Here is a 55,950-nt window from a genome sequence, read left to right as displayed (position 1 = left end):
TCTCGGTCACGGGGGCATCTCCCGGAGCGCTGGTTTTCAGGCCAATTTGGCGTCCGGGTCGCCGATGCGGGCGTAGGCGCGGGGCCGAGCCAGGCGCAGGTAGGCGGCGAAGGCGGCGCCCAAAATGGCGGCGGCGAAGATGAGGCCGGGCAGTGCCCACGTGAGCGCGGATCCCTTTTCGGCGCCGAGGAGCGCGTCGAAGTTGAGGAGGCTGGCGACGAAGACGGCGCCGAGGCCCGCGCAGGCGACGGCGGGTGCGATCAGGCGGTTCCAGATGTTCTCTCCGCGGTGGTCGCGGGCGAAGTAGGCCACCACGGCCGCCGAGGTCAGGGCGAGCAGCAGGATGACGCCGAGGGCGCCGAGGTTGGTGAACCAGTTGAAGAGGGTGAGGACGGGGTCCTTGCCGGAGAAGGCGAAGACCGTCACCACGACGGCGGCGAGCACGGTCTGGGCCAGGGATCCGATGTGCGGTGAGCCGTGCCTGGCGTGGGTCCTGCTCAGCGGGGCGGGGAGGACGCCTTCGCGGCCGAGGGAGAAGAAGTACCGGGCCACCGCGTTGTGGAACGACAGGAGGGCCGCGAAGAGGCTGGTGACGAGGAAGAGTTGGGCGAGGTCGGCGAAGAGCTTTCCGACGTGCTCTTCGGAGAGGGCGAAGACGAGGCCGGGGCCGTCCTTCTGGGCGCGTCCGATGATCTGGGACGTGCCGGTGCCGACGGTCATCGCCCAAGCCGTGAACGCGTAGAAGACGCCGATGACGGCCACGGCGATGTAGGTGGCGCGGCTGATCGTCCGGCGCGGGTCGCGGCATTCCTCGCTGTAGAGGGCGGCGGCCTCGAAGCCCATGAAGCTGGCCATGGCGAAGCAGAAGGCCGCGCCGATGGCGCCGTCGCTCGCGGCGTGGAAGCCGAGCGGGGCGAGCGACACGCCGGACGGGGCGTCCGCGAGCTGGGCGAGGTCGAAGACCAGGACGGTGAGGAACTCGACGGCGAGCAGCACGCCGAGGACGCGGGCGTTGAGGTCGACGCGCCGGAACCCGAGGACGGCGACCACGGCGACGCCGAGCAGCGCGACCGTCCACCAGGGCAGGTCGAGGCCGGTCTTGGACTTCAGCAGGTCGGCCGTGGTGAAGCCGAACAACCCGTACAGGCCGATCTGCATGGTGTTGTAGGAGATGAGGGCGACGAAGGCGGCGCCGACGCCGGCGATGCGTCCGAGGCCGCGGGTGATGTAGGCGTAGAAGGCGCCGGCGTTGGTGACGGAGCGGCTCATCGCGGCGTACCCGCCGGTGAAGACGGCGAGCAGCACCGCGAGGACCACGTACAGCAGCGGGATGCCGACGACGCCGGTGACGGCGAAGGAGGTCGGCAGGCCGCCGGCGGCGACGGTCAGCGGGGCGGACGCCGCGACGACGAAGAACACGGTCTCGGGGACGCCGATGCGGCGGCGTCCGGTGCCGGAGGAGGAGGGGGACACGACTTCGGGGATCGCCATGTGCGGCTCCAGTGCCGGTGCGAACCCGCCGAGAGAAGATCGTTTGGGCCCGCACGAGTTCGCTCGACATGGATCGTACGGGCTCAAACGACGTCGGACAAGGGTAGATTCGCAGTCGGCCCGCGCGGAGGCGCCGGGCCGCACCCGGGGAGGACGCACGTGACCGGCCACCACACACTGCAAGAGACCGAGCAGGCGATCCAGCGGCGACTCGGCGACGTGCCGCTGCGCCACGACGCGATGATGGCGGTCTCCAACATCTACCGGGCCGCCGCCGCGATCCGGCAGCACTTCGAGAGCTCGGTGCTGCGCGGCGCGGACCTGACGTGGACCGCGTTCGTCGTGCTGTGGGTCGTGTGGATCTGGGACGAGATGGAGACCCGGCACGTCGCCGAGGAGGCCGGCATCTCCAAGGGCACGCTCACCGGCGTGGTCAAGACGCTGGAGGGCCGCGGCCTGATCGAGCGCGGCTCGCACGCGACGGACGGGCGGCTGGTCCTGCTGCGGCTGACCGACAAGGGGCAGGAGCTGATGCGCGGGCTGTTCCCGGCGTTCAACGCCGAGGAGGCGTTCGTGGTGGAGCGGCTGAGCGGCGACGAGAACCGGACGCTCGCGCAGACGCTGCGCTCCGTGGTCGAGCACCTGGAGGAGGCGGGCGACGAGCGGCGGGAGGCGCTGCGGGCCGAGTCGCCGTTCCCCCCGCGCCGCTCGGGACGCCGCCCGCGCTCCTGACCTCGCCCGTCCCTGCCGCCAGCCCCGCCCCACACCTCCGCCCGACACCCCGCCGCACCCTTGCCGGACCCCTTGCCGCAGATCGTTTGGGCCCTTACGATGCGGCCATGACTCCCCGCTTCGTGCTCGTGCTCAGCGAGAACTGGACCCTGGCCACCGGCCGCGACCTGCCCGTGCTCGTCCGCTGGGCGCGCGAGGCCGAGGACGCCGGCTTCGACGCGGTGATGGTCAGCGAGCACGTCGTGCTCGGCCCCGACGCGGGCGCGGACGGCGTGATGGGCAATCCCCGCGAGTACGCGCTGCCGGGCAACCAGGACCCGTTCACCCCGTGGCCCGGTTCGCTGATGCTGCTCGGCGCGATCGCCTCGGTCACGTCCCGGATCCGGCTCGCGGCAGCGGCCGTTCTCGCGCCGCTGAAGCACCCGCTCGCGCTCGCCCGCGACATCGGCACGCTGGACCTGCTGTCGGATGGTCGCTTGGTCGTCCAGCCGACGGTGAGCTGGAGCCGGGACGAGTACGCCGCGCTCGGCGTCCCGTTCACCGAGCGCGGCGCGATCCTCGACGAGCAGCTGGAGATCTGGGACCTGCTCTGGCGCGGCTCCCCCGTCTCCTACCGCGGGAAGCACTTCGCGTTCGAGGACGTCTACTTCGAGCCCCGCGCCTACCGTCCGGACGGCCCGCGAATGTGGTTCGGCGGGCAGCACCTGCATGACCGGCTCCTGAACCGGCTCGTCCGGTACGGGCACGGCTTCCACCCGCTGGGCCGCCCGACGCCGGACGAACTCGAACGCCTGAAGGCGGGAATGGCGTCCGCCGGACGGGACGCGGCCGACCTGGAGATGATCGGCGGCTGCCGTCCGGTGTTCCCCGACGACGATTCGGTCTCCCCGCTGGAACCGGCGCTGGAGAGCATTCCGGAGCAGCTCGCCCAGGGGTTCACGACATTCTGCATCAAGCCGTCGCAGTTCACCGACGACCCGGACGGCGTGGGCGCGTTCTGCCGCGAGGTCGTCAGGCGCACCGAAGCGCTGCTCTCCTAAAGGAACGTCCGGGCCTGCGCGCGCGGCGCAGGCCCGGATATCCCCGGATTCGCGGACCCGGACCCCCGTGGTTCAGCGACGCGGTTTACGAATCCCGCGAAATTCCCAGTCGCCGCCGAAGGCGGTGGAGATGACCTCTTCCGACTCGGTCGGCTGCGCGCCGCAGTCGTCCCGGATCGGCGCCGGACCTGCCACGATGTGGTTGCGGAGCCGTCCGAGCCCTTCGGCCTCGACCTCCACGAGGTCGCCCGGCGCAACGGGACGCGAGTTCGCCGGAGTGCCGGACAGCAGCACGTCCCCGGGGCGAAGCGTGATGGTGCGGGCGATGTCGGCGACGAGGTAGTGCATGTCCCATTCCATCTCGTCGGTACTGCCGTCCTGCACCAGTTCACCGTTCACATAGGTGCGCAGATACTTGCCGCGAAAATCCCAATCGGTGACGAGCCCAGGGCCGAGCGGGCACAGCGTGTCGGACCCCTTCACGCGCAGCATCGACCCGGCGTCGGTGTCGCGGAAATCGTGGAGGCCGTAGTCGTTGGCGACCGTGTATCCCGCGATGTAATCGCCGGCCTCGTCCCGTGCGATGTTGCGCGCGGTCCGGCCGATGACGATGGCGATCTCACCCTCGTAATTGAGGTATTTGCAGCGCTCCGGACGCACGACCGCGCCGCCGTGCGCGTTCAGCGCCGACACCGGCTTGTGGAAATAGGTCGGCGCGGGCGGCAGTTTCGTCTGGAACTCCTCGACCCGGCTGCGGTGGTTGAGATGCACCGCGATCACCTTGGACGGCTCGCACGGCGGCAGGTGGACGGCGGCGTCGGCGCGCACGCGGCGGCCGTCCGCGCTGACCAGGTCGTCGCCGTCCCGAATCACCTGCGTCGCGGCTCCGTCCAGCAGAATCCGTCGATACTCAGGCATCAGGAAGCCCATCCGTTCTCGGGGCGGTCGAACCAGATGTGCACCTGGCCCGTTCCGACGGAGTTCTCGTAGCGGCTGTAAAGGCGTCCGGGGGCGGTGCAGGCGCGCTCCCCCAATGCGCCGATCATCATCAGGTAATGCCCGAAGCGCGCCTCGGGCTTGTAGGCGAGGAATTCCGGCATGGTGTCGAGCACGCGGGCGTGGTCGCCGTCCCGCAGCCAGGCGATGCGCTGCTCGTCGGCGGCGCGCGCCTCGGGGGTGAAGATGTGCTCGGGGCCGGACGCCTCGTGGTGGCGGATGGCGCGCAGCGGCCAGAACGTGTGCGACAGCGCGCCGGACGCGATCAGCAGCACGCGCCGGTCGGTCGCGGCGATGGCGTCGCCGAGGGCGCGGCCGAGGCGCAGGAAGTCCTCGGTGTCGGCGGTCTGGCACACGCCGATCGACATCCACCGCTTCCCGGGGAGGCCGAGGTACGGGTCGTCGCGCACGCCGAGGTGCGTCCACAGGTTGACGGTCGCGTAGAAGATCGGCAGGTAGGGGTCGTCGATCGGGGTGATGTACGTCCCGTGCTTGTCGGCGTACCGGGCGACCGCCCGCGCCAGCTCCGGGTCGCCGGGAAAGTCGTATGGCATGCGGCACATACCGCGCGGCAGTTCCTCGGACGTGTACAGCCCGGCGCGGCGTTCCTGCGCGGTCGTGACGAACTCGACGGTGGTGGCCCAGTGCGAGTCGAGGACGACGACGGTGTCGTAGTCGTCGCGGTCGAAGACGTCCGCGCGCAGTTTCCGGAGACCGGGCACGAGGGTGGTGTCCTCGCCGTGGTTGAGCTCGCGGCGGGTGACCTCGGGCAGGACGATCGTGGGGACGTGCGCGAGGAGCCCCGCGCCGGCTACCTCGCCCATGGGGCCGTCACCGTGTTCTTCACGTCGCAGTAGAAGTCGAAGCTCCAGTCTCCGCCCTCGCGTCCCATGCCGGATTCGCGGGCCCCTCCGAAGGGCGCCCGCAGGTCGCGGACGAAGAAGCAGTTCACCCACACCGTCCCGGCGACGAGCCGCGAGGTGACGCGCCGCGCGCGCTCCGGGTCGCCCGTGGCAAGGGTGGCGGCGAGCCCGAACCGCGTCCCGTTGGCCATGGCGACGGCCTGCTCCTCGGTGTCGAACGTCTGGAGAGTCAGTACCGGCCCGAAGACCTCCTCGGTGAGGATCTCGGCGCCCTCGGGAGCCCCAGTAAAGAGCGTCGGACGGTAGTAAAGCCCGCCCAACTTCTCGTTGGGCCCGCCGCCGAGGAGAGCGCGCGCGCCCGCGTCCTTGGCGCGCCGGACGAACCCGTCGACGCGTTCGAGGTGGCGGCGGTGGATCTGCGGGCCGATGTCGGTGGCCTCGTCGCGCGGGTCGCCCTGCCGCAGCGCGGCGGCCTTCGCCAGGAACCGCTCGGTGAACTCCCCGGCGACGGACGACTCGACCAGCAGCCGCGTCGCGGCGAGGCAGACCTGCCCGGCGTTGTCGTACTGCTCGACGGCTAGGTCGACGGCCAGGTCCAGGTCGGCGTCGGCGAACACCAGCAGGGGCGACTTGCCGCCCAGCTCCAGAGACAGCGGCGTCAGGTTAGGTGCGGCCGCAGCGGCGATCGCCTTCGCGGTCGGCACCGAGCCGGTGAAGCTGATCCGCTTGACGTCCGGGTGCGCGGTGAGCGGGCCGCCGACCTCGGCGCCGTAGCCCTGGACGACGTTGAACACCCCGTCCGGGAGCCCGGCCTCGGCGGTGATGCCGGCGAGCAGCGACGCGGTCAGCGGCGTCCACTCGGCGGGCTTGAGCACGACGGTGTTCCCGGCCGCGAGCGCGGGCGCGATCTTCCACGTCGCCAGCATCAGCGGTGCGTTCCACGGGGTGATGAGCGCGCAGACGCCTGCCGGGTCCCAGCTGACGTGGTTGGTGTGGCCACGGGTGTCGAAGTCCTCGTGGCCGAGCCTCAGCAGCCGGTCGGCGAAGAACCGGAAATTGTGCGCGACGCGCGGCATCACGCCGCGCCGGTGCGAGCGGACCAGCGCGCCGTTGTCGGCGGTCTCGACCTGCGCCAGCTCCTCGACGCGCTTGTCGACGCCGTCGGCGATCGCGTGCAGCAGGCGCGCCCGCTCCTCCCGCGACGTGCGCGACCAGGCGGGGAACGCCCGGCGCGCCGCGGCCACCGCCGCCTCCGCCTCGCCCGCCCCGCCCCGCGCGATCTCGGCGACCGTCCGCTCGTCGATCGGCGAGACGTCCGCGAACGTCCCGCCGGACCCGGGTCCGACGCGCTCGCCGCCGATCCAGTGGCCGGGCTCGACGGCGACGCCGGCGACTGCTGCCATCGCTGCACCTCCAGTTTGTTTGGTCCCAAATAATCTAGGAAGCCGGGATGGCGGAGGTCAACCCGGCCGGGTTAATGTTCGGTCCCAAACGAGTCTCCGGGAGCGGCCACCACATCGACGGCGCGTTCCGGGAAGGCGGCGCGACCGTCCCGGTGGTCTCCCCGCACGCCCTCGACAAGTACCCCGATCTCAAGACGAGCTGGATCGAACTGTGACGCACCGCCCCCTCATCGCCCTGCCCGCCCGCTTCTCCACGAGCGCGTCCGCCCTGCGCTATAAGGCGGAGGTCGCCGCCCGAGCCCTCGTCGAGGCCGTCTACCGGGCCGGCGGCGAGCCGTTCGTCATGCATCCCGCCGCGCCGTTCGACCCGTCCCGCCTGGACCGCTGCGACGGGCTACTCCTGCCGGGCGGCGGCGACCTGCACCCGCGCCACTACGGCGACGCCACCGAACACGAGGCCCTCTACGACGTGGACGACGCGCAGGACGACTTCGACCTGGCCATCGCCGCCCGCGCCCTGGAGACGGGCCTGCCCACCCTGGCGATCTGCCGCGGCCTCCAGGTGGTGAACGCCGTCCTCGGCGGCACCCTCGACCAGCACATGGACCCCGACCACCGGCACAAAGTCCATCCGGTGGACGTCGCCCCCGGCACGCTCCTCGCCAAGACCGTGGAGACCGCGCAGCTCCCCGCGTCCTGCTACCACCACCAGGCGATCGCGACCCTGGCCAACGCCCTCGTCCCCACCGCCCGCGCCGCCGACGGCACCGTCGAGGCCGCCGAGCTCGCCGACCCGCGCGGCTGGTTCCTCGCCGTCCAATGGCACCCCGAGGACACCGCCGCGTCCGACCCGTCCCAGCAGGCCCTCTTCACCGCCCTGGCCCAGGCCGCCGCCCATCGGCCCGCCCGCCGCTGACCGCCCAGGCCAGGCGGAGGTGTGACGCTTCGCACGGTGGGCCGTGTAAGGGTTCACACCGATGCGCAGCGTGGTCGGGTCATGACATGCTGTGGCACAAGAGGGCGTCAGGGGGATCCCTCAGGACAGGAAAGCGATCGACATGCCGGACAACACCGAGCCCGGCCGCCCGGCCGCCCCGAACCCGGTCTCCGCCCGGCGGTGCCGGGCCGAACGGGTCGCCACGTGGGCCCTCGCCGCAATCGCCGCCGTGGCCGCGCTGGGGGCACTGGCCGTGGTCCTCGCCTCGTCCATCCCGCGCCGCCGGGGCACCCGCCACCTCCCGCGCACGCGCGTCCGCCGCCGCCGGACGGGGGATCAGGCGGTGGCCACCCGGTCGAGGTAGGCGTCGAGAAGCGTGCCGGTGCGGGCGATCGAGGCGGCTTCGGCGCGGCGCAGGCCGGCCATGACGGCGTCCGGGTCGGCGCCGGCGGCGCGCATTTCGGCGTCGCCGCCGTAGGCCAGCCAGAGGTCGAACTCGGCGACGGTGATCTCGGGATGGAACTGCACGCCCATCGAGCGGCCGAGCACGAACGCCTGCGAGCAGACGTCGCTGCGGGCGATCTCGACGGCGCCGGGCGGCAGCACCCACCGGTCGTAGTGGAACTGGAACCAGGGGCCGGCGCCGACGAGCGACGGGTCGTCGGTCTCCACGTCCACCCAGCCCATCTCGGGACGGGACGCGCGTTCGACGCGTCCGCCGAGGGCCGCCGCGAGGGCCTGGCCGCCGAAGCAGATGCCCAGCAGCGGGACGCCGGCGGCGTGCGCCTTGGCGAGCATGGCGAGTTCGGGGACGACCCATGACGCGACGCCCGGGTCGTTCACCGACCACGGCGCGCCCAGCGGGACGATGAGGTCCCAGCCGAGGGGGTCGGGGTACTCCACGCGCACGTCCGGCGTCAGGTGCCGTTCGGCGGGCACGACCGGCAGTTCCTCGACGTCGTAGCCGCGCGCGGCGAGCCGGTCGACGACCGGGCCGGCGGGCGAGACGTGGTCGTGCTGGATGAGCAGGGCGCGCACGGGGTCTCCTTCGGGTCCCGCAAATCGTACGTACCCAAACGAAATGGGGTCAACGGGACGGCCGGTACCGGGCCTGGCGGCTCGCGGCCGTGCCCGGGGCCAGGCCGGACAGCTCCCGCTCGATCGTGGCGGCGGCGCGCCGGCAGAACTCCTCCGGCTCCTCGGCGGCGTCGGGACGCTCGTCGACCAGCGCGTCGACCAGGCCGTCCCGCAGCAGGTCGGCCGACCGGACGCCCTGGGACGCGGCCATCTCGGCGGCGCGCGACGGCGTCCGGTGCACGATCACCGACGCACCCTCGGGCGGCAGCGGCGCCAGCCACGCGTGCCGCGCCGCCAGCACCCGGTCGGCGGGCAGCAGCGCCAGCGCCGCGCCGCCCGTCCCCTCGCCCATCAGCAGGCACAGCGTCGGGGCCGGCAGGGTGACGAGGTCGGCGAGGCAGCGGGCGATCTCGCCGGCCAGCCCGCCCTCCTCCGCCTCGGCGGACAGCACCGCGCCCGGCGTGTCCACCACGGTGACCAGCGGGAGCCCGAGTTCGTCGGCCAGCCGCATGCCGCGCCGAGCCACCCGCAGGCCGGCGGGGCCGAGCGGGTGGCCGTCGCGCTGGCTGCGCCGGTCCTGGCCGACGAGCACGCACGGCGCGCCGCCGAACCGGGCCAGCGCGAGCGTCAGCCCGCGCCCCGCCTCCCCCTGCCCGGTGCCCGACAGCGGCGTCACGTCGGCGGCGCCGTACCGGAGCAACTCCCGGACGCCGGGACGGTCCGGACGGCGCGACCGCTCGATCGAGTCCCAGGCGTCGTCATCGGCGGGCGCGGCGCCGGGCGCCGGCTCGCCGTCCCGAGGCGGGCGCGCGCACAGGACCGACAGCGCCCGCGACGCCACCTCCGCGAGGTCGTCCAGCCCCACCACCGCGTCCACCAGCCCCTTGGCCGCCAGGTTCTCGGCGACCTGCACGCCGGACGGGAACGGCTCCCCGTAAAGGCCCTCGTAGACGCGCGGCCCGAGGAACCCGATGAGTGCGCCGGGTTCGGCCGCCGTCACATGGCCGAGGGACCCCCACGACGCGAACACCCCGCCCGTCGTCGGATGCCGCAGGTAGACCAGGTAGGGCAACCCGGCCGCGCGGTGCGCCATGACGGCGGCGGTGATCCGGGCCATCTGCACGAACGCGGCGGTCCCCTCCTGCATCCGCGTCCCGCCCGAGGACGGCGCGGCGAGCAGCGGCAGGCCCTCGGCGGTGGCGCGCTCGACCGCCGCGACGATCCGGTCCGCAGTGGCCAGCCCGATCGAACCGGCGAGGAACCGGAACTCCGACACCACGAACGCGACGCGCCGGCCGCGCAGCAGCCCCTCCCCGGTGATGACCGCCTCGTCGGTCCCGGCGCGGTCGCGGGCGGCGGCGAGGTCGTCCCCGTAGGGCGTTCCCGGCTCCGGCTCCCCGGACGGCGGGACGTCCCAGGACGTCCAGCCGTCCTCGTCCAGCACGCGGCGCAGCAGCTCGCGCGCCCCGACCCGTTCCGCCACAGGGCTCCTTCCGTCGGTCCCACCAGAATCATGACCGCGAGCGCGGCCGGACGGACATCCGGGGGGGACACTGGGAGCGCCACAGCAAGGGAAGGGAAACGCCGTTGCCGTCCGAACGCGACGAGATCTGCTTCTCCTCGGCCCGTGACCTCGCCCGCCGCCTGCGCGACCGCGACCTGTCCGCGCGGGAGGTCGTGCAGGCCCATCTCGACCAGATCGAGCGGACGAACCCGCACGTCAACGCCATCGTCACGCTCACCGCCGAGCGGGCGATGGACGAGGCCCGCGCCGCCGACGAGCGCCTCGCGTCCGGTGCGGACACCGGGCCGCTGCACGGGCTGCCCGTCGCGCACAAGGACACCCACGCCACCGCCGGGATCCGCACCACGTCCGGCTCGCCGATCTTCGCCGACCACGTCCCGGACGCCGACGAACTGGTCGTCGAGCGGATGCGGGCGGCCGGCGTCATCACGCTCGGCAAGACGAACGTGCCGGAGTTCGCCGCCGGGTCGCACACCTTCAACCCGGTGTTCGGCCTGACCCGCAACCCCTACGACCTCGCGCGGTCGGCGGGCGGCAGCAGCGGCGGCGCGGCGGCGGCACTGGCGTGCGGGATGCACCCGCTCGCCGACGGCAGCGACATGGGCGGCTCGCTGCGCAACCCCGCGTCGTTCTGCAACGTGGTCGGGTTCCGCCCCTCGCCCGGCCGGGTGCCGTCGTGGCCGGTCCCGGCGGGCTGGTCGACGATGGGCGTGCAGGGCCCGATGGCCCGGTCGGTCGCGGACGCGGCGCTGCTGCTGTCGGTGCTCGCCGGACCCGACCCGCGCAGCCCCATCGCGCTGGAGACCCCTGGCACCGCCTTCGACGTCCCGCTCGAACGGGACATGTCGGGGATGCGGCTCGCGTGGTCACCCGACCTCGGCGGCGCGGTCCCGGTCGACCCCGCCGTCACCGCCGTCCTCGAACCGGCCGTGAAGGCCTTCGCCGGCCTCGGCTGCGCCGTCGAGGAGGCGTGCCCCGACCTGACCGGCGCCGACGAGGTGTTCCGCACGCTGCGCGCCTGGCACTGGGACATCGCGCTCGGCCCGCTGCTGGACGAGCGCCGCACCGACTTCAAGGCCTCCCTCGCCCGCAACGTCGAGGAGGGCCGCGCCCTCACCGCCGCCGACCTCGGCCGCGCCGAGGTGCTGCACACCGCGCTGTTCCACCGCGTCCGCGCGTTCTTCGAGCGCTACGACGCGCTGCTCCTGCCGGTCAGCCAGGTGCCGCCGTTCGACGCGGACCTGGAGTATCCGGACGAGGTCGCAGGGCAGACCATGCCCGACTACCTCGAATGGATGCGGTCCTGCTTCCTGGTGTCGGCCACCGGGTCGCCCGCACTGTCGGTGCCCGCCGGATTCACCTCCGGCGGGCTGCCCGTCGGCCTGCAGATCGTCGGCCCCCACCACGCCGACCTGGCCGTCCTGCGGATCGGGCACGCGTTCGAGCAGGCCACCGGGCACGCGCGCCGCCGCCCGCCCCTGGCCTGACGGCCGCGCGGGCCGCTAGTCGTCCTCCGCCGCGAGCCGCAGGACGAACCGGGCGCCGCCGTCGCCGTCGGCGGCCACGAGCGTCCCGCCGTGCGCGCGGGCGATGTCGCGGGAAATGGTCAGGCCGAGGCCGGTGCCGCCCTTGTCGCGGCGCCGCCCCTCGGCCAGCCGTTGGAACCGCCAGAAGATCCGCTCGCGGTCCTCCGGCGGGATGCCCGACCCGTCGTCGCGCACCTCCAGCACCGCGTCCGGGCCGTCCCGCGCCGCGCTCACCCAGATCCGCGACCGGGCGTGCCGCTCGGCGTTGTCCAGCAGGTTCGTCAGCAGCCTGACCAGCTGCTCGGGGGTGGCGCGGACCGCGATGCCCTCCGCCGCGTCGATCTCCACCGGGACGCGCCGGTCCCGCCGCGCCGCCTCCGCCCGCACCAGCGCGCCGAAGTCGACCCGCTCCCGCTCGACGTGCACGCCCGCGCCCAGCTTGGCCAGGATCAGCAGGTCGGAGACGATGCCCTGCAGCCGGTCGGCGTCCGCGAGCGCCGCCCGCGCCACGGCCGGCCAGTCCTCGTCCTCCGGATGCTGCAGCGCCAGCTCCAGCTGCATCCGCAGCCCGGTCAGCGGGCTGCGCAGCTCGTGCGAGACGTCCCCGACGAACCCCCGCTGCCGGTCGAGGAGGGCCTCCAGCCGGTGCAGCGTCAGGTTCACCGACTGCGCCAGCTCCGACACCTCGTCGGCCGGGTCCGGGACGGTCACCCGGCCGGGCTCGCCGCCGGTGATGTTCGCCAGCTCGTCGCTCATCACCCGCACCGGCCGCAGCGCCCGCCGCACCGCGCCCGCCACGATCCACGCCACCAGCGCGGTGCCGGTCAGCACCGCGCCGACCAGCAGGCCGATGAAGGCGCCCTTGTTGCGGGTCAGCTCGGTCAGCGGCGCCGCCGCGTAGATGGTCCGGTACCCGAACGACGTCCGGATGCGCTCCTCGACCACGTAGACGTCCGCGTTGATGCGCTCCGAGCGGACGATGTGGTCCTCGGCACGGCCCACGACGCCGGGGGGCGGCACCTTCAGCGGCCGCCGCCCGCGCAGCGCGTCGCTGTAGGCGACCACGCGGCCGTGCTGGTCGACGACCTGCAGCAGCGAGAAGTCCGGGTCCTGCACGCGCAGCAGGCCGCGCGGGTCGGTGTCGCGCACGAGCGAGGCCAGATCGTGGACGACGAGGTCGCCGCGCTGGTGCAGGCCGCTGTACACGGTGTGCTGGACGGCCGTGTAGAAGATGACGACGCCCGCCACCAGGACCAGGCCGACCATCAGGGTCGCGGCGGCGGTGACCCGGGCCCGCACCGACCAGCAGGAGGGCGACAGCCTGACCCCGAGAACCCGCACCCCGGCGCTCTCCCCCTCCCCGTCGCGAGGCGCCAGGTGCGGCGCCGCGTCCCAGCGCCCGGGAGGAGTGCGCAGAACAGGTTGTTACCGGGCCATTGCCCGGTGAAACCTCGCCTGCGGGTGGCCGATGCCCGCGCCGGCGGCGCCTCCCACCCCTGGGGTGCCGCCCGCGCGGGCATCGCCTTCGGTGCCGCCAGCGCGCCCGCCGCCCGCGCGCCGAGGAGGAAATCCGACGGGATCGGGCTCGCTGCCGAACAGGTCCTACTCTGTCCGTCCCCTGTGGACTGGACGCTACATCGACGTGACGATCACGTTTCCAGTTCTTCCTGGGGGAACGCGCCATAATCTTCCGACGAACGGGGATGGACGGACCCAGGAGACGCAAGGGAGTCGGGAAGACCGCCATGGACGGAGACATTCGGCCGCTGGAGCCCGCGGACCCGCGCACGGTCGGCGGGCACACGCTGCTGGGCCGGCTCGGCTCGGGCGGCATGGGCACCGTGTACCTCGGCACCGATCCCGCGTCCGGGGGGCGCGTCGCGGTGAAGACCATCCATCCGCACCTCGCCGTGGACGAGTCGTACCGGCGGCGCTTCCGGGACGAGGCGTACCTGGCGAGCCGGGTCGCCTCCTTCTGCACCGCGCGGGTCCTCGCGCACGGCGAGGACGAGGGCCGCCCCTACCTCGTCACCGACTACGTCGGCGGCATCTCCCTGCACCAGCGGCTCACCACGGGCGGGCCGCTGCCGCCCGCCGACCTGCACGGGGTGGCGGTCGGCGTCGCCTCGGCGCTGGCCGCGATCCACGCGGCGGGGCTGGTGCACCGCGACCTCAAGCCCGCCAACGTGATGCTGACGCTGTCCGGGTGCCGGGTCATCGACTTCGGCATCGCGCGCAGCCAGGACTCCGGCGGGCTCACCGCGGCGACCGGCAAGGTCCTCGGCACGCCCGGCTGGATGGCGCCGGAGGTGCTGCGCGGCGGCCCGGCGACCCCGGCCGCCGACCTCTTCGCGTGGGGCTGCCTGATCGCGCACGCCGGCACCGGCCGGATGCCGTTCGGCGGCGACCCGGAGGCGCTGCGCGTCACCGACGCCGCGCCCGACCTGTCCGGGCTGCCGGAGCCGCTGCTCCCGGCCGTCCGCTCCGCGCTGGCGCACGACCCGGCCGACCGGCCGAGCGCCTCGGACCTGCTGCTCACTCTCGTGGAGCAGCCGCAGGCGGGCGACTGGCCGGCGGCCGCTCCGGACGGGGCGCCCGCTCCGGTGCGGCCGGCGCCGTCCGGCCCCGCGCCGGGCCCGGCCGGTGACGACGGCGGCGTGTCCACCGATACGCGGGCGTTCAACCCGATCGGCATCGCGGGCACGCTGTCGATCAACCGCAACCGGGTGCTCGCCGCCGCCGGGGCCGCCGCGGGGACCGTCCTGGTCGGCGCGGTCATCCTCGGGCTGGCGCAGGGGAAGGGGCATCCGCACCCGCACGCCTCGACGCCACTGGCGACGCCCACCGCGTCCGTCCACCAGACGAAGAAGGCGCGGGCGGCGCCCCGTCCGTCCAAGCGGACGCCCGTGCGGGCGTCGGCGCCGAAGCCGACTCCGAAGCACAAGGCCAAGCACGCGAAGGGCAAGGGCAAGCACAAGCCGCACTGACACCGCCCCCGGCGGCGCGGCCCGCGACGGGAACTTACTTGCGCCAGATGAGGACGAGGGCGCAGTCGTCGTCGCGGGTGGCCGCCATCGTCTCCACCAGTTCCCGCGCGCCCTTGCCGAACCCCTGCGGGACGAGCCGCTCGGCCTCGCCGAGCAGCCGGTCGATCCCGGCGTCGAGGTCGCTGCCGGGCGACTCGACCAGGCCGTCGGTGTAGAGCATCAGCGCGTCGCCGGGCCGCAGCCTCCCGTGCTCGGGGACGCAGTGCAGGTCGGGCACCACGCCGAGGACGACGCCCTTGGCCGGGCTGACCTGCCAGGCGCCGCTGCCCGCGTCGAACTGGACGGCGGGCGGGTGCCCGGCCGACCCGACCGTGTAGTCGCCGGTGGCGAGGTCGACGACGACGTGCACCGCCGTGACGAACCCCTCGTCCCAGCGCTGCTTCTGGAGATAGACGTTACAAGCCGGGAGGAAACGGTCAGGTTGGAGCGATCCAAGCAATCCGCCGAACGCCCCCGACAGCATCAGCGCCCGGGTGCCGGCGTCCGTGCCCTTCCCCGACACGTCGACCAGCGCGACCTCCAGCGTGTCGCCCTCCAGGGTCGACACCACGAAGTCGCCGCCGAAGGAGGAGCCGCCCGCCTGCAGCATCACCACCTGCGCGCCCCAGCCCTCCGGCAGCTCGGGCATCTCGCCCTGCCGCCGCAGCCGGTCGCGCAGCTCCAGCAGCATCGAGTCGCCGCGCAGCCCCTGCACGCCGAGCTGCTGGCGGGTCCGCGCGAGGGTCAGCGCGAGCACCGCCGTGATCGTCAGGGTCGCGACGATGCCGGGGCCGATCGCCGCGACGTGCCGCCAAGCGTCGTAGCAGACCATCGCGACGACGACGCACAGCAGCGCGACGAGGCTGCGCACCCTCAGCAGCAGCCCGCCGCCCAGCACGATCAGCACCAGCGCGCCCGACGGCGCGAGCCCGCGGGTGTCGTCCGCCGTCGCGATCCCGATCGCGATCGCCGCGACGGCCAGCGCGGCGAAGACGTACCGCTCCCTGGTCAGCCGTCCCTGCCGCAGCGCCCGGTACAGCGCGACGAGCGGCGGGATCCTGCGCAGGAAGGCGCGGACCCGCGGCGGAAGCAGCTGCACCAGTCGTTGAAGCATCTCTCCGGCACTGTATCGAGCATTCGGGACGACCGGCGGCCATCTGGGCGACCGGTGACGCCTTGCAACGATCCAGTTCCCCCCGAGGTGGGTAGGACCGTTTTGGGTCGATGTTCGGAAACGCGAGGGAGGCGGCATATGGGGCAGCCGGGAATGCGCATCACCGTGGACGCGGCGATGCGGGCGCGGGACATCTCGCGCCCCTGGCCGGACGGCGGGCCGGACCCCGCGTCCGACCCCGCCCGACGGCCGGGCGCACCGGCCGGCGGCGCCGAACCGGGCGAGCGCGGCGATGCCCGGCGCACCGAACCGGCCCGCCGCTCCCGGGCCGCCAAGAACGAGCGGCGCCGCCTCGGCAAGCGCGGCGGCGCCCGGAAGGTCCCGGAGAACGAGTTGTAGGCCGCGCCTCGGTGGGCGCGGACCGGGCCGGTGACCGGCGCACCGGGGCGGGAGCGCGTGTTCCGGGAGGTCAGCCCTCGTCGGGCAGCGGCGGCAGTTCGCCGGTCCGCTCGTAGTCGCCCAGCATGGTGATCCGGCGGGTGTGCCGCTCCTCACCGGAGTACGGCGTGCCCAGGAACAGCTCCACGAACCGGGTCGCGGTGTCCGGGTCGTGCTGCCGCGCGCCCAGGCTGATCACGTTCGCGTCGTTGTGCTCGCGGGCCAGCGTCGCGGTGTCCTCGTTCCACACCAGCGCCGCCCGCACGCCCTTGACCTTGTTGGCCGCGATCGCCTCGCCGTTGCCGGAGCCGCCGATCACGATGCCCAGCGCGCCCGGCTCCGCCGCCGTCCGCTCGGCCGCCCGCAGCACGAACGGGGGATAGTCGTCCACGGCGTCGTACGCGAACGCGCCGCAGTCGACGGGCTCGTGCCCGTTGGCCTTCAGCCAGGAGACCAGGTGCTCCTTCAGTTCGAAGCCGGCATGGTCGGTTCCCAGAAACACGCGCATGGGCCGATTCTCGCAGGCCCGCGCCCGGCGGCGCGCGCCCGGGTCATGAGGCCCTTTTCACAGGGGCGCCTCACATGGGCGGGGGCATCGGGTCCGGGTCGCGGGGGACGTCGGGCCTGCGGTCGACCCTCGTCCGATCGGCCAGGCGCAGGTCGTCCTCGTCCTCGTCGTCCTGGGCGTCCTCGCCCTCCGTGGCCTTGGGCGACGCCTCATGGGACGGCGCGTCATCGGGCACGGCGTCCTGCGGCTCATGCTGCGCGGGCTCCGCGCCCTGCTCAGGCTCCGGGGCGTCCTGCCCGGACGCCGGCTCCACCGTCGTCTCGGACGCCTGCGGAGCGGCCTCGGGGGCCGGGGCCTCCTGCTCCGGCGCGGGGGCTCCCTGCTGCTGCGGCGGGACGGGGACGCCGCCCCACGCGGGCGACTGCGACGGACGGGCCGGCGGGACGTAGGGGACGGCGGCCGGATGCTGCGGCGGCAGGCCCGGCTGGTCGTTCCCCGTCGGCATCCCCTGCTGCATGGGCTGCGCCATGGGCTGTTGCATCGGCTGTTGCACGGCCTGCGGCATGCCCTGCTGCGGACCGCCGTAGGGCTGCTGCGCGTACGGCTGCTGAGCGTAAGGCTGCTGCATGGGCGCGGCCTGCTGCGGGGCGTACGGCTGCTGCGGGTTGTAGGGCTGCTGCTGCGCGTACTGCCCGAACTGCGGCGCGGCCTGGCCGCGAGGACGGCTGAGCAGGAAGCCCACCAGCGCGCCGATCCCCGCGAGCCACCCGTACAGCAGGCCCGAGGCCGCTCCCGACTGGACCGACTCGAAGAAGTTGCGGCTCACCGACCCGTCCTCGTACTTGATCGACCACTTCAGCAGCAGCCCGCTGACGCCTCCGGCGATGCCGCACGCGACGACCACGGCCCACCATCCGGTGATCAGCGCGCCGAGCACGCCGCGCTCGGGGTCGACCGTCCGGGCGCCGGCCAGCACGAGCAGCGCCACCACGGCGAACATCAGCAGGGTGGTGAAGTCGTCCGACACGACGAAGCGCCAGTCCAGCCCGCGCGGCGGGGTGAAGCGCCAGGCGACGAAGAACAGGTGCGACACCAGCGGGCCGAGGCCCTCGTCGAACTTGAAGCCGCTCTTGTTGATCGCGTCGATGACCCACTGGTTGCCGACGAGCAGCGCCAGCGCCAGCAGGGGCACCAGCGAGCCGCCCGACATCATGAACATCCGCCGCGTCGTCATGGCGGGCAGAGTAGTGCGGTTCATGGGCCTCCGGTAGGCCCGATGTCACCCGGCGTAGGCGACGGGGAACCGGAACTCGGGGTCGACCTGCGCGGTGAGGTCCTCGCCGGTGGCCCGGTTGGCCCAGCTCCGCGCGTTCTTGAGGTGGAACTCCACGGCCTGCCGCTGGAACGCGTCCCAGTCCTTGGCCTGGGCGTCGACCTCGGCGAGCATCCGGCCGAGCGCGGCCTCGTTGCCGTCCTCCAGCACCGCTCCGGAGCGCCCCTGCTCCATCGCGCGGACGGCGGCGGACTGGCCGAGCCAGACGAGCAGGTCGTCGCCGACGTGCTCGCGCAGGTAGTCGACGTCGTCCTCGGACTGCACCTTGTTGCCGACGACCCGGATGGCGACGTCGTAGTCGCGGGCGTACTCGACGTACTGGCGGTAGACGCCGACGCCCTTCCGGGTCGGCTCGGCGACCAGGAACATCAGGTCGAACCGGGTGAACAGCCCGGAGGCGAAGGTGTCGGCGCCGGCGGTCATGTCCACGACGGCGTACTCGCCGGGACCGTCCAGCAGGTGGTTGAGGTACAGCTCGACCGCGCCGGTCTTGGAGTGGTAGCAGGCCACGCCGAGGTCGTCGTCCTCGAACGGGCCGGTGACCAGCAGCGTCGCCCCGTTCACCTCCTGCCCCAGCGCGTGCACCGGGTCGTCGCCGCGCAGCCGCAGCAGCCGCGACCCGGTGCCCGCCGGGGTCGTCTTGACCATGGTGGACGCGGAGCCGATGCGCGGGTTGTCGCCGCGCAGGTACTCCTTGATCTCGGTGAGGTGGGCGCCCAGGGCCGGGATCTTGGCGGCCCGGTCGTCGTCCATGCCGAGCGCCGCGCCGAGGTGCTGGTTGATGTCGGCGTCGATGGCGACCACCGGCAGCCCGCGCAGCGCGAGGTGCCGGACGAACAGCGACGAGAGGGTGGTCTTGCCGCTGCCGCCCTTGCCGACGAACGCAACCTTCACGAATGCCCCCTAAACGGGTATGAAAACCGTTGCCATTTTCTCGGAGCACCGAGTCTGGCGGAGGGGCACCGGCGAGGCAACCGGAACGGCCGATCAGTCGAAGATCGGCTCCCGGGTGCGGGTGCGCTTGAGCTCGAAGAACCCGTTCGTCGAGGCCACCGCGACCACGCCGTCCCACAGCTTCGCGGCGGCCTCGCCGCGCGGGATCGGCGAGAGGACCGGGCCGAAGAACGCGCTGCCCTCGACCTCGATCACCGGCGTGCCGACCTCCTGGCCGACGCGGTCGATGCCGTCCTTGTGGGACGCGCGCACCGCCTCGTCGTAGGCGGTCGAGTCGGCGGCGTCGGCGAGCGCCGGGTCCAGGCCCGCCGCGGTCAGCGCGGCCTCGAAGTACTCGCGGCCGAACTGCTGCTTCTCGTGGTGGCGGCGCGTGCCCAGCTCGGTGTAGAGCCTGCCCAGCACGTCGGGGCCGTACTTCTGCTCGGCGGCGACGCACACGCGCACCGGCCCCCACGCCTGCGCGAGGCCCTTGCGGTACTCCTCCGGCACGTCCTTGTCCTCGTTGAGGACGGCCAGGCTCATCACATGCCAGCGCACCTGGACGGGGCGGAGCTTCTCCACCTCCAGCATCCAGCGCGAAGTGATCCACGCCCAGGGGCACAGCGGGTCGAACCAGAAGTCCACGGGTGTGGGAGTGTCCTGCGGCAACGTCGCCTCCTATGGCTGCTCGAGCGTCAGCGGTGAGAGCTCAGCACGGACAACCCTGCCCCGGCCGCGTCGATTCCCGACGAGCCCCGGCCGGTCCGCATCGGCCTCCGCCCGTTTCCTGCCCGTTTCGCGTCCTGGACCGGCCGGAAGGCCGTGGCGTGCGGACCTCGTCCCCGGCCGGTTGGTAGACATGAGGTCAGCAAAGAATTAAGCCGACCAAGGAGTACATGTGGCAGGCAACCTCACGCGCGACGAGGCGCGGGAACGGGCCCGGCTGCTCACCGTCGAGTCGTACGCGGTCGAACTGGACCTCACGACCGGCGAGGAGCGGTTCGGCTCGACCACCGTGATCCGGTTCGACAGCGCCGAGCCCGGCGCGTCGTCCTTCGTCGACCTGCACGGCGCGGTCGTGCGGGAGGCGACGCTGAACGGCGAGGCGCTGGACCCGGCGTCCTACGACGGGGAGAAGGGCCGCCTTCCGCTGCCGTCCCTGGCCGCGCGGAACGAGCTCCGCGTCGTCGCCGACTGCGCCTACTCCCGTTCCGGCGAGGGCCTGCACCGATTCGTGGACCCGGTGGACGAGAGCGTCTACCTGTACACGCAGTTCGAGACGGCCGACGCTCACCGGATGTACACGTGCTTCGACCAGCCCGACCTCAAGGCGACGTTCGAGCTGACGGTGAAGGCCCCGCAGGACTGGCAGGTCGTCACCAACGAGACCCCCGAGACGGTGGAGGGCGGGACGTGGCACTTCCTGCCGACCCCGCAGATCTCCACCTACATCACCGCGCTCATCGCCGGGCCGTACCACGCCGTCCGCGACGAGTACCGCCGCGACGACGGCACCGTCATCCCGCTCGGCGTGTACTGCCGGGCGTCGCTGGCAGAGCACCTGGACGCCCAGGCCATCGTCGACGTGACGCGGCAGGGCTTCGCCTACTTCGAGAAGGTCTTCGGCCGCCCGTACCCGTTCAGCAAGTACGACCAGCTGTTCGTGCCGGAGTTCAACGCGGGCGCGATGGAGAACGCCGGGGCCGTCACGTTCCTGGAGGACTACGTCTTCCGGTCCCGGGTCACCGACGCCTCCTACGAGCGGCGCGCGGAGACGATCCTGCACGAGATGGCGCACATGTGGTTCGGTGACCTGGTCACCATGCGCTGGTGGGACGACCTGTGGCTGAACGAGTCGTTCGCCACCTACATGAGCGTGCTGTGCCAGTCCGAGGCCACCAAGTGGACGGGCTCGTGGACGACGTTCGCCAACCTGGAGAAGGCGTGGGCGTACCGGCAGGACCAGCTGCCGTCCACGCACCCGATCTCCGCCGACATCCCCGACATCCGGGCCGTCGAGGTGAACTTCGACGGGATCACCTACGCCAAGGGCGCGTCCGTCCTGAAGCAGTTGGTCGCCTACGTCGGCCGGGAGAACTTCCTGGAGGGCGTGCGCCGGTACTTCGACCGGCACGCGTGGGGCAACACCGTCCTGACCGACCTGCTGGACGCGCTGGAGGAGACCTCCGGCCGCGACCTGGCGTCCTGGTCGAAGGAGTGGCTGGAGACCGCGGGCGTCAACACGATGCGCCCCGAGTACGAGGTCGACGCCGACGGGAACTTCTCCTCGTTCACCGTGCTGCAGGAGGCCAAGGCCGACTACCCGACGCTGCGCTCGCACCGCCTGGCGATCGGCCTGTACGACCGGACCGGCGACGGGCTCGTCCGGCGGGAGCGGGCCGAGCTGGACGTGGTGGGCGCGCGGACGGAGGTCCCGCAGCTCGTCGGGCAGAAGCGTCCCGACCTGGTGCTGGTCAACGACGACGACCTCACCTACGCCAAGGTGCGGCTCGACGAGCACTCGCTGAAGACGCTGGTCGAGCACATCGGCGACATCAAGGAGAGCCTGCCGCGGGCGCTGTGCTGGTCGGCGGCATGGGACATGACGCGCGACGCGGAGATGGCGACGCGCGACTACGTCCGGCTCGTCGCGAAGGGCATCCGCGGCGTCACCGACATCTCGGTCACGCAGACGCTGCTGCGGCAGGCGCGGACGGCCGTCCAGCAGTACGCCGACCCGTCCTGGCGCAAGGAGGGCCTGGCGCTGCTGGCCGACACGCTCTTCGAGCTGGCCCGGGAGGCCGCGCCCGGCTCGGACCTGCAGCTGGCCTACACGCAGGCGTTCACGGCGTCGGCGGTCAGCGAGGAGCACCTGGCGTTCGTCCGGGCGCTGCTGGATGGCACGCAGACCCTCGACGGGCTGACGGTCGACACCGACCTGCGGTGGGCGCTGCTGCGCCGGCTCGTCGCCACCGGCAAGGCCGGCGAGGACGAGATCGACGCCGAGCACGAGCGGGACCGGACGGCGGCGGGCGAGCGGCACGCCGCCGCGTGCAAGGCCGCGGTCCCGACCGCCGAGGCCAAGGCCGCCGCGTGGGACCGGATCATCGGCGGCACGCTGCCGAACGCCGTCTACCGGGCGACGTTCGGCGGGTTCGTGGAGCCCGACCAGGCCGAGCTGCTGGTCCCCTACGTGGACAAGTACTTCGCCGAGGTCGGCCGGGTGTGGAAGGAGTGGAGCAGCGACATGTCCCAGACGTTCGCGGAGGTCGCCTACCCCTTCCTGGTGATCGAGCAGTCCACGATCGACCGCACCGAGTCCTACATCGCCGGGGAGAAGCCACCCGCGGCGCTCGCCCGGCTGCTGTCGGAGGGCCGTGACGGCGTCGCCCGCGCGCTGCGCGCCCGCGCCAAGGACGCCGCCGCCGGCTGAGTCCGGTAGCCCTGCCGCAACCCCCGTGACCGTGCGATCGTTGCAGGGTCACGGGGGTTTTCGGGGAAAAGGGGTTGGTCGCGTGGAGACGGCGCGGGACGTGCTGGCGGCGCTGGCGCGGCGGTACGCGTTCGGGGACCTGGAGGCGCTGATCGCCGAGGGGACGCTCGTCCCGGACGGGCGGGCGAAGGCGGTCGCGCCGCTGTGCGCGTTCGGGCAGCGCGTCCTGGACCTGGACGCCGAGGACTTCGGGATGCCGGAGGCCGTCGGGGAGGTCCCCCGCGACCTGCTCGACCGCGCCCGCGCCAGCCGGATGCCGCAGGCGCCCAAAGAGCGGCCGCGCGGCGCGCTGGCGAGCCTGCGCCCCGCCTACGCGCTGCTGCTGGAGGTCATCGCGATCCGCTGGCACCGCCGCGACATGGCCGCGCTGGTCGCGGCCGTGCACATCGCCAGCGAGTACCTGCCGCTGCTGGCGTGGGAACCCGTCCTCGGGCACGCCGGCGATCCCGCGCTGATCGGCGCGTCGGTGAACGGCGAGGGCAGCCGGTTCGGCGTCCCCGTCGCGCCGGGCTCGGCCCGCGAGTGCGACCACACGCGTCCTGAGCGGTCGGCGTGCGAGCGGACGCTGCGGGTCGCCAAGGAGCCGCCGCCCGGCTGGCGCGCCTACCTCGACCGGCAGCACAGCCAGGTCGCCTCCGCCCTCGGCGACTGCGCGGCCCGCTGCCGCACCCCGTGCACCGTGATGACCCGGCTCGACGGCCCCGTCCGCGCCGCCCTCACCGAACGCTGCAAGCTGGCCGCCGAGTTCACCGACGGCGCCCTGGTGAAGCTGCGGCACGCCGCCCCGGTCGGGCACGGCTTCGGCGTCCCCTCCCCCGAGGAGGTCGAGGCGGCCTGGGCCCGCGCCCGCAAGTCCCTGTCGCACCAGCCGCTCGGCGAGGCCGCGCTGGACGGCGCCGACACCGACCCGTACCCGCTGCCCGGTCTGCCCGGCCTGTTCTCGGCGATCGCGTCGGCCCCGATCGTCCCCGACACGCTCCTGTACGACGTCACCCGGCGCATCAGCGCGAGTCTGCGCTGATCTCCTTCAGCACGGCGCGGACGCGCGGGTCGGTGACGAGGTCGTCGAGGAGGACGGGGCGGCCGTCGGCGCCGGCGAGGGGCACCCGCCAGTTCGGGTACTCGTCGGTGGTGCCGGGCTGGTTCTGGGTGCGGCGCTCACCGGCCGCGTCGGCCAGCGACACGCCGATGAGCCGGGCCGGGGTGCGGCCGAGGAAGGCGTGCAGAGCGGCGACGACCTGCTCGTCGTAGGCGGTCGAGCCGTCCGCGAGCGCGCGCATCACCTCGTCGGGCGGGACGGGCAGCAGGCCCTCGGAGTGCAGCAGCGCCAGCCAGCCGGCCAGTTGCCGGCGGTGGTCGGCGGTCTCCTCGGCGGGCGGGCGGGTGAGCAGGCCGAGGCGGTCCCGCAGGGCGATGTGGTCGCCGTGCAGGAAACCGGTGATGGGCGGCATGTCGTGGGTGCCGACCGTGGCCAGCGACAGCTCCCGCCAGTGCTTCGCCAGCTTCGGACGGCCCTTCGCATCGCGTTCGAACCACAGCAGCGAGGTGCCGAGGACCCCTCGGTCGGCGAGGTCGTCGCGGACCTCCGGTTCGACGGTGCCGAGGTCCTCGCCGACGACGAGCGCGCCGGCGCGGCCGGCCTCCCACACCAGGCAGCCGAGCATCGCCTCACGGTCATAGCCGACATAGGTCCCGTCGGCGGGCGAGCCGCCCTCGGGGATCCACCACAGCCGCGACACCTGCATCGCGTGGTCGAGGCGGAGCCCGCCGCCGTGCTGGAGCGCGGCGGCCAGCATCTCCCGGTACGGGACGTAGGCGTTCGCCGCGAGCGTGGTCGGCCGCCAGGGCGGCTGCCCCCAGTCCTGGCCGCGCTGGTTGAACTCGTCCGGCGGCGCGCCGACGCTCATCCCGGACGCGAGTTCGTCCCGGTAGATCCAGGCGTCGGCGCTTCCCTGCGCCACCCCGACGGCCAGGTCGTGGACGATCCCGGCGGGCATCCCGGCGTCGCGTGCCGTCCGCTGCGCGGCGGCGAGCTGCTCGTCCAGGCACCATTGCAGCCACGCGTGGAACTCGGCACGGGCGTGGTGGCGGGGCTCGTCCAGGACGGCCCGTCCGTGCGCGTCCCGCAGCGGCGCGGGCCAGCGCCGCCAGTCGGTGGTGCCCTGCTCCTCGCTGATCGCGCACCAGGTGGTGAAGTCGCGGAGCGCCGCGCCGTTGCGCTTGCGGAAGGCCAGGTAACCCGGGTCGTCGCGGATGTTCGGCGCCGAGCGGTACATCGCCTCCAGCGCTTCGAGCTTCGCCGACCACACGGCATCCCGGTCCAGCGGACCTCCGAGCGCGCGCAGCCGGTCCGCCACGGCCGCGTACCGTTCGCGGCCCTCGGCGGGCAGCGCCGCGTACTCCGGCATGTCCTCGATCCGCAGGTAGAGCGGGGCGGGGAAGCGGCGGCTCATCGGCGAGTACGGCGACGGGCTCACCGGCGGGACCGGCTCGGCGGCGTGCAGCGGGTTGACCACGACGAAGCCGGCGCCGAGGTCGCGGCCGCTCCACGCCGCGAGGTCGGCCAGGTCGTGCAGGTCGCCGAGCCCCCACGAGCCGCGCGAGCGCAGCGAGTACAGCTGGACGGTCAGCCCCCACATGCGCGGCGGGCGCGGCAGCGCGGCCGGCGCCACCAGCAGCGCCGCGTGCTCCTCCCGGCTCCCCCGCCTGACGTGCAGGCGGTGCCACCCGTACGGGACGTCCCCCCCGAACTCCCCCAGCGGGACGGGCTCGCCGCGCACCTCGCCGGCGGACGGCGCCGACAGGACGTCGGGCACGCCCGGCTCGACGCGCACGTCCAGGTCGCCGTCCGGACCAAGGGTCCGGCGCAGCATCGCGAGGATCCGGTCGGCGGCCCGGCCTCCGGCCTCGTCCCGGCGGACCACGACCGTGGGCGGCAGGGCGCGCGAGCGTTCCCGGTGGCGCTCCAGCTCCGCGCGGACGGCGGCGGGGGACGAGGCGTCCACCCCGAGCGCGCCGAGGACGGCGACCAGGGTGGCGGGCGGGACGTCCACCTTCCGTCCCCGCCAGTCGGTGTACCGCGTCGCGACTCTGTGGTGTCCGGCCAGCCTGGTCAGTTCGTCGTCAGCCACGCCTGCACCATGCCCCGGCGGCGCGCCGCCGAGCGCGGCGCCGGCGGGCCTCACCGCTCCCAGATGGGCGGCCTGCGGCCGGTCCAGGGACGCGCCTGCTCCAGCTGCGCAGCGAGCGAGATCAGCGTCCCCTCCCCGCCGAGCCGTCCCGCCAGCATGATCCCGATCGGCAGGCCGCCGGCGTTCCAATTCAGGGGCACGTTCACAGCGGGCTGGCCGGAGATGTTGTAGGCGGCGCAGAACGGCGTGAAGAGCATCTGGCGCCGGAAGTTCTCCTCCGGCTCCTGGTCGTGGAAGTACCCGACGGGGGCGGGTGGCTGCGCGAGCGTCGGGTGCAGGATCGCGTCGAACCCGTCCATGACGGGGAACGCCGCGCGCACCGCGCCCTGCAGCGCGGCGTGCGCCTGGAACAGCTGTGGCCCGGTCGTGGCGTTCCCGCGTTCGCGGAGCCAGCGCGTCAGCGGCTGGAGCAGGTGCTCGCCGCCGTCCGGGACGGGCGTCATCGTGGCCATGACGCCCCAGAGCAGCTCGAAATGCGGGACCATCTCGGGCCCGAACACCGGCGGCAGCTCCACGACCTCGTGCCCGAGCTCCTCCAGCAGCGCGGAGGCCTCCTCGTAGGCGGCGACGCAGTCGGGGTGCACCTCGGCGCCGGGCACGGCGGGCTGCCGGCTGCGCGCGATGCGGAGCCGTCCCGGCGGACGTCCCGCATACGACAGGAACGAGCCCTCGACGGGCGGGGCCGCGTAGAGGTCGCCGGGCATCGGCTTCGCCATCACGTCCAGCAGGAGGGCGGCGTCCTCGACGGTCCGCGCGATCGGCCCGTTGGTGGACAGGCCGAACAGGTCGGGGACGATCGGCCCCTGGGAGATGCGGCCGCGGGTCGGCTTGATCCCGAACAGCCCGCACACGCTGCTCGGGATGCGGATGGAGCCGCCGCCGTCGCTGCCCTGCGCGACCGGGGCGAGCCCGGACGCGACGGCCGCGGCGGCGCCGCCGCTCGAACCGCCCGCCGACCTGGCCGTGTCCCACGGGGTGCGGGCGGGCGGCGCGACGCCGCTCTCGGTGTAGCAGGGAAGCCCGAATTCCGGGACGGCGGTCTTGCCGAGCAGCACCGATCCGGCCTCGCGCAGCAGTCGCGCGACGCTGTCATCCGTGAATCCGGTGAAACCGGCGAAAACGGATGAACCGAAAGTCATCCGGACACCGTCCACCATGTTCAGGTCCTTGACCGGAACCGGCACACCGTGCAGCGGCGGCAGGTCCGCCGGGTCCGCGGCGTCACGGACCGCCTTCTCGGCCCGCGCCGCCTGCTCGCGCGCCACCTCGGCGGTGACCGTCACATAGGCCCCGACCTGCGGGTTCAGTCGTTCGATGCGGTCCAGGTAGTGGTCGGTCAGCTCGACCGGGGAAAGGCGGCCCGAGCGGACGGCGTCAGCCGCCTCCCTAGCGCCGAGGTCATGGAGATGTGTCACGAACCGGAACGCTAGACCGCTCGGAGGGCGGGCATCAAAGAGGCAGAGACTCTCATGCCGGGAAAGAGGTGGTAAGTGACTCACGTACCCGTCCTGCGCGGAAGTCAATCACTCACGTCCGGCGACAAAACTATTAACCCTGCATGACTAGTCGTCGGCTCGCATGATGATTACTCTGCGCTCGGAGGATCATGCCCCCGATGCGAAAGGAATACGGAGCGTCACTTATGGCGATCATGGAGCGGGGCAACACACAGCAGGCACGGGGCCAGCCCCGTGAGCAGTCGGAACAGCGGCAGGAGCGACGCGAGCAGCAGGCGCCGACACCGCCCGAGCGGACGCTCAACGGGACGCTCGGCGACCCCCGGATCCGGCGGTGGATGTGGCGCGTCGGCGTGGCCCTCGCGGTCCTCGTCGTCGTCACCATCGCGGCCGGTGCGCGGCTCGGGATCACCGCGGCGGTCCTTGCCGTCGTCGCGGACGTCGTCCGCAAGTCCCGCAGGGACTCCAGCATCCCGGCCTGGCAGAAGTCCTCGGCCGCCGAACGGCGCACCGAGAAGCAGCTGAGGTCGCTGGAGCGCAACGGCTACCTCGTGCTGCACGCGCGGGCCGTCCCCCGCGACGACGAGGGCGTCAGCGACGGGCGGATCGACCACCTGGTGATCGGGCCGAGCGGCGTCTACGCCATCGACTCCGAGAAGTGGGACAAGCGCCTCCCCGTGCGCACCCTGTCCCACCGCAAGCTCTTCCACGGCCCCTTCAACAAGAAGGACCGCCTGGACGAGGCGCGCTGGGAGGCCGACCAGGCCAGCAGGATCATCGGCGGGCAGGTCGGCTTCGAGGTGCCGGTACAGCCGTCCGTCGCCATCTACGGGCCGTCCATCCCGTGGAAGGTCATGCGCGTCCGGGACGTCGACGTGTACGCGGGCAACCGGGCCCGCTCGTACCTGCGCCGCCGTCCCAAGATCCTCACCGACACCGACGTCCAGCGGATCTTCCAGGCGGCCGAGAAGGCACTGCCGCCCAAGTACGGCTGACCGGCACGCCGGAGCACGCCGGAGCGGGGATCCCGCAGCGCCGCCGGATCCCGCATCGGGGCGGCCCGCACCCAGGGCCGCCCGACGACTCGACGACGAGTCCCCACCGGGCCCCTCGCGGGCCCGGACCTTTCCGACCCGGCTTTCGCGAGCCGCGGCCTCCACCTTGTAGCATCGAGTGTCACAGGCCGGCCCGCGCGCGACCTCCGCTGAGCCGGCGGCAGCGCCGCGATCCGCCGCTGAGAGCTTCCCACCGCGCACCGCTCGCTCCCGCCCGCCGGAACCCAGGCGCGGCGGCGCGTCCGGCGACACGGCACGACGGCACAGGTTGGAGAGGTCACAGATGCCCCCGCTCAGGTCACGTACGGTCACCCATGGCAGGAACATGGCGGGCGCCCGCGCGCTCATGCGGGCCAGCGGCGTCGAACGCGAGGACTTCGGCAAGCCGATCGTCGCGGTGGCCAACAGCTTCACCCAGTTCGTGCCCGGCCACGTCCACCTGGACGAGGTCGGCAAGGTCGTCGCCGGCGCCGTCAAGCAGGCCGGCGGCGTGCCCCGCGAGTTCAACACGATCGCGGTGGACGACGGCATCGCGATGGGCCACGACGGCATGCTGTACTCGCTGCCGTCCCGCGAGGTGATCGCCGACGCCGTCGAGTACATGGTCAACGCGCACTGCGCCGACGCCCTGGTCTGCGTGTCCAACTGCGACAAGATCACCCCGGGGATGCTGCTGGCCGCGATGCGGCTGAACATCCCGACCGTGTTCGTCTCCGGCGGGCCGATGGAGGCCGGCAAGCCCGTCGAGGGCGTGCTGGACGGCAACAAGCTCGACCTGATCGACTCCATCGTCGCCTCCGCCGACGACTCGGTCGGCGAGGACACGCTGCTGGCGGTCGAGGAGAGCGCCTGCCCGACCTGCGGGTCCTGCTCCGGCATGTTCACCGCCAACTCGATGAACTGCCTCACCGAGGCGATCGGGCTGGCACTGCCCGGCAACGGCACCGTCCTCGCCACCCACACCGCCCGCCGCCGCCTCTACGAGGACGCCGGCCGCACCGTCGTGGAGATCGCCCGCCGCTACTACGACGGCGACGACGAGTCCGTCCTGCCGCTGAACATCGCCACCCGGGAGGCGTTCGAGAACGCCATGACCCTGGACGTGGCGATGGGCGGCTCCACCAACACGATCCTGCACCTGCTGGCCGCCGCCTACGAGGGCGGCGTCGACTTCGGCCTCACCGACATCGACGCGCTGTCGCGCCGCGTCCCGTGCGTCTGCAAGCTCGCCCCGGCCAGCGCCAAGTACCACATCGAGGACTGCCACCGCGCCGGCGGCATCCCCGCCCTGCTCGGCGAGCTGCACCGCGCCGGGCTGCTGAACGACTCCGCCCACTCGATCCACTCGGCGTCGGTGACCGAGTTCGTCGGCAAGTGGGACGTCCGCTCCCCCGGCGCGCTGCCCGAGGCCGTGGAGCTGTTCCACGCCGCGCCCGGCGGCGTCCGCAGCACCTCCGCGTTCTCGCAGAGCGCCCGCTGGGAGGAGCTGGACCTCGACCGCGAGAACGGCTGCATCCGCTCCGCCGAGCACGCCTACACCACCGACGGCGGCCTGGCGGTGCTGCGCGGCAACATCGCCCCGGAGGGCGCGATCGTCAAGACCGCCGGGGTGGACGAGGAGCTGTGGACCTTCACCGGCCCCGCCGTCGTCTTCGAGTCGCAGGACCAGGCCGTCGAGGGCATTCTCGGGGGCAGGGTCAAGGCCGGCGACGTCGTCGTGATCCGCTACGAGGGCCCCAAGGGCGGCCCCGGCATGCAGGAGATGCTGTACCCGACGAGCTTCCTGAAGGGCCGCGGGCTCGGCAAGGCGTGCGCGCTGATCACCGACGGCCGGTTCTCCGGCGGCACGTCCGGGCTGTCCATCGGGCACGCCTCCCCCGAGGCCGCCGGCGGCGGGATCATCGCCCTCGTCGAGGACGGCGACCGCGTCGTGATCGACATCCCGAACCGCGTGCTGGAGCTGGACGTCCCGGCCGACGAGCTGGAGATCCGCCGCGAGAAGCTGCTCGCCGACCTCGGCGGCTACCGTCCCCGCGACCGCGACCGCAAGGTCAGCGCCGCGCTGCGCGCCTACGCCGCGATGGCCACGTCCGCCTCCACCGGTGCGGCCCGCGACGTCTCGCAGGTGGAGCGCCTGAACGGCTGAACGGGCGGGCATTACCCGTCGGGTAATCGCCGCCGTTCCCTCCCGGCGCCATAGTGGATCATGTCAACGGGGCCGCCCCAGCGGGCGGCCCCGGGATCCGCTACCGGAGGAGACCGCCATGACCGCCTACGCCATCGGTCTGCTGACCCCTCAGCCGCCGCTCCACGACGAGGTCTTCGTCTACATGGAGCGCATCCAGGCCACCATGGACCCGTTCGGCGGCCGCTTCATCACCCACGGCAAGACCCCCGAGGTCCACGAGGGCGAGTTCGGCGGGGCCGTGGTGATCCTGGAGTTCCCGGACATCGACAAGGCCCGGGCCTGGTACGACTCGCCCGCCTACAAGGAGATCATCCCGCTGCGGGCCGACCACATCCCGAGCGTGATCATGCTGGTCGACGGCGTCGGCGCCGACCACGACGCCGCCGCGCTGGCCGCCGGCCTGCGCGCGGCCCAGCGGGGCTAGCCGTCAGGAGCAGCAGCCTCCGCCGCAGCACCCCCCGCCCGCGGACGGCGGGGGCTTCGGCGCCCCGCCGCGGGCGGTGCCGGTGACGGCGACCGTGGACAGCAGCTTCACCGTGTCGTCGTGGCCGTCCGGGCAGACCGCCGGGTCGGAGGCGTTGATCATCGGGCGGGAGACCTCGAACGTCGACCCGCACGCGCGGCAGCGGTAGTCATAGCGTGGCACAGGGACAGGATACGGCCCGTCCGCGCTATGCGGCGGGTTCGGTGACGTAGGGCGCCCACTGCGGGTCGCCGTCGTGGACGATGCCGATGAGCCGCCAGTGCGCGCCGCGCGGGACGCCGGGGGTCATCCCGAGCGTCCAGCCGAGCTCGGACAGCAGCCGGTCGGCCTTGCGGTGGTTGCACGTCATGCAGGACGCGACGCAGTTCTCCCAGACGTGCTTGCCGCCGCGGCTGCGCGGGTGGACGTGGTCGATCGTCTCGGCGCGGCGGCCGCAGTAGACGCAGCGGAAGTTGTCGCGGCGCATGAGCGCGGCGCGGGTCAGCGGGACGCGGGTCCGGAACGGGATGCGGACGTAGCGGCGCAGCCGGATCACCGACGGCACCTCGATCTCCATGGTCGCCGAGTGCAGGGAGGCCCCCGAGACGTCGTGGTGGACGATCTCGGCCTTCTCCCGGAGCACGAGGCAGACCGCCCGCCGCAGCGGGAGCGTGGTGAGTGGTTCGTACGTCGCGTTCAGGAGAAGGACCTGTCTCATCAGACGGCCTCCGCCGGCGTGCCGGGGTTCGCCTCGGCGGACGCGGCTGACCGCGCCTCGCACCGAGGCCCGAATATTGTCTCCGGCACCTGCGCACTCGCCATGAGGACCTCCCCAGAGGCGAACCGACCTGGAATCAGTGTGGCGGCTGGGGCAGCCCGACCGCTACCCCAAATATCCCCATCGCGGGGCCGGATCGAACGCGAAAGCGCCCGCGTTGCGCCGCGGACGCGGGAGCGGCCGACCTGACCGGACGGACCGGCCGGAGCGGTGAATACAGTGCATCCCATGACCGGAACGCCTTATCCGCCCGCGCGGCGCCAGGACATCGTCGAGGAGATCCACGGGCACCGGGTCGCCGACCCGTACCGCTGGCTGGAGGACGCGGGCAGCGCGGAGACCCGGGACTGGCTCGCCGCGCAGGACGAGCTGTTCCACAAGATCACCGACGCGTTCCCGGGCCGGGACCGGCTGCGCCGCCGGCTCGGCGAACTGCTCGGCGCGGGCAGCGTCGGCGCGCCCGTCTGGCGGGGCGCGCGCCGGTTCTTCGGCCGCCGGACCGCCGAGCAGGAGCATCCGGTGCTGTACACGGTGGATCCGGACGGGTCCGAGCGGGCGCTGGTCGACCCGATGGCGCTGGACCCGGGCGGCACGACGACGCTGGACGGCTGGCAGCCCGACAAGGAGGGCCGGCTGCTGGCGTACAAGATCTCGACGGGCGGCGACGAGGAGTCGCTGCTGTTCGTGATCGACGTCGCCACCGGTGAGCGCGTGGAGGGCCCGATCGACCGGACCCGCTCGTCCGACATCGCCTGGCTGCCCGGCGGGGAGGCGTTCTACTACACGCGGCGGCTGCCCGCGCGGGCCGTCCCGGAGGGCGAGGAGCAGTACCACCGCCGCGTCTACCTGCACCGGGTCGGCACCGAGCCGGAGACCGACGACGTGCTGGTCTTCGGCGAGGGGATGGACAAGACCAACTACTACGGCGTGGGCGTCAGCCGCGACGGGCGGTGGCTGACGGTCTCCGCCTCGCAGGGCACCGCGCCGCGCAACGACCTGTGGATCGCCGACCTGTCCGCCTCGCCGCCCGACCGGCCCGAGATGCGGCCGGTGCAGGTGGGGGTGGACGCCGAGACGTGGCTGCACGTGGGCCGGGACGGCCGCGCCTACGTGTTCACCGACCGGGACGCGCCCCGGTCGCGGCTGTGCGTGACCGATCCCGCCGACCCGTCGCCCGAGACGTGGCGCGACCTGATCCCGCAGGACCCCGAGGCGGTCCTGACCGACTACGCCGTCCTGGACGGTCTCGAAGCGCCGGTGCTCCTCGCCGGGTGGACGCGGCACGCGATCAGCGAGATCACCGTGCACGACCTGGCGTCCGGGGAGCGGCTCGGCACCGTCCCGACGCCGGGGCTCGGCTCGATCGGCGGGATCGTCGAGCGGCCCGAGGGCGGCCACGAGGCCTGGTTCGGCTACACCGACAACGTGACCCCGTCGTCGGTGATGCACTACGACGCGCGCACCGGCGAGACGAGCCTGTGGGCGTCCGCGCCCGGCACCGTCGACGTCCCCGAGATCGAGACCCGGCAGGTGACGTACCCGTCCAAGGACGGCACCGAGGTGCGGATGCTGGTGGTGTCGCGGCCCGGCGCGTCCGGCCCGCGCCCGGCGGTCCTCTACGGCTACGGCGGCTTCAACATCTCGCTGACGCCGTCGTACTCGGCGAGCATCCTGGCGTGGGTCGAGGCAGGCGGGGTGTACGCCGTCGCGAACCTGCGCGGCGGGTCCGAGGAGGGAGAGGAGTGGCACCGCGCGGGGATGCGCGAGCGCAAGCAGAACGTGTTCGACGACTTCCACGCCGCCGCCGAGCGGCTGATCGCCGACGGGCTGACCACGCCGTCGCGGCTGGCGATCTCCGGCGGGTCGAACGGCGGGCTGCTGGTCGGCGCCGCCCTCACCCAGCGCCCTGAACTGTATCGGGCGGTGGTCTGCTCGGCGCCGCTGCTGGACATGGTCCGCTACGAGCGGTTCGGGCTCGGCCAGACGTGGAACGACGAGTACGGGACGGCGGACGACCCGGTGGAGTTCGGCTGGCTGGTCGGCTACTCGCCGTACCACCACGTCCATCCGGGGACGGCGTATCCGGCGACGCTGTTCACCACGTTCGGCAGCGACACCCGCGTCGATCCGCTGCACGCCCGCAAGCTGTGCGCCGCGCTCCAGCACGCGACCGCCTCGGACGCGCCGGTCCTGCTGCGCAACGAGTCGGAGGTGGGGCACGCGGCCCGGTCGGTCAGCCGGTCGGTGGACCTGATGGCCGACACGCTCACCTTCATGGCCGCGCAGACGGGCCTGGACCTGGCCTGACGGGGCCGGGGCTCCGCCTCGTGAGCGGGGTCACAAGCGGCGGGGCTGGTGCGGCGAAATTGACGGCTGATCTAATAAGGGCGTGAACGTGTCGATGGTGCAGACCCCGTCCGCCGCGCGGCGGGTCCTCGACCTGCTGCGCGACCCGCCCGCCGACCCGGACCTGTCGGCCGGATACCTCGACCTGCTCGGCCCGGCCGAGGAGCGCGCGCCGTCCCTCGCCCAGTCGGTGATGGAGTCGACGTTCCTGCCGCAGATCTACGAGAAGGTCTGGCGGCCCGTGGGCTTCAACCTGGCCAAGGGCTGGCCGATCGGCCCCGACACCGCCGCCGAGCAGGCGACGGCGCGCGACTGGCTGGGCCTCGGGCAACCCGGCGGCGCCGACCGTCCCGCCGCGACCGTGCTGGACGTGGCGTGCGGGCCGGGCAACGTGACCCGCGCACTGGCCGAGGGCGTCGGAGAGGACGGGCTCGTCGTCGGGCTGGACGCCTCCCCCACCATGCTGGCCCGCGCCGAGGCCGACACCCCGCCCACCGGCACATCGCACAACGGCGACATCTGCTACGTCCGCGGCAACGCCGTCGACCTGCCGTTCCGCGACGCGACGTTCGACGCCGTCTGCTGCTTCGGGGCGCTGTACCTGTTCGACGACCCGTGGAAGGCCGTCGACGGCATGACCCGCGTGCTCCGCCCGGGCGGACGGCTGATCATCCTTACCTCGCGGCGGCTGACGCCGCTTTACGCCTCCAAGGTGGGCGGCGAGCTGATCCGCCGCGCCACCGGCTACACGGTGTTCGGCGACCGGGAGGTCACCGGGGCACTGGCCGACCGCGGGTTCACCGCCGTCCGCCGGCGCCGCTACCCCCTCATGCAACTGGTCGGCGGCACCCTGCCGAACGCCTGAGCACCCTGGCGCCGCCAAGGCGGCCGGGGGGCGTAGGGGGTATCCCCCACAGGGGGTGTGGGGGTGTCCCCCACCGGGGGGCGTGGGGGGCAGGCCCCCCACCGGGGACGAGGGGCGCCTGTAGCGGAGCGCCAGCGAAGCGAAAGGCGCCCCTCGCCCCCGCCCGGGGGGTGTGGGGGGTCGCCCCCCCACAATGAACCGCCCCGAGCCGCGGGCGCTGCGCGCCGCGCCGCGCCGCCGGCGCGCGTCCCGCGGCTCGGGTGTCCTCAGCGGAGCGCCTTCTCGATGTAGATGTTCACGATGCCCCCGATCACCTCGCGGCGCGTCTCCCGCCAGCCGAACTTGCGGTAGAGGGCGAGCGCCGGGGCCTGCAGCTCGGTCGTGTCGCCGCGCAGGATCCGGTACCCGTACTCGACGGCCCGTTCCTCCAGCGCGGAGACGACCGCGGTGCCGTAGCCGCGCCGCTGGACGGACGGCCGCACCCGCAGCCGCACCATCTCCACCGCGTCGAGCACCGGCGCGCCCGGCGCGTAGCCGCCGAACGCCCGGGCCGAGCCCCCGGGGACGAGGTCGGCGCGGCGCAGGCCGCCCATGGCGACGATCCGCCCGTCCACCTCGCCGACGAGGAACTCGCCGTCATTGCGCAGGTAGATGTCCTCCATCCGGAAGAAGTCGTGGTCGTAGTAGACGCCGTCGCCGGGGCGCAGGCCCACCTGCGCCAGGCCCTCGCGGTGCAGGGCGAGGACGGTGGCGTGGTCGGTGGCCCGGTACCGGCGCAACCGCAGGTCGCCGAAGCCCCAGACGGGGGGATCGGCCTGCAGCCGCACCAGCGCGCGGCCGCCGGGACCGGTGCCCGGGGTAGGCGAGGGCGGCGCCGGAGGCCGCGGGTTCGGCGCCGCGGGCTCCGCGCCGGGCGGTTCCTGCCAGGAAGCGCTGTCAGGCGTTCCCATGCCCGGTCAGACCTGCTCGGTCGGGGGGACGGAGCTCTGCTCCTTGGTCGGACTGGTCACCCAGGGCCCGGCGAGCGCCTCCCGGAACTCCCGCAGCCCCGCGATCTCGCCGTGCTTGGCCTGCACCGCGGCGCCGATCTGGCGGGCCCGGTGCACCAGGATGTCGGACCGGTGGTCGGGCGGCAGATCCAGGATCGCCTCCTGCCCGCCCGTCAGCGCCGCGTCCGGATTGCCGGAGTGCAGCTTGCACATCGCCCGGTCGAGGCGCACAAGGGTCAGGTCGACGCGGTCGGTCGGCGCGTACAGCGTCAGCGCGTGGCTCAGCACCTCGTCGCCGTGCTTGTGGTCGCCGAGGTTGGTGAACGTGTCGCCCTCATAGAAGGCCATCTGCCGGTCGGTGAAGCCGAACACCAGGTCGCCGGTGTCGGTCTTGGACAACTGGTCGAACACCGAGCGCCCGCGCACGAGCGCCCGGCGGGCGCTGGGCGCGGCGTCACCGCGGCCGCGCATCGCCAGCATGCCGAGCGCGCGGGCCTCCACCGCGGGCGCCATGGCGGCGGCCACCCCGGGGGTGCGGCCGGCCAGGTCCTGCGCCTTGCGCGCCAGGTGCAGCGCCTCGCGGGGGTCGCCGTAGTACATCGGCACGAGCGACTCGCGGACGGTCACCCAGGCGCGCAGCTGCCGGTCGCCGGTCTCGTCGGCCGCGGTGCGCGCGGTCCGGAAGAACGAGCGGGCCAGCCGGTGGTCGCCCAGATTGATCATGATCAGCCCGGACAGCCCGGACAGCTGCGCCGCGATCCGGCACAGCCGCTCCTGCAGCTCGACCGGCTGCCGCTTGTCGCACATGCGCCGCACTTCGCTGAAGTCCAGCAGCACGTCGCACAGCATCCGCAGCGACGGCGTCGCCTGGTACTGCTGGCCGTAGCCGTAGGTGGTCTCCTCCCATTGGTCCAGCATGGTCGGCGAGACCGTCGCGCCGACCAGCGTGTCGTCCATCTTGCGTCGAATGCCGTCGACCGCACCCAGGAACTGACCGTCGAGCGCCACGCCCGCTCCGGCCAGAAGTTGCAGAAGGGTCCTACGAAGCACGATGTCCTCCTCTCCCACATCAATGGACAGGGGGCCGTCGGCGCGGTCAGGGCCCCGTAGGTCGTTGACGTCCACCCAGTGGCGGTCGTCCGCCCTGGGGATGATCGACCCGACGAGCGGTACGTCGGGCTGCTGTGCCGCGTGCCGCTCCGGGCGGCGCGGCTGGGGCACCGTGGCGGCCCCCGGGCGGGCGGCGTGCCCGCGTCCGCATATGCAGGGGCTCTTGTAGTCGAGCTCATCCGGCTCGACCCGGTACACGGCGCACAGGTAGTGCAGATACTCGGGACCGGGTCTTTTGTACCCGCTCTCGTAGGCCGACAGCAGCGTCTCCCCGAGCCGGGGCGGCGGCTTGCCGTCGACCTCGTACAGGGCCTTGACCTGGGCCACGATGTCCGACAGCGCGACACCGTGGGCCAGGCGGTGGGCCTTGACCCGGCTGGTGCCGAACAGGGGACCGCACTGCTCGTGGATCTCGTGCGCGATCTCCTGCGGGCCCCGCCCCCGGGCCAGAGCGTGCGCACGGATCCTGCGAGCCACGTCCGTTTCTTTCCGAGGGGGGTCCGACATCGATTCCGGCCTCCTCACCGTCGGGCCGGGGCGGCGCCCCTCGGGGGAAGGGCGGTCGTCCGGGCCACGGCGACCGGTCAATAACTGGCCACGACAGATAATCTCTCGCGCACGCAGCGTAACCCTGACGGCGGGGCGGGCCAAGCGATTCGCGGGAAAGACCAGGGCTCCGGATGCGTCCTCACCCCCCCAGGTAGAGATTCTTCCTCCGCGGGGTGTGAGGCTTCCTCTGAGGTGGGGGAATCCGGTACTTCGCGGGACGGCGCCGCCCTTGACCCGGCACTGTGAGAGTTGCAATTCTCACCATGAGCAACGGAACGGATCCAGAGGGTTGATCAATTGCCGGACCTCCCGGCGGCCGCGCGGTCACACGCCGCGCACGCCGGAGGCCGGCGACGAGGGATCGGCGATGCAGACGATGGCGACGCACACGACGGCGCAGGGACCGGCGGCGCAGTGGATCGGCGCGGCGGCTCCCGGCACGGCCGACGAGACGACCGACGGCACGACCGGAAGAGGGGGGGCGCAGGCGGCCGGCGACAGACGCGTCGGCCATCTCCGGGAGCTGGAGCGGGAGCTGGACGCGCGGGGCCTGGTCGCGCGCGTCGTCCGGACCCGCTCGGGCCCGGCGTTCCTGCGGGTGGTGAACCCGGCCGCCGCGAGCCTGGCCGAGGACGTCACGTGCGCCCCCGCCCCCGAGACCCACGACCACTACTTCTGGTGGTCCTGGGGCGAGCGCATGCACGGCGTCGACGACGTGGACGGCGCGGCCCTGAAGCTCGCGCACGTCCTGCAGCCCCTGGACGAGCAGCTCGACCCGCGGCTCACCCGGAGCAGGCGGCCGGCCGGCCGCCCCTAGAGCCGGGCGTGCCCCGCGGGGCCGTGGCCGGAACGGCGCGGCAGCCGCGGACCCCGCGGGGCACGCTCGCTGGAACAGCCCCTCCCCGGCCTTGTCAAGACACATCGCAGGCGTAGTACGAACCGGTCGTTACCGTCCCCTACGATCGGGCTCGTACCCGCCGCAGGTCCACGGCGAGGTGTCGAGACGCCCACAAAGGCCGGGGAGGGTCTGCCCGACATGTTGGTCGATGCTCAGTCGCTGCTGCCCTGGGCCGAGAAGGGCACGCCCGAGGCCGCGTGCCGCGACCAGACGCCGAGCACCGGCTGCCGGCTCGTCTGGAACGTCTCCCACAGCAACGACTTCACCCAGTTCTACGCGACGTGGCTCGACAAGCCGCTCGGCACCGTCCTGTCGATCGTCATCACCTTCGTGGTCGCCATGATCGTGAAGAACATCGCGCACCGGATGATCACCAAGGTGACGGTGCGGATGGCCGAGGGCACCATGTCCGAGAGGGTCAAGGAGCGGTCCCGGACGGTGTTCGAGGGCAGCCCCGCCCTGCTGAACCGGCGGCGGGCGCAGCGCGCCCAGACGCTCGGCTCGGTGCTGCGCTCCATCGCGTCCATCGTGATCATGGGCACGGCCGTGTTCAGCATCCTCGGCTCGCTCGGGCTGAACCTCGCGCCGATCCTCGCCAGCGCGAGCGTGATCGGCGTGGCGGTCGGCTTCGGCGCGCAGAACATCGTCAAGGACTTCCTCGCCGGGATGTTCATGCTGCTGGAGGACCAGTACGGCGTCGGCGACTACATCGACGTCGGCTCCGCCAAGGGGACGGTCGAGGCGGTCACCCTGCGGGTCACCCGGATGCGCGACGTCGACGGCGTCGTCTGGTACGTGCCGAACGGCGAGATCAAGAAGGTCGGCAACGAGTCGCAGAACTGGGGCCGGGCCGTCCTGGACATCCCGGTCGACATCCGCGAGGACACCGAGAAGGTCAAGGAGATCCTGCAGGCCACCGCGGACGAGCTGGCCGCCGCGTCCGGCTGGGACGACGTGATCCTGGAGGAGCCGTCGGTGTGGGGCGTGCAGGCCCTCGCAGGGGACGCGCTCGTCATCCGGGTGGTGCTGAAGACCGTGCCCGGCAAGCAGGGCAATGTGGCCCGGGAACTGCGCGAACGGGTGAAGAACGCGTTCGACGAGGCGGGCGTCTCGGTCGCCACCCCGGCCACGACCTGATCCCGCGGGCCGGCGGGCCGTTCCGTGCGGCTGATCACTCGGCGGCCGATCGCATAGGGTGGGCAGCGCCATGACTGAACAGGTGACCTTCTACGAGGCGGCCGGCGGCGAGGAGACCTTCCGCCGGCTCGTGCACCGCTTCTACCAGGGTGTCGCTGAAGACCCCAACCTTCGCGCCCTCTACCCCGAGGAGGATCTCGGTCCCGCCGAGGAGAGACTCCGGCTGTTCCTCATCCAGTACTGGGGCGGCCCGAACACCTACAGCCAGCGGCGCGGGCATCCCCGGCTGCGGATGCGGCACGTCCCGTTCGTCATCGGCGAGGCCGAGCGCGAGGCGTGGCTCAAGCACATGCGGGTGGCGGTGGACGAGCTGGAGCTGCCCGAGCAGCTGGAGAAGATGCTCTGGGACTACTTCACGATGGCGGCGCGGAGCATGGTGAACGCCCCCTCGTAAGCGGGTAGATCGCTGGGTATGACGCGAACCCCCTGGTGGCGCAACGCCGTCGTGTACGAGGTCTACGTCCGCAGCTTCGCCGACTCCGACGGGAACGGCGAAGGCGATCTCCAGGGGATCCGGTCGCGGCTGCCGTACCTGCGCGACCTCGGCGTCGACGCGCTCTGGCTGACGCCGTTCTACACCTCGCCGCTCGCGGACGGCGGCTACGACGTGGCCGACTACCGCGACGTCGACCCCCGCTTCGGGACGCTGGCCGACTTCGACGCGCTGGTGGCGGACGCGCATGCGCACGGCCTCCGGCTGATCGCGGACATCGTGCCGAACCACTCGTCCGACCGGCACCGGTGGTTCCAGGAGGCGCTGGCGTCACCGCCCGGCTCGCCGGAGCGGGACCGCTACATCTTCCGCGCCGGACGGCCAGGGGAGACTCCCGACGAGGCGGGCCCGCCGAACGACTGGCCGTCCGCGTTCGGCGGACCGGCGTGGACGCGGGTCCCCGACGGCGAGTGGTACCTGCACCTGTACGCGGCCGAGCAGCCGGACTTCAACTGGCGCAACCCGGAGGTGCGGCGCGAGTTCGAGGACATCCTGCGGTTCTGGCTGGACCGCGGCGTGGACGGCTTCCGCATCGACGTCGCCGCCGGGCTGGTCAAGGACGCCTCGCTCGGCGACCTGAACGGCCGGGCCCGGCGCGTCGCGAACGGGCCGATCTACAGCCGTCCCGAGGTCCACGAGATCTACCGCCGGTGGCGCCGCATCCTGGACGAGTACGGCGGCGACCGGATGGCCATCGGCGAGGTGTGGACGGACGGCCCCGAGGACCTCGCGCTCTACCTGCGTCCGGACGAACTGCACCAGGTGTTCCAGTTCGACCTCCAGCTCGCGCCCTGGTCGGCGCCGGCCTTCCGCGACGTGATCGAGGCCGCGCTGAAGGCCGTCGCGCCCACCGGCGCGGCGCCCACCTGGGTGCTGTCCAGCCACGACTCCGTCCGCCACCTCACCCGGTACGTGCGTCCGGGCGGCGTGCCGGGGACCGAGTACGCCCGCGCCAAGGCCGCCCTGCTGATGCTGCTGGCGCTGCCGGGTTCGGCGTACCTGTACCAGGGCGAGGAGCTGGGGCTGCCAGAGGTGACGGACCTTCCGGACGAGGCCCGCCAGGACCCAATCTGGAAGCGCAGCGACGGCGCACAGCCGGGCCGCGACGGCTGCCGCGTACCGCTCCCCTGGTCGGGCACGGCGGAACCCTTCGGTTTCGCGCCGGACGGCGTCCGTCCCTGGCTGCCGATGCCCGCGCGGTGGGCGTCGCTGACGGCGGAGGCGCAGGCGGCCGAGCCGTCCTCGATGCTGGCGTTCTACCGGCGCGCGCTGGCCCTGCGCCGTGACCTGCTGGACGACCTGCCGGAGGAACTGGAGTGGCTCGACTCCCCCGAGCCGGCCGTCTTCTTCACCCGCGGACCGCTCACCTGCGCGCTCAACTGCAGCGAGAACCCCGTCCGCCTCCCGCCGGGCCGCCCCGTCCTGACGAGCATGCCCATGTACGGCGACCTCCTACCCGGCAACGCCGCTGCTTGGTTGCACTAACGCGATCCCACGCCAGGTGGCTTGAACCTCAGCCACCGTTCACGGGTAGGCACGCGGAGGGAGCGCTAGCGAGCGGAGCGGGCCTGCCCGCCGACCGACAGGCTGTTTCGCGCGGAGCGCCAGCGGAGCGGGAAACAGCCTGTCGGTCGGGACGGGGGTTCCAGGGGGTCGTCCCCCTGGGCTACAGGGGCGGGCGCTGGAGTTCTAGGGGGTCGTCGGCGGTGGGGCCGGTGGTGAGGGTCTTGGCCTGGCCCGGGACGCCGGCCCAGCGCAGCACGTCGTTCTTTGCAGCGGCCTGCTGTGCGGCGGGCAGCGCGCCGATGAGCCGGCCGCTGTGGTTCATGCCGGGGGCGACGTAGACGGAGGAGTCGCGGCTGCCGCGGCCGAGGCGGAAGGGCTCGGAGCCCCACGGGTCGTTCTGGCCGTAGAGGAACAGCATGTGGTCGGCATGGAACCGGACCCAGCCGTCGATGTCGCGCATCGCCTTACCGCCGTCGAAGCGCATGGGGATGTCGCGGGGGACGTAGGTGCGCGGCTGGTAGCTGCTCTCGTACCGCAGCAGGGGGCGCAGGCTCTTGAACTTCGGCGACGGCCAGCCGAGCTGCGTGCCCGCCTGGTAGTAGTACGGGATGTAGGGGGCGAGTCCCTGGTCGGTGTAGAACGACAGCCCCGAGATGTCGTCGAGCGTCTTGTAGATGGCGTCGTCGGAGGCGTTCACCGGGGGCAGGGAGGCGCAGTCCGACTGCAGGTGGTACTGCCAGAAGCCCCACTCGTAGTCCATGACGGAGTTCTCGAACGCGCGGTCCGGGGTGCGCAGGATCTTGAAGGTCCAGCCGTTCTCGGTGGCGGCTGCCTCGAAGCGCTTGAGCATGGCGGGGCGGCGCTTGAGGAACTCGCGGGCGAGCGACTTCACGTGGGCGCGGCATTCGGGGTCGGTGCCCACGGTCTGGAAGAACTTGTCGTAGGCGGTGTCGTCGTTGTTGTTGACGTCGTTGGGCGCCACGTACACGACGCTGCCGTCGACGTCGCGGGGGTAGAAGCGCTTGTGGTAGACGGCGGTCATGCCGCCCTTGCTGGCGCCCGTCGAGATCCACTTGTCCTTGTAGATCGTCTTGAGCGCGCCGATGATCCGGTGCTCGTCGGTGGCGGCCTGCCAGATGGTGTCCTTCTTCCAGTCCGCGGGCTCGGGCCGGGACGGGGTGAAGTAGCGGTACTCGACCGAGATCTGGTTGCCGTCCACGAGCGCGGTCGGCTCGGCGGTGAACATGGTCTCGGGGGTGTCGTAGCCGCTGGTGTAGAGCACCATCGGCCGGTCCGCCGACTTGTGCTGGAGCATGATCCGCTGCTCGAACCACTTCCCGTGCGGGTCGCGGTGGTCGACGGGCTGCCGGTACTCCAGCCAGAACCAGCGGTAGCCGGGGATCGTGGAGGTCTTTTCCGTGACCTGCATGCCGGGGATCGCCTTGAGCCGGGCGAGGATGTCGTCCGACTGCGCCGCCCTGGCCGCCGTCGCGGGGGCCGCCGCCTGCGCCGCGGTGGCGCCAGTTCCGGCCATTCCCGCCGCCAGCAGCAGGGCGATCGCTCCTCGTGAGATACGCCGCATTTCATCCCTTCCACGTGGGTTCGCCACATTTCGCGACGCGACCCTAGAGGGATATGTGCAGCGAAAGCGGATGCCTGTTGCGCTTGTTACTTATCCGTGACGGCGCGGTCATCACCGGGTCAGGCGGGTGCGCAGGGGCAGGGAAGAGGACGCCCAGGTCAGCGGCCGGGGCGGGGCGGCCGGCGCGTCAGTCCGTGGGGACGACGTAGCGCCCGATGAACTCGCGCTCCTCCGGCGTGAAGCGGCGCAGCCGGTTGGCCTCCACGTCGAACGCGACGAGCGTCGAGGTGGCGGTCGCGTACACGTTCTCGTCGTCGCGCACCTCGTAGGCGAGCTTGAACGACGCGGCGCGCGCCTCGGTCACCCACGTCTCGACCCGGATCGGGTAGACGGTCGGCAGCAGCGGCAGCTTGTAGTCGATCTCGTGCCGCGAGATCACCATGCCGCGGACCGGCTGCTCCCCCTTGCGCACCGGGTCGCCGTGGAACATCTCCAGGCGCGCGTCCTCCAGGTAGCCGAGGAACTTGACGTTGTTCACATGGCCCTGGGAGTCGATGTCCCCGAACCGGATGAAGAACTCGTAGACGTGCCGGTACTCGGCCGCGGGCAGGTCGGTCTGCTGCATGTCCTCGCCTGGGGTCGGGGGCCTGGGGCCGGCGGCGGGGGAACTCCGCCGGTCGGCCCGATGTTACCGGCCGGTGGCCGCGCGGCCCGCGACCGCCCCGTCAGCGGGCGGCGTCCCTCACCAGGCACGGACGCTTCGGGTCGAACGTCCAGCCCGGGACGAGGTACTGCATCGCCGCCGCGTCGTCGCGGTCGCCGAGCCCGTGCTCGCGGTACAGCCGGTTCGCCGCGTCGAGGCGCTCCTCGTCGATCTCGACGCCGAGGCCGGGCGCGTCCGGCAGCGCGACCCCGCCGCCCTCGATCCGCAGCGGGTCGCGGGTGAGGCGCTGCCCGTCCTGCCAGATCCAGTGCGTGTCGATCGCCGTGATCTCGCCCGGCGCGGCCGCGGCGACCTGCGTGAACATCGCCAGCGACACGTCGAAGTGGTTGTTGGAGTGCGATCCCCAGGTCAGCCCCCATGCCTGGCAGAGCTGCGCGACCCGCACCGAGCCGCGCATCGTCCAGAAGTGCGGGTCGGCGAGCGGGATGTCCACCGCGTCCAGCCGGATCGCGTGCCCCAGCTCCCGCCAGTCCGTGGCGATCATGTTGGTGGCGGTCGGCAGCCCGGTCGCCCGCCGGAACTCCGCCATCGTCTCGCGTCCGGAATAACCGTGCTCGGGGCCGCACGGGTCCTCCGCGTAGGCCAGCACGCCGGCCAGGTCGCGGCCGATGCGGACGGCGTCCTCCAGCGACCACGCGCCGTTCGGGTCGAGGTTGATCCGCGCGGACGGGAACCGCTCGGCCAGCGCCCGCACCGCCTCGGCCTCCTCGCCGGGGCGCAGCACCCCGCCCTTCAGCTTGAAGTCGGCGAACCCGTACCGGTCCCGCGCCGCCTCCGCCTGCCGGACGATCGCCTCCGGCGTCATCGCCTCCTCGTGCCGGACGCGCAGCCATCCGTCCGCGCCGTCCTCCGGCTCCTGGTAGGGCAGGTCCGTCCGGCGCCGGTCCCCGACATAGAACAGGTAGCCGAGCATCGGGACGCGCGTGCGCTGGACGCCGTCGCCGAGCATCGCCGCCACCGGCACGTCGAGGTGCTTGCCCATCAGGTCGAGCAGGCACGACTCGATCGCGGTCAGCGCATGGACGGCGATCCGCGTGTCGTGCGTCAGCGGGCCGCGCCCACCCGCGTCCAGATGCCCGAACGCGGCCCGCACGCCGTTCAGCACCTCGTCGGACCGGCCGATCCGGCGGCCCACGATCAGCTCCCGGGCGTCCTCCAGCGTCCGCCGGATCCCCTCGCCACCGGGGACCTCACCGACCCCGATGGCCCCCGACTCGTCGGTGAGGAGCAGCAGATTCCGGGTGAAGAACGGCGCGTGCGCGCCGCCCAGGTTGAGCAGCATGCTGTCGCGCCCGGCGACCGGCACCACCCGCATCTCCGTGATCTTGGGCGTGCTCATCGTCGTCCCGGCCTCCCCGCTCCGCCCGCCGATCCCATCTCACGGACGATACGAGCCCGCGGTGATACCCGTCCAACACTGTTTGCGCATTGTCCGATGCCCCGGTTGCATCAATCCGGCAGGCCGGAGACCCGGAGGTCCGCGAGGGCGTGGAACGTGGTGGAGTCGCGCCAGTGGTGGTCGCGCAGCACCATGTCCGGGAACACCGTGAAGACGCGCGGCAGGGTTTCGGCCGCCTCCATGCGCGCCAGCGCGGCTCCGAGGCAGAAGTGCAGGCCGCCGCCGAAGGCCAGGTGCGGCACCGGCTCGCGGGCCAGGTCGAGCGGCCCCAGGCTACGGTTCGCCTCACGGATGTCCACGCGGACGGCCTGGCCCGCCCGAACGCGGTGACCGGCGATCTCCTGGTCGGTGAGCGCGGTGCGCACGACCTGCTTGATCGGCCCTTCCGCGCGCAGGAACTCCTCGACCGCGCGCCCGGGATCGGCGTGAAGGCGATGGCGCTGGGACGGGTCGCGCAGCAGCGTCAGGGTCGCGTTGGCGATCAGGTTGGCGGTCGTCTCATGCCCGGCGGCCAGCAGCAGGACGCAGGTGGCGGCGATCTCGTCGAGGGAGAGGCCGCCGGGCACGGCGAGCATCGCGCTGATGAAGTCGCCCCCGGGCCGGGCGCGCCGCTCCGCCAGCAGCGGCGTCAGGAACATCATCAGCTCGGTCGCGGCCTTCGCGGCGGCGAGCAGGGCCTCGCCGTCCGCGTCGATCTCCAGCATCCGGACCAGGTCCGGGGTCAGGTCCAGGAGCAGCGCCGCGCCCTCGTCGCCGACGTCCAGCAACTCGGCGATGACGGCCACCGGAACGAGGTAGGCGACGTCGCGCAGCAGGTCGGCCTCGCCGCCGAGTCCCCGCAGCACCGCGTCCGCGATGCCGGCCACGCGGGGCCGCAGCGCCTCGACCGCGCGCGGGGTGAACGCGGGGCCGAGCAGCCGGCGGACCCTGGTGTGGTCGGGCGGGTCCATGAACAGCAGCACGCCCGGCGGGAACTCCGCGAGCTCCCGCGGCGCGAACGGCAGCCGCCGCGGGTCGCTGCTCCAGCCCTCGCCGCGCAGCACCGCGGACGCCTCGTCGAAACCGGTGACCCGCCAGGCACCCTGCTCCTCGTCCCACGCGACCGGACGGGCCGGCGCGCCGGTGCTCATCGTCTCAGCGCGCATGGACGGCCCCCTCGCCCCAGAAGGCCACGTCCAGCTCCCCCAACCCGGTGGCGGGCGGGCCGCCCCGGTCCCATTCCCGCCGGATGCCCTCCCACTCGCCGGTCGCCCGCAGCTGGCTGAGAACGGCCGACATGCCGAGCTGGATCCGGGTCAGCGTCGTCATGTCGGGGTCCATCCGCCATCGGCGCAGGAACTCGCCGTACGGCCCGCGCAGCCCGAACTCGGCCCGGGTGATCGTGCTGTGCTCCTCGGGCGCGTAGGTGTAGGGCTGCGGAGCGGTCCACGCGCGCAGCGTCGTCCGCCACCAGCCGAGCGTCGCACCGGCGGGCGGCGGATCGGCGGGATCCAGTCCGCCGCGCTCGTACTGGATCCGCAGCAGCCACTCCTCGTCCCCGGCCACGGTCGCCTCGGCGGTGTCCACCATGTACCGCACCGTCCCGGGGTCGAAGTGCTTGACGCACCCGAAGTCCAGGAACGTCACGGTCCCATCGTCGTGGAACAGGTAGTTGCCGGGATGCGGGTCGGCGTGGAAGAGGCCGATGCGGCGGATGCTTCCGAGGTAGAAGCGGAACAGCACCTCGCCCCAGCGGTCCTTGAGGTCCTGGCCGGCCAACAGCGCCTCGCGGTGCCGTTTCCCGTCGGCGAACTCCATGGTCAGGACGCGCCGGGTCGTCAGCCGATGGTCGACCTCGGGGATCCGGACGAACGGGTGGCCGCGGTAGTGGTCGGCGAACTCCTGCTGGTTGCGGGCCTCCGTCAGGTAGTCGATCTCGTCGCCGACCCGCTCCGACACCTCCTTGGCGAGGCGGCGGACGTCGACCCTCGGCCCGCCGCGGACCATCCCGCCGCCGATCTGGAAGAACGTCGCCAGCAGCTCCGCGTTGGCCAGGTCGGCCCTGATCGCCCGCTCCACGCCCGGGTACTGGACCTTGACCGCGACCCGCCGCCCGTCGCGGGTGACGGCGCGGTGCACCTGGCCGATGGACGCGGCCGCGATCGGGTCCGGCTCGAACTCGGCGAACACCTCCCCCGGCGGCGCTCCGAGCTCGGCCTCGACCTGCGCCGCCGCCATCTCCGGCGGCATCGGCGGCGCGTCGTCCTGCAGCCGGGCCAGCGCCTGCTGGAAGACCGGCTGGTACTCCCCGTCCACGGAGAAGCCGACGAACGACATCAGCTGTCCCGCCTTCATCAGCACGCCCTTAGACCGGCCGAGCCGCTCGACCCACCGCTCGGCGGCGCGGCGGCTCGCGGCGTCCGGACCGTCGTCGTCCGCCCCGCGCATCCGCCTGCGCAGCGACGCCACCACCGCTTCCCCCGCCGTCCGCCCGGCGAGGCCGACGAGCGGCGCCGTCCTCGCCACCCTTCCGCCCCGGACGCTTCGCTCAGCCATCTCAGACCCCCAGAAAGTGGATTCTTTGGCCTCCTCAGTGTTTACTTAGGAGCATGACGACGTCAACCCGTGACCGCATCATCGATGTCGCGATGGAGCTCTTCGCCCGCAACGGCTACAAGGGCACCAGCGTCGCCCAGATCGAGCGGGCGGTCGGCCTGACACCCGGCGCCGGCGGCATCTACCACCACTTCCGCAGCAAGGAGGCGGTCCTGTCGGCCGGGATCGAACGCCACCTCGGCCGGGTCGCCGCGCTGCGCGACATCCGGCACGTGTTCGCCGGGGTCGGCGACCTGCGCACCGAGTTGACGCTCACCGCCCGCTACGCCCTCACCGAGCTCGACAACGAGGCCGAGCTGCTGCGCATCGTCGCGTCCGAGGCCCGCGCCCGGCCCGAGCTCGTCGAGGACGCCGTCCAGCAGATCATCGGTGCCGCCTACGGCGGCTTCGCCGGCTGGCTGCGCGACAGCGCCGGCGTCCCGCAGGAGAAGGCCGACGCCATCGCCGCGGTCGGGCTCTCGGCCCTGCTCTCCTCCCGCCTCCTGCGCGCCCTCCTCGGCACCGACCCGATCGGCGTCGACGACGACACCCTGGTCGCCACCTGGGTCGACATGATCCTCAGCCAGCTCCCCCACTGACCCGGCCCCCGCAAAGCCGCCGGCCCGCCAACACCGCGTGACCCTGGAATCCGGGCCCGGCGCGACGGAAGGACGGACGGAAAGCAGAACGGCCGCACGGGCACCAGTGGGGTGCGCGTGCGGCCGTTCGCCGTCGTGCGGCGGGTCAGTCGCGGGTGAGCTTGCGGTGCGTGACCCGGTGCGGGCGGGCGGCGTCGGCGCCCAGCCGCTCGATCTTGTTCTTCTCGTAGTCGGCGAAGTTGCCCTCGAACCAGAACCAGTTCGAGCCCTCTTCCCACGCCAGGATGTGCGTGGCGATGCGGTCCAGGAACCACCGGTCGTGCGAGGTGATCACGGCGCAGCCGGGGAACTCCAGCAGCGCGTTCTCCAGGCTGGACAGCGTCTCGGTGTCGAGGTCGTTGGTCGGCTCGTCCAGCAGCAGGACGTTGCCGCCCAGCTTCAGCGTCAGCGCCAGGTTCAGCCGGTTGCGCTCACCGCCGGACAGCACGCCCGTCGGCTTCTGCTGGTCGGGGCCCTTGAACCCGAACGCCGCCACGTACGCGCGGGACGGCATCTCGACCTGCCCGACGTTGATGTGGTCGAGGCCGTCGGAGACGGTCTGCCACACGCTCTTCTTCGGGTCGAGCCCGCCGCGGCCCTGGTCCACGTAGGAGATCTTGACGGTCTCGCCGAGCCGCAGCCGGCCGGTGTCCGGCTGCTCCTCGCCGATGATCATGCGGAACAGGGTGGTCTTGCCGACGCCGTTCGGGCCGATGACGCCGACGATGCCGTTCGGCGGCAGGTTGAACGACAGGTCCTCCATCAGCACGTGGTCGCCGAAGCCCTTGCCCAGCTTGTCCGAGACGATCACCGTGTTCCCGAGGCGCGGACCCGGCGGGATCTGGATCTCCTCGAAGTCCAGCTTGCGCGTCTTGGCCGCCTCGGTCGCCATCTCCTCGTAGCGCTCCAGCCGCGCCTTGCTCTTGGTCTGCCGCGCCTTCGGGTTCGAGCGGACCCACTCCAGCTCGTCCTGGAGGCGCTTCTTGCGCTTGGCGTCCTTGTTGCCCTCGACCCTCAGCCGGTCGGCCTTCTTCTCCAGGTAGGTGGAGTAGTTGCCCTCGTAGGGGTGGCAGCGGCCGCGGTCGAGCTCCAGGATCCAGGTCGCCACGTTGTCCAGGAAGTACCGGTCGTGGGTGACCGCCAGCACGGTGCCCTCGTACTTGGCGAGGAACTGCTCCAGCCACTGCACGCTCTCGGCGTCCAGGTGGTTGGTGGGCTCGTCCAGCAGCAGCAGGTCGGGCGACTCCAGCAGCAGCTTGCACAGCGCGACCCGGCGGCGCTCGCCACCCGACAGCTTGGAGACCTCGGCGTCGCCCGGCGGGCAGCGCAGCGCGTCCATCGCCTGCTCGAGCTGGCTGTCGAGGTCCCAGGCGTTGCGATGGTCGAGCTGCTCCTGCAGCTTGCCCATCTCGTCCATCAGCTCGTCGGAGTAGTCCGTCGCCATCTTCTCGGCGATCTCGTTGAACCGGTCGACCATCGCCTTGGTCTCGGCGACGCCCTCCTGCACGTTCCCGAGGACGGTCTTCTCCTCGTTCAGCGGCGGCTCCTGCTGGAGCATGCCGACGGTGAAGCCCGGCATGAGGCGCGCGTCGCCGTTGGACGGCTGTTCCAGACCGGCCATCATGCGCAGCAGCGTCGACTTACCGGTGCCGTTCGGCCCCAGAACGCCGATCTTGGCGCCTGGAAGGAAATGCAGGGTGACGTCGTCCAGGACGACCTTGTCGCCATGTGCCTTGCGCACCCGCTGCATTGTGTAGATGTACTCGGCCATATCCTCAAGACTAGGGGACCCACGACACCGTTTCGTCGCTGCGCGGCAAGCGTCCTCGGACGGTGCCGGCCGGACGCCGCCGAGAGGCCACCGGCCGGGCGTCGCCGGCCGGGGGCCGGTCAGGCGTCGCCAGGGCGGGAGGCGTCGACGGCCGGGAGGCAGACGCGGTCGCGGCCGGACTCCTTGGCCCGGTAAAGGGCGAGGTCGGCCGCCGCCAGCAGCTCGATCAGGTCTTCGCCGTGAGTGCGGAACAGCGCGACGCCGACGGAGACCGTCACCGTGACCGTGCCCTCCTCGGCGGGCACCGCGAGGCGGCGGACGCGGCCGCGCAGGCGCTCGGCCACCCGGCACGCCTCCACGGTGTCGGCGCCGGGCAGCAGCACCACGAACTCCTCGCCGCCGAACCGGCCCACCACGTCGTAGTCGCGGAGCTGGTGGCACAGCGTGCTGGCGACCCCCACCAGCACCTGGTCGCCGATCAGGTGCCCATGGGTGTCGTTCACCCGCTTGAAGTGGTCGATGTCGATCAGCAGCAGCGCGAGGGCGTCCTGGGTGCGCTGGGCCCGGGACAACTCGGTGTCGGCCTCCCGCTGCCAGGCCGCCGCGTTCAGCAGGCCCGTCTTGGCGTCGGTGCGCGCCGCGGCCTGCAACTGCTGGTGCATGAGGCTGCGCTGCAGCAGCATCACCGGCGGGAGCGCCAGCAGCAGGAGCCCGAGGGTCAGCGCGCTGGTGATCGCCACGAGCGTGCCCACGCAGAGCTCGACCAGGTCCAGCAGGAGGCTCTCGCGCGTCCACAGCACGTCCCGCCAGCGGCTCTCCGGGTTCGCCGCGTGCGCGGCCACCGCGACCAGCGCCGTGTTCACGATGGTGAACAGCGCCGCGCAGCCGACCGCCGCCGGGATGCCCGGATACGCCTGCACCACCCAGTGCGGCGCGCCCGTCAGCGGCTCGGGGACGACCACATGGAACACCAGGGACGCGCAGGCTCCGGCGATGCCGTGCGCCGCGGCGACCAGACCCCGCCGGTAGACGAGGGTCCGGCGCACCCGGAACTGCAGGAGCGCCTGCAGCGGCACCGGGATCAGCAGCGCGTACAGCGGTGGCAGCAGCAGCGCGACGGGCAGCCACCACGCCGACAGCAGGTCCCGCGCCACCCCGGCCGGCATGCCGAGCCGGCGGGACGCCTCGATGCAGACGGCGCCGCACGCCAGCAGCGCCGCGAACGTCGCCAGGTCGTGGACCCGGAAGGGAGTGCGGAGCAGCAGGGCGATGATCAAACCCAGATGGACGGCGACCATCGCCGGCACATAGACCACGAGCAGGGACGGACGCCCCAGAAGCGATCGGCGGCGGGGCACGCGGGTGATTTCCCCGCCCCGGTCCTCGGCGGACGACTGCACTGCCGTCATCCTTCCCCCTTACACGCATCACGTTGTGTAACACGATAGTTGCAACGTGTGCGGAACGGGCGTGAAACAGGTACCTTCGATAGGGCACATGCTGGTGACCATTCTGGGCACCATGCATGGGAGGCCGCAGATCCGCGGACCTCGGCACATCCTGAGGGGGGCAACATCATGCGCGGCGTTTCCTGGATCTAGGCGGGCCGCAGGACCCCGACGGTGCGGGGGCGCAGACCGGCAGCGGACCACCTGCCGGCCACGCCCCCGACCGCTCACATCGCGATCCCCGGCCCCGGACGCCCCGGCGCCCGCCACCGGCTCACGCCCGCCCCCGCCGCCCCATTGCGCCCCTGCTCCCTGGCCCGCGCGACCCTCCACCACCACAAGATCGACTAGTGGTGACACATCCCCTCACGTGTGGCCTGGGTGAACCGGAGAAGGTTTCCGGAAGGGTCGAGGAAGGCGCAGTCGCGGATTCCCGGACGGTCGATCGGTTCCTGCATCACCTCGACGCCGGCGGCTTCCAGGTGCTCGAAGACGGTGTCGCAGTCGCTGGTCGTGAAGGCGAGGCGGCGCAGGAGGTCGTCGGCGACCATCCACCGCTCGGTCGACAGCTCTGCGGGGCGTGGTACGAGGAGGATCCGCATGTCCGGCTGCTGTGGCGGTGCGACGGCCCGGCACGGTGCCTCCCGGGAGGTGGCGCCGCCGTTCACCTGGAAGCCGAGCACGTCGGTGTAGAAGGCGAGCGCCTGCTCGAGATCGTCGACCGCCAGGGAGCAGGACGAGACCCGCAGGCCCAGGCCCGCGACGCGAATCGGTCGGACGCTATTACTCATCGCGGCTCTTTCGGCTTGCGGGCAGGAAGACGACGTCGAGGGCGCGGAGCCGGTCGGGGCCGGTGTCGACGGCAATGCGGGTGATCCGGCCGTCCTGGACGGTGAAGCCGATGACGGCTTTGACCACGCCGTGATGGGTCCAAACGGCCGCGGGCTCGCCGTCGACGAGGGCGAGGCGGGCGGCCTGGGCTCGGCCTGCGAAGAAGGACGCCACGGCTTCGGCGCCGTGGAACTCACCGACGGCCACCGCGTCGGGATCAAGGAGGTCGAGCAGGGCGTGGAAATCGCCGCCCCGCGCGGCCGCGAGGAACGCCGCGACGGTTTCCTGTTTCGCCGAACGCGCGGGGCCAGACGCCTCGACGGCGCCCTGCACGCGGCGCCGCGCCCGGCTGGCGAGCTGCCGGGTCGCCGCCGGCGACCGGTCGATAATGGAGCCGATCTCCCCGAACGGCACCGCGAAGACGTCGTGCAGAACGAACGCGAGCCGCTCGGCGGGCGCCAGCGTGTCCAGCACCACCATCAGCGCGACGCCCACCGAGTCGGCCAGCAGCGCCTCGTCCTCGGGATCGGCCTGGGCGACAGGATGGACGCGCGCCTGAGGCGTCCTCGGCTCGGGCGGCAGCGCCCCGGCGGCGTCCTCGGGCCTGCTCCGGCGCGCCTCCATCATGTTCAGGCACACCCGTGCGACGACGGTCGTCAGCCACCCGCCGGGGTTCTCCACCTGGCCGGTGTCGGCGCGGCCGACCCGGGCCCACGCCTCCTGCACCGCGTCCTCGGCCTCGCTCCGCGAGCCCAGCATCCGGTACGCCACCGCTTGCAAGTGCTTCTGGTGCTCGGCGAACCGCGCGCTCAGCCAATCCTGCTCGGCCATCTGTCACACTCCCGCGAAGTCTCCTGTCATACGAAGTGACCGGCGCGATCGCGTCGATGTGACATCCGGGCCCGGCTGTCGTCCCCGCCGCATCCGGCGGGCCACCTGCACACGAAGGAGACAACGCATGAAGGCGCACGTGAGCTCCATCCTTCTCGGCGTCCGGGACATGGACCGGGCCAAGCGGTTCTACACCGAGGGCCTGGGCTGGACGATCAAGGACGACTGGGGCATCTCGGTGTTCTTCGCCTCCGACGGCGCCTCGCCCGTCGGCTTCTACGGCCGCGAGGGCCTGGCCGGCCAGGTCGGCACCAGCCCGGACGGCAGCGGCTTCAGCGGCCTGGTCCTCACCTACGTCGTCCGCAGTGAGAAGCGGGTCGACGAGGTCATGGCGGAGGCCGGGAAGGCCGGCGCCACGATCCTCAAGCCCGCCGGCCCCCTGCCGTGGGGAGGCTACGGCGGCACCTTCGCCGACCCCGAGGGCTACATCTGGAGCCTCGCCTACAGCGATCAGGGCAAGGACCAGCCCTACGCCGAGTAGCGCGCGCGCTCACGCACCAGATGCCCGGGCACCGGCCCGGGCATTCCAGAACGCCGATTCCGGCAGCGGACACTCGTGAGGAGAACACCGTGTCACCGCAGATGAGCGCCGTCATGCTCGGCGTCGACGACCTGGACCGCGCCAAGCGGTTCTACGCCGAAGGCCTGGGCTGCGAGATCGACAAGGACACCCGCCACTTCGTCTCGTTCCGCCTGGGAGAGGGATCCCCGCAGCTCGCCCTCTACGAGTGGGCCGCGGCGGCCGAGGACGCGGGCGTCTCGCCCGAGGGATCCGGATTCCGAGGGGCCTCCTTCCACCTGAACCCCGACTCGCGGGACGCCGTGGACGAGACGATGCGCAAGGCCGTCGAAGCCGGCGGCAGCGTGGTCAGGGAAGCAGCCCCCGCCCGGTGGGGCGGCTACTTCGGCTACTTCGCCGATCCCGACGGCTACCTGTGGAAGGTCACCACCTACGCCTCCTGACCGCACGAACGTCACGAGGGCCCCTGTCGGCGCGGTCGGGGCCCGCGTGTCCGTGGCGGTCCGGCGCGAGAAAGGGAAGATCATGAAGTTCCGCACCGTGGTCGAACCTCCGGAGCCCATGCGGGGCCTGGAGGTCCCCGCCGAGGTCGTCGAGGAACTCGGCGGAGGCGCGCGACCAAGGGTGACGATCACCGTCAACGGACACTCGTGGCACAGCAGGGTCGCCATCATGCGCGGCCGCCACCTGCTCGGCCTCAGCAACGCCAACCGGCGGGCCGCGGCGGTGGGCGTCGGCGACGAGGTCGAAGTGGAGGTGGAACTCGACACCGAGCCGCCCGCCCTCGTCGAACCCGTGGACCTCGCCCGCGCCCTGGACGCCGACCCAACGGCCCGCGCCGCCTACGACCGCCTGCCCTACACCCACCGGCGCCGCCACATCCTGGCCGTCCACGGCGCGAAGAAGCCGGAGACGCGCGCCCGCCGCATCGACCAGATCCTTTCGACGCTCCGAGCCGCGAACACCGCCCCCGCCCAAGCCCCCAAACCCGACAAAGACTGAGCCCTCGCCCGGCCCTATATGCAGGCCGTCATGGCCAACGCTCCGCTAGCAGCCGCAAGACCGACCAGGCTGGCCGGCGCGGGCCGCCGCGCCGATGATCGTGTCCCAAACCGAGATCGAAGCGTCGCTGCGGCGCTGCGGCGCAGGCTGGGCGAGCTCGGCGGCGCGGTCGAATGGGGTGCCGAGGTGACCGGCGCCGCGCAGGACGACGGCGGCGTCACGGTCACGTTCGACAATGGCGACGGCGGTGAGACGGCTCGGGCCGGGTGACTGGTGGGCTGCGACGGCGCGCACAGCCGAGTCCGGGCGCTGGAGGGCATGCCCTTCCCGGGCGTACCGCTCGGCGAGCGGTTCCTGCTCGCCGACGTCCACACCGACTCGGACGCCGACCGGGACGCCGACCACCACACGGCATCGGCGTGGCTGCACCGCGACGGGCTGCTGATGGCCTGCCGCAGGTCGGGCGCGCCCGACCTGCGGCGGCTGATCGCCGACCTTCCGCCCGGCACCGGCGACCTTCCGCCCGGATCATGGTGCATCCCGACGGGCTGACGACCGCCGAGATCCGCACGTATCTGGCGACCTCGTCCACCGGATGGGATCGGCCCCCTGACCAGGCAGGAACCCGGTCAGGTCGCCGTCGCCGAGGTCACCGACCGCCTACCGCGACTTCTCTTTCCGGTGCTGGTCACCCCTCGCCCCTCCTGCCCGCCCTCCCTCGTGTCTGCTCCCTCCCCTTCTGCTTGTCCTGCCTCCCCATACCTGCCGTCCGCCCATGGCCGCCGCGCCCCATGCCCGCCATACTCGTCAGCGCCATCCCCTCCCCCGACGCCCGCCACCCCCGCGACTGCTCTCCCCCTCCCGATCTCTCCGGCCCGCACTCCAAGTCCGCTCCCCGGCCCGCTAGCCCAGCAATGCGGGCCCATGGCGTCGTCCCTAAACTCGCCGTCCTCAGGCTCGCCGTCCTCAGGCCCGCCGTCCTCAGGCCCGCCGTCCTCAGGCCCGCCGTCCTCAGGCCCGCCGTCCTCAGGCCCGCCGTCCTCAGGCCCG

The 55,950-nt window shown here is 72.7% G+C and carries 53 protein-coding genes (1 of these 53 only partly in view); 25 read left to right on the top strand and 28 right to left on the bottom strand.

The features are described 5' to 3' along the window. Both ABD296_RS23860 and ABD296_RS23855 read right to left on the bottom strand, forming a co-directional pair. A protein-coding gene (locus ABD296_RS23860; protein ID WP_344271029.1) for an SAM-dependent methyltransferase crosses the window boundary here: on the bottom strand, positions 1–10 show its start. Its footprint begins 782 nt before the window's first position; only the first 10 of its 792 coding nucleotides appear in the window; it begins with the start codon at positions 8–10; its stop codon lies off the left edge, out of view. Positions 11–36: 26 nt separating this feature from the next. Then, positions 37–1,491 (bottom strand): APC family permease, encoded by a 1,455-nt coding sequence (locus tag ABD296_RS23855; RefSeq protein WP_344271027.1) that lies wholly within the window; start codon positions 1,489–1,491, stop codon positions 37–39. Between the two features lie 159 nt (positions 1,492–1,650). Between ABD296_RS23855 and ABD296_RS23850 the strand changes: the two genes are divergently transcribed. After that, positions 1,651–2,223: a MarR family winged helix-turn-helix transcriptional regulator gene (locus ABD296_RS23850; RefSeq protein WP_344271025.1), complete on the top strand. Its 573-nt coding sequence runs from the start codon at positions 1,651–1,653 to the stop codon at positions 2,221–2,223. A 107-nt stretch (positions 2,224–2,330) separates the two neighbouring features. Continuing rightward, on the top strand, positions 2,331–3,263 hold the full coding sequence (locus ABD296_RS23845; RefSeq protein ID WP_344271022.1) for a TIGR03619 family F420-dependent LLM class oxidoreductase: 933 nt from the start codon (positions 2,331–2,333) through the stop codon (positions 3,261–3,263). Positions 3,264–3,335: 72 nt separating this feature from the next. On the opposite strand, the gene ABD296_RS23840 is transcribed toward ABD296_RS23845, so the two are convergent. Genes ABD296_RS23840 through ABD296_RS23830 form a run of 3 tightly spaced genes read right to left on the bottom strand, consistent with a single transcriptional unit; the run spans position 3,336 to position 6,525 of the window. Further along, positions 3,336–4,181 (bottom strand): fumarylacetoacetate hydrolase family protein, encoded by an 846-nt coding sequence (locus ABD296_RS23840; protein WP_344271059.1) that lies wholly within the window; start codon positions 4,179–4,181, stop codon positions 3,336–3,338. Further along, a complete protein-coding gene (locus tag ABD296_RS23835) occupies positions 4,181–5,083 on the bottom strand; it encodes a DODA-type extradiol aromatic ring-opening family dioxygenase (protein WP_344271019.1) in 903 nt (300 codons plus the stop codon). Before ABD296_RS23835 ends, ABD296_RS23840 begins: the two co-directional genes overlap by 1 nt. Further along, a complete protein-coding gene (locus ABD296_RS23830; protein WP_344271016.1) occupies positions 5,071–6,525 on the bottom strand; it encodes an aldehyde dehydrogenase in 1,455 nt (484 codons plus the stop codon). The genes ABD296_RS23835 and ABD296_RS23830 overlap by 13 nt, the downstream gene beginning before the upstream one ends. 47 nt (positions 6,526–6,572) lie before the next feature. Here ABD296_RS23830 and ABD296_RS23825 point away from each other — a divergent pair, with 47 nt between their 5' ends. The 3 genes from ABD296_RS23825 (at position 6,573) to ABD296_RS23815 (ending at position 7,826) form a co-directional block, all read left to right on the top strand. Continuing rightward, positions 6,573–6,740: a hypothetical protein gene (locus ABD296_RS23825; RefSeq protein ID WP_344271013.1), complete on the top strand. Its 168-nt coding sequence runs from the start codon at positions 6,573–6,575 to the stop codon at positions 6,738–6,740. Next, positions 6,737–7,441 (top strand): gamma-glutamyl-gamma-aminobutyrate hydrolase family protein, encoded by a 705-nt coding sequence (locus ABD296_RS23820; RefSeq protein WP_344271010.1) that lies wholly within the window; start codon positions 6,737–6,739, stop codon positions 7,439–7,441. Before ABD296_RS23825 ends, ABD296_RS23820 begins: the two co-directional genes overlap by 4 nt. Before the next feature lie 142 nt (positions 7,442–7,583). Beyond that, positions 7,584–7,826: a hypothetical protein gene (locus ABD296_RS23815; protein WP_344271009.1), complete on the top strand. Its 243-nt coding sequence runs from the start codon at positions 7,584–7,586 to the stop codon at positions 7,824–7,826. Here ABD296_RS23815 and ABD296_RS23810 read toward each other — a convergent pair. After that, entirely contained in the window at positions 7,799–8,500 is a 702-nt protein-coding gene (locus tag ABD296_RS23810) for a type 1 glutamine amidotransferase (protein ID WP_344271008.1), read from the bottom strand. The genes ABD296_RS23815 and ABD296_RS23810 overlap by 28 nt on opposite strands. A 49-nt stretch (positions 8,501–8,549) precedes the next feature. Beyond that, positions 8,550–10,022: a carboxyl transferase domain-containing protein gene (locus ABD296_RS23805; RefSeq protein ID WP_344271005.1), complete on the bottom strand. Its 1,473-nt coding sequence runs from the start codon at positions 10,020–10,022 to the stop codon at positions 8,550–8,552. Between the two features lie 104 nt (positions 10,023–10,126). Here ABD296_RS23805 and ABD296_RS23800 point away from each other — a divergent pair, with 104 nt between their 5' ends. Further along, positions 10,127–11,551 (top strand): amidase, encoded by a 1,425-nt coding sequence (locus ABD296_RS23800; RefSeq protein WP_344271002.1) that lies wholly within the window; start codon positions 10,127–10,129, stop codon positions 11,549–11,551. Between the two features lie 15 nt (positions 11,552–11,566). On the opposite strand, the gene ABD296_RS23795 is transcribed toward ABD296_RS23800, so the two are convergent. After that, complete coding sequence (locus ABD296_RS23795; protein ID WP_344270999.1) at positions 11,567–12,931, bottom strand: sensor histidine kinase; 1,365 nt, start codon at positions 12,929–12,931, stop codon at positions 11,567–11,569. A gap of 404 nt (positions 12,932–13,335) precedes the next feature. On the opposite strand from ABD296_RS23795, the gene ABD296_RS23790 reads away from it, so the two are divergent. Next, entirely contained in the window at positions 13,336–14,577 is a 1,242-nt protein-coding gene (locus ABD296_RS23790) for a serine/threonine-protein kinase (protein WP_344270996.1), read from the top strand. A 34-nt stretch (positions 14,578–14,611) separates the two neighbouring features. On the opposite strand, the gene ABD296_RS23785 is transcribed toward ABD296_RS23790, so the two are convergent. Next, the gene (locus ABD296_RS23785; protein ID WP_344270993.1) at positions 14,612–15,730 is read right to left on the bottom strand and encodes a PP2C family protein-serine/threonine phosphatase; all 1,119 of its coding nucleotides are present in this window, start codon (positions 15,728–15,730) and stop codon (positions 14,612–14,614) included. Between the two features lie 138 nt (positions 15,731–15,868). On the opposite strand from ABD296_RS23785, the gene ABD296_RS23780 reads away from it, so the two are divergent. Then, positions 15,869–16,129: a hypothetical protein gene (locus tag ABD296_RS23780; protein ID WP_344270990.1), complete on the top strand. Its 261-nt coding sequence runs from the start codon at positions 15,869–15,871 to the stop codon at positions 16,127–16,129. A 70-nt stretch (positions 16,130–16,199) separates the two neighbouring features. On the opposite strand, the gene ABD296_RS23775 is transcribed toward ABD296_RS23780, so the two are convergent. The 4 genes from ABD296_RS23775 to ABD296_RS23760 all read right to left on the bottom strand — a co-directional run bounded on the left by ABD296_RS23775 (position 16,200) and on the right by ABD296_RS23760 (position 19,533). Next, entirely contained in the window at positions 16,200–16,676 is a 477-nt protein-coding gene (locus ABD296_RS23775; protein ID WP_344270987.1) for a ribose-5-phosphate isomerase, read from the bottom strand. 70 nt (positions 16,677–16,746) lie between these two features. Beyond that, entirely contained in the window at positions 16,747–17,910 is a 1,164-nt protein-coding gene (locus ABD296_RS23770; protein ID WP_344270984.1) for a hypothetical protein, read from the bottom strand. 45 nt (positions 17,911–17,955) lie between these two features. Next, complete coding sequence (locus tag ABD296_RS23765; RefSeq protein WP_344270981.1) at positions 17,956–18,903, bottom strand: ATP-binding protein; 948 nt, start codon at positions 18,901–18,903, stop codon at positions 17,956–17,958. A gap of 93 nt (positions 18,904–18,996) precedes the next feature. Beyond that, positions 18,997–19,533, bottom strand: a complete 537-nt coding sequence (locus ABD296_RS23760) for a mycothiol-dependent nitroreductase Rv2466c family protein (RefSeq protein WP_407061505.1) — start codon at positions 19,531–19,533, stop codon at positions 18,997–18,999. 307 nt (positions 19,534–19,840) lie between these two features. Here ABD296_RS23760 and pepN point away from each other — a divergent pair, with 307 nt between their 5' ends. Then, positions 19,841–22,375: an aminopeptidase N gene (gene pepN, locus ABD296_RS23755; protein ID WP_344270975.1), complete on the top strand. Its 2,535-nt coding sequence runs from the start codon at positions 19,841–19,843 to the stop codon at positions 22,373–22,375. A gap of 82 nt (positions 22,376–22,457) precedes the next feature. Beyond that, a complete protein-coding gene (locus ABD296_RS23750; RefSeq protein ID WP_344270972.1) occupies positions 22,458–23,456 on the top strand; it encodes a hypothetical protein in 999 nt (332 codons plus the stop codon). On the opposite strand, the gene malQ is transcribed toward ABD296_RS23750, so the two are convergent. Next, positions 23,437–25,566, bottom strand: coding sequence for a 4-alpha-glucanotransferase (malQ, locus tag ABD296_RS23745; protein ID WP_344270969.1), 2,130 nt, complete (start codon positions 25,564–25,566; stop codon positions 23,437–23,439). The genes ABD296_RS23750 and malQ overlap by 20 nt on opposite strands. 50 nt (positions 25,567–25,616) lie before the next feature. Then, positions 25,617–27,041, bottom strand: a complete 1,425-nt coding sequence (locus ABD296_RS23740) for an amidase (protein ID WP_344270966.1) — start codon at positions 27,039–27,041, stop codon at positions 25,617–25,619. 227 nt (positions 27,042–27,268) lie between these two features. Here ABD296_RS23740 and ABD296_RS23735 point away from each other — a divergent pair, with 227 nt between their 5' ends. The 3 genes from ABD296_RS23735 (at position 27,269) to ABD296_RS23725 (ending at position 30,750) form a co-directional block, all read left to right on the top strand. After that, positions 27,269–28,078: a nuclease-related domain-containing protein gene (locus ABD296_RS23735; RefSeq protein WP_344270963.1), complete on the top strand. Its 810-nt coding sequence runs from the start codon at positions 27,269–27,271 to the stop codon at positions 28,076–28,078. A 343-nt stretch (positions 28,079–28,421) separates the two neighbouring features. After that, a complete protein-coding gene (gene ilvD / locus ABD296_RS23730; protein WP_344270960.1) occupies positions 28,422–30,284 on the top strand; it encodes a dihydroxy-acid dehydratase in 1,863 nt (620 codons plus the stop codon). Positions 30,285–30,402: 118 nt separating this feature from the next. After that, on the top strand, positions 30,403–30,750 hold the full coding sequence (locus tag ABD296_RS23725; protein ID WP_344270957.1) for a DUF1330 domain-containing protein: 348 nt from the start codon (positions 30,403–30,405) through the stop codon (positions 30,748–30,750). Positions 30,751–30,753: 3 nt separating this feature from the next. Here the strand turns inward: ABD296_RS23725 and ABD296_RS23720 are convergent, their stop codons facing one another. Next, a complete protein-coding gene (locus ABD296_RS23720; RefSeq protein ID WP_344270954.1) occupies positions 30,754–30,972 on the bottom strand; it encodes an FmdB family zinc ribbon protein in 219 nt (72 codons plus the stop codon). 25 nt (positions 30,973–30,997) lie between these two features. Continuing rightward, positions 30,998–31,507, bottom strand: coding sequence for an HNH endonuclease (locus tag ABD296_RS23715; protein ID WP_344270951.1), 510 nt, complete (start codon positions 31,505–31,507; stop codon positions 30,998–31,000). 288 nt (positions 31,508–31,795) lie between these two features. Between ABD296_RS23715 and ABD296_RS23710 the strand changes: the two genes are divergently transcribed. Both ABD296_RS23710 and ABD296_RS23705 read left to right on the top strand, forming a co-directional pair. Beyond that, positions 31,796–33,874, top strand: a complete 2,079-nt coding sequence (locus tag ABD296_RS23710; protein ID WP_344270948.1) for a prolyl oligopeptidase family serine peptidase — start codon at positions 31,796–31,798, stop codon at positions 33,872–33,874. A gap of 82 nt (positions 33,875–33,956) precedes the next feature. Then, a complete protein-coding gene (locus ABD296_RS23705; protein ID WP_344270945.1) occupies positions 33,957–34,778 on the top strand; it encodes a class I SAM-dependent methyltransferase in 822 nt (273 codons plus the stop codon). Positions 34,779–35,044: 266 nt separating this feature from the next. Here ABD296_RS23705 and ABD296_RS23700 read toward each other — a convergent pair whose 3' ends face one another. Both ABD296_RS23700 and ABD296_RS23695 read right to left on the bottom strand, forming a co-directional pair. Next, positions 35,045–35,728: a GNAT family N-acetyltransferase gene (locus tag ABD296_RS23700; protein ID WP_344270942.1), complete on the bottom strand. Its 684-nt coding sequence runs from the start codon at positions 35,726–35,728 to the stop codon at positions 35,045–35,047. Between the two features lie 6 nt (positions 35,729–35,734). Next, on the bottom strand, positions 35,735–37,384 hold the full coding sequence (locus tag ABD296_RS23695) for an XRE family transcriptional regulator (RefSeq protein ID WP_407061504.1): 1,650 nt from the start codon (positions 37,382–37,384) through the stop codon (positions 35,735–35,737). A 409-nt stretch (positions 37,385–37,793) separates the two neighbouring features. On the opposite strand from ABD296_RS23695, the gene ABD296_RS23690 reads away from it, so the two are divergent. From ABD296_RS23690 to ABD296_RS23675, 4 genes are all read left to right on the top strand, one after another. Continuing rightward, complete coding sequence (locus ABD296_RS23690; RefSeq protein WP_344270937.1) at positions 37,794–38,243, top strand: hypothetical protein; 450 nt, start codon at positions 37,794–37,796, stop codon at positions 38,241–38,243. Positions 38,244–38,462: 219 nt separating this feature from the next. Further along, on the top strand, positions 38,463–39,461 hold the full coding sequence (locus ABD296_RS23685; RefSeq protein WP_344270934.1) for a mechanosensitive ion channel family protein: 999 nt from the start codon (positions 38,463–38,465) through the stop codon (positions 39,459–39,461). Positions 39,462–39,531: 70 nt separating this feature from the next. Continuing rightward, the gene (locus ABD296_RS23680; protein ID WP_344270931.1) at positions 39,532–39,915 is read left to right on the top strand and encodes a globin; all 384 of its coding nucleotides are present in this window, start codon (positions 39,532–39,534) and stop codon (positions 39,913–39,915) included. An 18-nt stretch (positions 39,916–39,933) separates the two neighbouring features. Then, complete coding sequence (locus tag ABD296_RS23675) at positions 39,934–41,499, top strand: glycoside hydrolase family 13 protein (protein WP_344270928.1); 1,566 nt, start codon at positions 39,934–39,936, stop codon at positions 41,497–41,499. Positions 41,500–41,680: 181 nt separating this feature from the next. Here the strand turns inward: ABD296_RS23675 and ABD296_RS23670 are convergent, their stop codons facing one another. The 5 genes from ABD296_RS23670 to ABD296_RS23650 form a co-directional block, all read right to left on the bottom strand. Then, entirely contained in the window at positions 41,681–43,102 is a 1,422-nt protein-coding gene (locus ABD296_RS23670) for a S28 family serine protease (RefSeq protein WP_344270925.1), read from the bottom strand. A gap of 187 nt (positions 43,103–43,289) precedes the next feature. Then, on the bottom strand, positions 43,290–43,727 hold the full coding sequence (locus tag ABD296_RS23665; protein WP_344270922.1) for an acyl-CoA thioesterase: 438 nt from the start codon (positions 43,725–43,727) through the stop codon (positions 43,290–43,292). 100 nt (positions 43,728–43,827) lie between these two features. Then, entirely contained in the window at positions 43,828–45,165 is a 1,338-nt protein-coding gene (locus ABD296_RS23660; protein WP_344270919.1) for an enolase C-terminal domain-like protein, read from the bottom strand. Between the two features lie 110 nt (positions 45,166–45,275). Beyond that, positions 45,276–46,370, bottom strand: a complete 1,095-nt coding sequence (locus ABD296_RS23655) for a cytochrome P450 (RefSeq protein ID WP_344270915.1) — start codon at positions 46,368–46,370, stop codon at positions 45,276–45,278. Continuing rightward, the gene (locus ABD296_RS23650) at positions 46,360–47,760 is read right to left on the bottom strand and encodes an ABC1 kinase family protein (protein WP_344270912.1); all 1,401 of its coding nucleotides are present in this window, start codon (positions 47,758–47,760) and stop codon (positions 46,360–46,362) included. Before ABD296_RS23650 ends, ABD296_RS23655 begins: the two co-directional genes overlap by 11 nt. 53 nt (positions 47,761–47,813) lie before the next feature. Here ABD296_RS23650 and ABD296_RS23645 point away from each other — a divergent pair, with 53 nt between their 5' ends. After that, positions 47,814–48,398, top strand: a complete 585-nt coding sequence (locus ABD296_RS23645; protein WP_344270908.1) for a TetR/AcrR family transcriptional regulator — start codon at positions 47,814–47,816, stop codon at positions 48,396–48,398. Positions 48,399–48,543: 145 nt separating this feature from the next. Here ABD296_RS23645 and ettA read toward each other — a convergent pair whose 3' ends face one another. The 4 genes from ettA to ABD296_RS23625 form a co-directional block, all read right to left on the bottom strand. Then, positions 48,544–50,208, bottom strand: a complete 1,665-nt coding sequence (gene ettA / locus ABD296_RS23640) for an energy-dependent translational throttle protein EttA (protein WP_344270905.1) — start codon at positions 50,206–50,208, stop codon at positions 48,544–48,546. 119 nt (positions 50,209–50,327) lie between these two features. Next, complete coding sequence (locus tag ABD296_RS23635; RefSeq protein ID WP_344270902.1) at positions 50,328–51,617, bottom strand: sensor domain-containing diguanylate cyclase; 1,290 nt, start codon at positions 51,615–51,617, stop codon at positions 50,328–50,330. A 386-nt stretch (positions 51,618–52,003) separates the two neighbouring features. Then, positions 52,004–52,447: a VOC family protein gene (locus ABD296_RS23630; protein WP_344270899.1), complete on the bottom strand. Its 444-nt coding sequence runs from the start codon at positions 52,445–52,447 to the stop codon at positions 52,004–52,006. Further along, the gene (locus ABD296_RS23625) at positions 52,440–53,318 is read right to left on the bottom strand and encodes a sigma-70 family RNA polymerase sigma factor (protein ID WP_344270896.1); all 879 of its coding nucleotides are present in this window, start codon (positions 53,316–53,318) and stop codon (positions 52,440–52,442) included. The genes ABD296_RS23630 and ABD296_RS23625 overlap by 8 nt, the downstream gene beginning before the upstream one ends. A 127-nt stretch (positions 53,319–53,445) precedes the next feature. Here ABD296_RS23625 and ABD296_RS23620 point away from each other — a divergent pair, with 127 nt between their 5' ends. The 5 genes from ABD296_RS23620 to ABD296_RS23600 all read left to right on the top strand — a co-directional run bounded on the left by ABD296_RS23620 (position 53,446) and on the right by ABD296_RS23600 (position 55,452). Beyond that, positions 53,446–53,859: a VOC family protein gene (locus tag ABD296_RS23620; protein WP_344270893.1), complete on the top strand. Its 414-nt coding sequence runs from the start codon at positions 53,446–53,448 to the stop codon at positions 53,857–53,859. Between the two features lie 89 nt (positions 53,860–53,948). After that, positions 53,949–54,341, top strand: a complete 393-nt coding sequence (locus ABD296_RS23615) for a VOC family protein (protein WP_344270890.1) — start codon at positions 53,949–53,951, stop codon at positions 54,339–54,341. Between the two features lie 82 nt (positions 54,342–54,423). Beyond that, positions 54,424–54,900 carry a YdeI/OmpD-associated family protein gene (locus tag ABD296_RS23610; RefSeq protein ID WP_344270888.1) on the top strand — a complete coding sequence of 159 codons (477 nt, stop codon included), beginning with the start codon at positions 54,424–54,426 and terminating at the stop codon, positions 54,898–54,900. 30 nt (positions 54,901–54,930) lie between these two features. Beyond that, positions 54,931–55,170 (top strand): hypothetical protein, encoded by a 240-nt coding sequence (locus ABD296_RS23605; protein WP_344270886.1) that lies wholly within the window; start codon positions 54,931–54,933, stop codon positions 55,168–55,170. A gap of 3 nt (positions 55,171–55,173) precedes the next feature. Next, positions 55,174–55,452: a hypothetical protein gene (locus ABD296_RS23600; protein WP_344270883.1), complete on the top strand. Its 279-nt coding sequence runs from the start codon at positions 55,174–55,176 to the stop codon at positions 55,450–55,452. The last annotated feature ends 498 nt before the right edge of the window (positions 55,453–55,950 follow it).

Source organism: Actinomadura napierensis, assembly GCF_039529375.1.
In the GTDB taxonomy this organism is placed as follows: domain Bacteria; phylum Actinomycetota; class Actinomycetes; order Streptosporangiales; family Streptosporangiaceae; genus Spirillospora; species Spirillospora napierensis.
Note: the sequence above shows the minus strand (reverse complement) of the source record. Positions and strands in the feature narration are given on the sequence as shown.

What these genes read in the sequence shown, in the direction of transcription:
- ABD296_RS23790 (WP_344270996.1), top strand. Translation starts at nt 13,336, where the DNA reads ATGGACGGAGACATTCGGCCGCTGGAGCCCGCGGACCCGCGCACGGTC.
- ettA (WP_344270905.1), bottom strand. Translation starts at nt 50,208, where the DNA reads ATGGCCGAGTACATCTACACAATGCAGCGGGTGCGCAAGGCACATGGC.
- ABD296_RS23830 (WP_344271016.1), bottom strand. Translation starts at nt 6,525, where the DNA reads ATGGCAGCAGTCGCCGGCGTCGCCGTCGAGCCCGGCCACTGGATCGGC.
- ABD296_RS23775 (WP_344270987.1), bottom strand. Translation starts at nt 16,676, where the DNA reads ATGCGCGTGTTTCTGGGAACCGACCATGCCGGCTTCGAACTGAAGGAG.
- ABD296_RS23630 (WP_344270899.1), bottom strand. Translation starts at nt 52,447, where the DNA reads ATGAGTAATAGCGTCCGACCGATTCGCGTCGCGGGCCTGGGCCTGCGG.
- ABD296_RS23680 (WP_344270931.1), top strand. Translation starts at nt 39,532, where the DNA reads ATGACTGAACAGGTGACCTTCTACGAGGCGGCCGGCGGCGAGGAGACC.
- ABD296_RS23770 (WP_344270984.1), bottom strand. Translation starts at nt 17,910, where the DNA reads ATGACGACGCGGCGGATGTTCATGATGTCGGGCGGCTCGCTGGTGCCC.
- ABD296_RS23725 (WP_344270957.1), top strand. Translation starts at nt 30,403, where the DNA reads ATGACCGCCTACGCCATCGGTCTGCTGACCCCTCAGCCGCCGCTCCAC.
- ABD296_RS23855 (WP_344271027.1), bottom strand. Translation starts at nt 1,491, where the DNA reads ATGGCGATCCCCGAAGTCGTGTCCCCCTCCTCCTCCGGCACCGGACGC.
- ABD296_RS23840 (WP_344271059.1), bottom strand. Translation starts at nt 4,181, where the DNA reads ATGCCTGAGTATCGACGGATTCTGCTGGACGGAGCCGCGACGCAGGTG.
- ABD296_RS23715 (WP_344270951.1), bottom strand. Translation starts at nt 31,507, where the DNA reads ATGAGACAGGTCCTTCTCCTGAACGCGACGTACGAACCACTCACCACG.
- ABD296_RS23760 (WP_407061505.1), bottom strand. Translation starts at nt 19,533, where the DNA reads ATGCTGGAGGTGGAGAAGCTCCGCCCCGTCCAGGTGCGCTGGCATGTG.
- ABD296_RS23815 (WP_344271009.1), top strand. Translation starts at nt 7,584, where the DNA reads ATGCCGGACAACACCGAGCCCGGCCGCCCGGCCGCCCCGAACCCGGTC.
- ABD296_RS23635 (WP_344270902.1), bottom strand. Translation starts at nt 51,617, where the DNA reads ATGACGGCAGTGCAGTCGTCCGCCGAGGACCGGGGCGGGGAAATCACC.
- ABD296_RS23645 (WP_344270908.1), top strand. Translation starts at nt 47,814, where the DNA reads ATGACGACGTCAACCCGTGACCGCATCATCGATGTCGCGATGGAGCTC.
- ABD296_RS23610 (WP_344270888.1), top strand. Translation starts at nt 54,424, where the DNA reads ATGAAGTTCCGCACCGTGGTCGAACCTCCGGAGCCCATGCGGGGCCTG.
- ABD296_RS23675 (WP_344270928.1), top strand. Translation starts at nt 39,934, where the DNA reads ATGACGCGAACCCCCTGGTGGCGCAACGCCGTCGTGTACGAGGTCTAC.
- ABD296_RS23670 (WP_344270925.1), bottom strand. Translation starts at nt 43,102, where the DNA reads ATGCGGCGTATCTCACGAGGAGCGATCGCCCTGCTGCTGGCGGCGGGA.
- ABD296_RS23665 (WP_344270922.1), bottom strand. Translation starts at nt 43,727, where the DNA reads ATGCAGCAGACCGACCTGCCCGCGGCCGAGTACCGGCACGTCTACGAG.
- ilvD (WP_344270960.1), top strand. Translation starts at nt 28,422, where the DNA reads ATGCCCCCGCTCAGGTCACGTACGGTCACCCATGGCAGGAACATGGCG.
- ABD296_RS23650 (WP_344270912.1), bottom strand. Translation starts at nt 47,760, where the DNA reads ATGGCTGAGCGAAGCGTCCGGGGCGGAAGGGTGGCGAGGACGGCGCCG.
- ABD296_RS23690 (WP_344270937.1), top strand. Translation starts at nt 37,794, where the DNA reads ATGCAGACGATGGCGACGCACACGACGGCGCAGGGACCGGCGGCGCAG.
- ABD296_RS23695 (WP_407061504.1), bottom strand. Translation starts at nt 37,384, where the DNA reads ATGTCGGACCCCCCTCGGAAAGAAACGGACGTGGCTCGCAGGATCCGT.
- ABD296_RS23655 (WP_344270915.1), bottom strand. Translation starts at nt 46,370, where the DNA reads ATGCGCGCTGAGACGATGAGCACCGGCGCGCCGGCCCGTCCGGTCGCG.
- ABD296_RS23660 (WP_344270919.1), bottom strand. Translation starts at nt 45,165, where the DNA reads ATGAGCACGCCCAAGATCACGGAGATGCGGGTGGTGCCGGTCGCCGGG.
- ABD296_RS23620 (WP_344270893.1), top strand. Translation starts at nt 53,446, where the DNA reads ATGAAGGCGCACGTGAGCTCCATCCTTCTCGGCGTCCGGGACATGGAC.
- ABD296_RS23710 (WP_344270948.1), top strand. Translation starts at nt 31,796, where the DNA reads ATGACCGGAACGCCTTATCCGCCCGCGCGGCGCCAGGACATCGTCGAG.
- ABD296_RS23700 (WP_344270942.1), bottom strand. Translation starts at nt 35,728, where the DNA reads ATGGGAACGCCTGACAGCGCTTCCTGGCAGGAACCGCCCGGCGCGGAG.
- ABD296_RS23825 (WP_344271013.1), top strand. Translation starts at nt 6,573, where the DNA reads ATGGCGGAGGTCAACCCGGCCGGGTTAATGTTCGGTCCCAAACGAGTC.
- ABD296_RS23835 (WP_344271019.1), bottom strand. Translation starts at nt 5,083, where the DNA reads ATGGGCGAGGTAGCCGGCGCGGGGCTCCTCGCGCACGTCCCCACGATC.
- ABD296_RS23780 (WP_344270990.1), top strand. Translation starts at nt 15,869, where the DNA reads ATGGGGCAGCCGGGAATGCGCATCACCGTGGACGCGGCGATGCGGGCG.
- ABD296_RS23625 (WP_344270896.1), bottom strand. Translation starts at nt 53,318, where the DNA reads ATGGCCGAGCAGGATTGGCTGAGCGCGCGGTTCGCCGAGCACCAGAAG.
- ABD296_RS23605 (WP_344270886.1), top strand. Translation starts at nt 54,931, where the DNA reads ATGGCCAACGCTCCGCTAGCAGCCGCAAGACCGACCAGGCTGGCCGGC.
- ABD296_RS23685 (WP_344270934.1), top strand. Translation starts at nt 38,463, where the DNA reads ATGTTGGTCGATGCTCAGTCGCTGCTGCCCTGGGCCGAGAAGGGCACG.
- ABD296_RS23845 (WP_344271022.1), top strand. Translation starts at nt 2,331, where the DNA reads ATGACTCCCCGCTTCGTGCTCGTGCTCAGCGAGAACTGGACCCTGGCC.
- ABD296_RS23785 (WP_344270993.1), bottom strand. Translation starts at nt 15,730, where the DNA reads ATGCTTCAACGACTGGTGCAGCTGCTTCCGCCGCGGGTCCGCGCCTTC.
- ABD296_RS23735 (WP_344270963.1), top strand. Translation starts at nt 27,269, where the DNA reads ATGGCGATCATGGAGCGGGGCAACACACAGCAGGCACGGGGCCAGCCC.